Origin of the sequence: Streptomyces chrestomyceticus JCM 4735 (genome assembly GCF_003865135.1) — a bacterium.
In the GTDB taxonomy this organism is placed as follows: domain Bacteria; phylum Actinomycetota; class Actinomycetes; order Streptomycetales; family Streptomycetaceae; genus Streptomyces; species Streptomyces chrestomyceticus.
In genome coordinates this window covers 9,034,079-9,091,749 of record NZ_BHZC01000001.1, presented here as the reverse complement: position 1 = coordinate 9,091,749, position 57,671 = coordinate 9,034,079, and the positions used below count along the sequence as shown (strand labels likewise).

The following is a 57,671-nucleotide window of genomic DNA, read 5'->3' as shown; positions in this document are numbered from 1 at the left end:
TCACCCAGATCGAGCCGAGGGTCTCGCCGCTGGCCCGCACCGTGACGGCCAGCCGCGGCAGGTCCCCCGGTTTGAGCGAGGGGAGCCACACCGGCCCGTCGGCCGAGAACACCTTTCTGACCTGCTCGGAGTTGTCCACGCTGCCCGGGACCTGGAGGCCGAGGATGCCCTGGCGGCGGTCCTCGTCGACCGGCTGTCCCGGCACGGTGGAGTAGGCCAGGATGCGCTGGCGCGGGTCCTCCACGGCCGTCGCTCCGCCGGTCGCCGCCGCGATCGCGTCGGCCAGCGCGAACAGGTCGCCCAGCCCGGCGGCACTGTGGGCCGACCGTGCGCCGATCGCCGACGCCAGCATCAGGTGGACGTGGTGCCAGGCAGCGTCCTCGTCGACGGCCAGCAGCGCCATGCCGTGTGCCTCGGCCTCGCCGACCGGCGGCCCGGCCGTGCCCCGCACCACCACGCCGGTCATCCCGGCCTCCGCCGCGGCCCGCATCAGCGGCCCGGCCGCGGCCGCCCGTACGCCGACCGCGAGCAGCAGGGCGCCGGGCGCATGGGGCAGTGGGGCGTGGGCGTCGTACAGCAGCGCTTCGGTGACCGGGGCGGCGAAACCGGCCGGAGCGGTGTGCAGCCGCAGGGGCGGGCTGCCGACGATGTCGATCAGGTCGCCGAGCGTACAGGCGTCCATAGGTGCTCCTCACCGCATGGTCCCGGATCCGACCAGGCTGTTGTCCCGACTGCCCAGGTTGCTTCCTGGACGCGCCCGGGTGACTGGCCGATCACAACAGGAACGTACGTTCCTGTTGTCCTTTTCCACAACGTGCGGGGCGAGGTCGGCGAGATCAGCCCGCTTCGGCGGGGTGTGCCGTGCGGAACCGGGGAGCGAACTCGTCCGCCACGAACCGTTCGACGGAGGTGGGGGTGGAGGTGCGGGCGGTACGCGGCTGCCGCATCCGTATGTGCCGGGCATTGATGGCCTCGCCGGCCTCGGCCATCATGGCCGCGACATCGGCGGACACGCCTGCGGCCAGGAGCCCCGCGTGGAAGTCGGCGAGACTGGTCCGCTCGTACGTGAAGCCGTCCGCGCCCACCGCCTCGGCGATCACATGCACGGCTTCCCGCATGCTCACGTCGCGTTCGCCCTGGAGCTCCAGGATCTCCGTACCGTGCCAGCCCCCGGTGGCCAGCAGCTCCCCGGCCCGCGCCCCGACATCGCGCGTGCACACGAACGGCAGGGGAAGGCCGGGCTCGAAGGGGGCGCTGATGCGGTGGTGGGTCCTGGCGGTGCCGAGATGGTCCAGCAGGTTCTCCATGAAGTAGCCCGCCCGCAGCCACAGCGTGTCCACCCCCGGGACGGCCGAGAGGCGCTGCTCGAAGCGGTGGAGCCCCTTGACCGGTCCGGTGCCGCCCGCGTGCTCGGCGCCCCAACTGCTGAGTCCGACGACGCGGGTCACACCGGACTCGGCGACCGCCTCGGTCAGGGAGGCCGCGACCTGGTCCTGGAAGGCGCCGAAATCGGGGTGGTCGGGGAGATAGTTGGGCTGGATCACCGCGTACACACCGTCCGCGCCACGGAAGGCGTCCGTCAGCGCGACGGGGTCGGCCGGGTCGGCCTCGCACACCTCGGCGCCCCGCGCGGCGAGGCCGGCGAGCCGCTGGGCGGAACGCCCGACAGCCCGTACGCGGTGCCCGGCGGCGAGAAGGTGTTCGGCGGCAGCCCGTCCGGTGCGGCCACTGGCGCCGGTGATGACGAACATCGACGTAACTCTTTTCCTTGGCGGTCTCGGTGTCTGCCTGCCTGAGCCCCAGGCCCTTCGGCAGGCGTTCGACACGCTAGGCACCCGGCGATCCGTACGGGTAGGAGTGCCGCACCCACCCCGGGGCGGCAGCACCTCGTCCTTACGCTGGTGGGATGGACGTTTCAACGGGGCCCGGCGGAGGCGCACCACTGGCTGCCTTCCTGCGCGCACGACGGGACCGGGTGCGGCCCGAACAGCACCGGCTGGCCGCTGGGGCGCAGCGCCAGGTGCCGGGGCTGCGGCGGGACGAAGTGGCGCTCCTGGCCGGGATCAGCACCGACTACTACGTACGCCTGGAGCAGGGGCGGGAACGGCGGCCGTCGCCCACCGTGGTGGAGGGCCTGAGCAGGGCCCTGCTGCTGGATGCTGTGGCGGCGCGCTACCTGCGTGAACTGGCCGTCGCGGACTCTGTTGCGGATCCCGTCGCGGGCGAGGAGGCGCTCCGAATGAGTACGGAGCGCCTGGCGGCCGTACACCAACTGCTCGGCTCCCTACCGGTGCCTGCCTTGCTGGTGAACCGATGGCTCGACATCGTGGGGAGCAACCCGCTCGGCGACCGTCTGCACGAGGGGTTGGAGCCCCGGGACAACTACGCCCGCCTGGTGTTTCTCGCCCCCGGCGCACCGTCGTTCTTCACCGAGTGGCCCGAACTCGCCCGCTGCATGGTGGCCGCCCTGCGCGCCCAGACCGGCTCCGGGACGGCCTCGCCGCGCCTGACGCGCCTGACACGCCTGGTGGCAGAGCTGTCCGCGAAGAGCGACGTCTTCCGCACCGTCTGGCGCGAGCACCACCTCTACGAGAAGGCGATGGACCACAAACGGCTCCGGCACCCGAGGATCGGAACACTCGCCCTCGACCAGCATGTCCTGGAGCTGCCTGGCAGCGGAGGCCATCGGATCTGGGCCTTCCACCCGGCGGACGAGGCGACCTCGGACGCCCTGCTCGGCCTGACTGGGACGGTCAGTCGATGACAGCCCGCCGGTGACAGTCAGTCGATGACAGCCCGCCGACGCTCGCCCGCCCCGCGCCCGATCAGGCCCCGGGTCAGGTCCCGGATCGGGCCCCGTGCCGGTCCACGATCCCCTCGACGATCTTCATCAGCCGGTCCCCCACCTGGTCGATGCTCCCGTTCTGCATGCTGACCTGCGCCCCTTCCAGTACGAAAGTGATCTCGGCGGCGGCCTGCTCGGGGTCGGGCAGCCCGGCCTCGGCGCACATGCCGACCAGTCTGCGGGTCTGGCGGGCCTTGTGCTGCTCGATCACCTGCCGTGCGGGATCGGAACGGTCGGGCAGTTCGGCGAGGGAGTTGACGAACGGGCAGCCCCGGTACGAGAGCGTCGGCAGCCCCTCGGCGATGAAGCGGGCCAGGCCCAGGATCTGCTCCCTGGGACGGCCGGGGTGTTCGGCCTCGACCCGGTCGAAGGCCGCCTGGTAGTCGGCGGCGACGATCCGCAGCCACTCCGCGACCAGGGCGTCCTTGGTCTCGAAGTGCCGGTAGATCGCCATCTTGGTGGTCTCGGCCCGCTCGGCGATCGCCTGCACGCCCACCCGCCGGATGCCCTCGCACTGGAAGAGCTCTTCCGCCGCGTCGAGGATGCGCTCACGGGGCGGCAGTTTGGCCACCCTGCCCGGCCTTCTCGTGGTCGCTGTCATGACTGCTCCGTGACTCCGGTCGATCGTGGGCTCGTCGCACCTGTCGGGCCTGTCGAACCTTGGGCCGGTGGGCCCCCTCAACTCCTGCTACGGTACCAGCCGGACCCACACGATACCGCCCGGTATCGTTCGGAACCCATCGGTATCCTTCATTCTGCTGGGAGTGACTGTGAAAATTCCCGAGTACGTACGCTTCGACGCTGTAGGGCTCGCGGAGCTGGTGGCCAGGGGTGAGGTGTCCCCCGCCGAACTGGAGGCAGCCGCACGCGAGGCCGTACAGGCGGTCAATCCGCGGATCAACGCCGTCGTGGAGACCTGGCCCACCGACGACGAGCCCGGCCCCGACGCCCGTCCCGGCCCCCGCCGCCACCCCGGCAGCACACCGCTGGCGGGCGTTCCCTTCCTGATCAAGGACATCGGAGTCGCGATGGCCGGGAGGCGGACGGAGCTGGGAAGCCGTCTCGCGGCCGGCCTTGTCGCCGGGGCCGACTCCGCCCTGATGCGGCGCTTCCGTGACGCCGGTCTCGTGACGTTCGGCCGGACCGCGACACCGGAGCTGGCCTACAGCATCACGACGGAACCCGTGCTGTACGGCGCGACCCGCAACCCGTGGAGCCCGGAGCTGAGCGCGGGCGGATCCAGCGGGGGCTCGGCCGCGGCGGTCGCGGCCGGGGTGGTCCCGATCGCGCACGCCACCGACGCCGCCGGCTCGCTGCGCATCCCCGCCGCCTGTACCGGCCTCTTCGGGCTGAAGCCCACCCGTGGCCGGGTGTCCATGGGCCCCGACGCCGACGAGACGTTCAGCGGCCTGGCCGTGCAGGGCAGCGTCAGCCGCACCGTACGGGACAGCGCGGTGCTGCTCGACCGGATGCGCGGCCCGGAACCGGGCGACCCCTACTTCGCCCAGCAGCCGTCCCGGCCCTACGCGGAGGAGGTCACCCGCGACCCGGGCCCGCTGCGTATCGGTGTCCTCCCCCAGGCATGGGGCGGACGCCGCACCACCGCACCCGTGGCCGACGCGCTGGCCCGTACCGTACGGCTGCTCGAAGCCCTCGGCCACCGGGTGGAGGAGGTCACGGTCGATCTCGGGGTCGGCTGGGAGGAGTTCGTCCTGGCCACCGCCCGGCTGTTCACGGTGCACCTCGCGGCCTCGGTCGACGCGGTGGCCGCCGCCTTCGGCCGGCCCGTCGACTCCTCGACGCTCGAACCGGCGACGCTCGCCGGCTGTCAGTACGGGCAGCAGGTCAGCGGCGCCCGGTTCGTCGACGCGCTCGCGGTACGCAACCGGGTCGCCCGGAGCCTGGCGCGGTACTTCGACGCCCACGACATCCTGCTCACCCCGACCTTGCCGGAGCTCCCCATGCCGCTGGGCACCTATGCGGAGGGCGCGGCGGCGCTGGACGGCCTCGGCTGGATCGACCGCCTCAACGACCGCTCACCGTTCACCATGGCGTTCAACGTGGCGGGCACGCCGGCCATGTCCGTGCCGGTGACGGCCGACACCGCGACGGGGCTCCCGATCGGTATGCAGTTCGCCGCCGGGTACGGCCTGGAAGGCCGCCTCTTCCGCCTGGCCGGCCAACTCGAACAGGCAAGCCCGTGGTCGGACCGTACCCCGGTGGTGTGGGCGGGAGATCACACCGGCACTGTCACACCCACCGAGTAGTGTCCGGGAGCCGTTTCCCTGGCGGCACCCTCACAACGCCACCCATTCACTGAAGCTCGTGACCTCGTCGAGAAGGTGGGGCAGCGGCTCGACGCCGAGGCCGGGGCCGGTGGGGACGTCGAGGTGACCGTCGGCCAGGACGAACGGTTCCGTGATGTCGGTGGCGAAGTAGCGGCTGGAGCCGGAGGTGTCGCCGGGGAGGGTGAAGCCGGGCAGGGCGGCCAGGGCCACGTTGGCGGCGCGGCCGATGCCGGTCTCCAGCATGCCGCCGCACCAGACGGGTATGCCGTGGGCGCGGGCCAGGTCGTGGATGCGCCGGGCTTCGAGGTAGCCGCCGACCCTGGCCGGCTTGATGTTGATGACGGAGCAGGCGCCGAGGGAGATGGCCGCCGCGGCGTCGGCGGCGGACTCGATGGACTCGTCCAGGCAGACCGGGGTACGCAGCAGCTTGGCCAGTTCGGCGTGCTGGACCATGTCGTCGTTGGCCAGCGGCTGTTCGATCAGCAACAGGTCGAAGGCGTCCAGCCGGGCCAGTTGCCGGGCGTCCACCAGGGTGTAGGCGGCGTTGGCGTCGACCTGGAGGAGCAGGTCGTCACCGAAGCGCTCGCGTACGGCGCGTACCGGCTCGACGTCCCAGCCGGGCTCGATCTTCAGCTTGATCCGGACGTAGCCCTCGTCGACGTACCCCGCCACGGCGTCGAGGAGTTCGGGTACGGAGTCCATGATCCCGACCGAGACGCCGCAGGGCACCCGGTCCCGGGCGGCCCCCAGGTAGGAGCCGAAGGACTCGCCGGCGGCGCGGAGCTGGGCGTCCAGCACCGCGGTCTCCAGCGCGGCCTTCGCCATGCGGTGGCCGGTGAAGGGCCGCAGGACCCGTCCCACCCCGTGTGCGTCCGTGCCGTCCTTCGGCAGGGCGGGGATCAGGAACTTGCGCAGGACCTCCTGGGCGCTGTCGACGTACTCGGAGCAGTAGCGGGGTTCGGACATCGCGGCGCACTCGGCCCACCCCTCGCCCTCGGCGGTGACCACGCGGACCAGCAGCACGTCGCGGCTGGTCTCCACGCCGAAGGAGGTACGGAACGGGGCGACGAGCGGCATCGCGATGCGGCGCAGCTCGACGCCGGTGATCTTCGTCTGCACGACTGGTGACTCCTTGAGGGGTAGGGCGGTCAGGGGCGGGCGTGGGGGCGTTGGACCACGTAACGGCGGCGTTCGTGGAAGCCGACGACGCGGGCACCCTCGGCGAGCAGGCCGCCCAGGGTGTCCCGTACCGCCAGCCGCCAGGCCCGGGCGGCGCCGGGGTCCGTACCGCGCAGGGCCTCGATGTCGTCGGGCAGGTCGACGAGGACGGTGGCGGCGTCGGTCGGCACGGTCTGCGGGCGGCCCTCGTCGTTACGGAGGACGTGCGCAGTGCCGGCGGGCAGTTCGGTCGTCCCGGGCGGTGGGGTGGGCGTGGTGAGGTTCCAGGCGACCACGACCCGGTCGGATTCGTCGCCGCCGTTGATGACGTCGTCCATCGCGCCGTAGAAGGAGGTCAGGTACTCCTCCGGCCGGGCGCCGAGTTTGACGAGGTTGAAGTAGGCGTTGCGGCGGATGAGCGGGTCGTAGGTCCAGGTGATGCGCTCCAGGCGGCGGGCCATCGCCCACTGCCGCTGGTGCAGTTTGAGGGCGAGGCCCACGCCACGGCCCATTTCGGCGCCGGTGATGTGCGAGTGCAGGCTGGTGCCCACGGGTTCGCCGAAGAAGCCGACGGAGGCGCCGACCAGCCGGCCGTCCTCGTACGCTCCGGCCACATAGTTGCCGGCGTGCGAGAGGGCGCGCATGACCTCGGCGGACATGGGCGAGTGGGCGGGCGGGGTCCCCCAGATGCCGGCGTAGAGCAGGCTGACGGCGTCGAAGTCCGCCATGAGGTGCAGCTCCCGTACGGTGGCCCCCTTCACCGCAGTGCTCCGACCAGGCGGGCCAGGAGGCGGGCGCGGTCCGGCATGGTGGCGGCCACGACGTGTTCGTGGTCGGCGTGCGCGCCGTCGCCCACCGCGCCGAGGCCGTCGAGCGTGGGGCACCCGACCCCGGCGGTGTAGTTGCCGTCGGAGGCCCCGCCCACGGCCGCTTGGCGCAGCGGGTCGAGGCCGAGCCGTACGGCCTCCTCGGTGGCCAGGGCGAACAGCTCGCCGGAGGCATCGGGGGCCAGGGGCGGCCGGTTGGGGCCGCCGTCGATCTGCAGGCGGGCGCCGGGGGTCCGCGGGTGCAGGGACCGGATGAGCCGGTCGACCGCGTCCTGGGCCGTGGCGTTCGGCACGCGGACGTCCACGCTCAGCTCCGCCCGTGCGGGCACGGTGTTGTTCGAGGTGCCGGCCCGCATCACGGTGGGGGTGACGCTCGTCCCGGGCCCGGTGGAGGCGTTGACGGTGCTCGCTATGCCGCCCAGGGCGAGCAGTTGGTGGGCGAGTTCGGTGGCCGCGTTGACGCCTTTCTCCGGCTCCAGTCCGGAGTGGGCGGCCCGGCCGTGGACGGTGATGTCGTAGAGGGACACGCCCTTGCGGCCGGTCTTCAGCGCTCCGCCGGGCGCCGACGGCTCCAGGACGAACGTGGCCGAGCACCGGCGCGCGATGTCCTCGATCAGTGCGCGGGAGGTGGCCGAGCCGGTCTCCTCGTCCCCGGTGACGAGCACACAGAGGCCGTCCAGAGAGGGCAGCGACTCCAGGGCGTGGAACATCTGCACCAGTCCTGCCTTCATGTCGAAGACGCCGGGTCCGCGGACGATGCCCTCCTCCACGGACCAGGGGTGCGTCTTGAGGGAGCCGGTCGGCCAGACGGTGTCGTGATGGCCCAGCAGCAGGACGCGCGGCGTTCCGAACGTCCACTGCACATGGGTGATGCCGTCCAGGGTGAGTGTCTGGGGCGGGACACCGAGCAGCCGGCGGCCCTGCGCGGCGACCACCTGAGCACTGCGGGCCACGGCGGCGTGGTCGTCGGAGAAGGACTCACAGGTGACCAGTTCTTCGAGGTCGGCGAGCATGGCGTCCAGGGATGGCGCTGCCGGTGTTCCCAGCATTTCCGGTGATCCCGGTGTTCCCAGGACTTCTGGTGTGTCGTCCGCCGGCGCGAAACGGCGTGCGGAGTCGTGCGGCACGGGGTGTCCTCCGTGAGGTGTCGGGTGAATGGCAGGGCCGGGATGACTGGTGCTGAGCCGCCACTGCCCCGGCGGGGAGCATCGGGCCGGGCGTCAGCCCATGTTCTTGCTCATGAGCCGTCGCATGTTGCCGCCGAGGATCTTGCGGACGTCCTCCTCGGGCAGCCCCCGGCGGAGCATCGCCTCGGTGACCCGGGGCAGGTCGGCCGGGCCCGCCAGGTCGGGGAAGTCGAACCGCGGATCTTCCTCGTCGAGGTTCTCGCAGCAGGGCGGGGTCAGGTCCGCCACCACCTCGCGCAGGAAGTCCGACCCGAGGCCGACGTGATCGATCCCGGCCACGGAGACGACGTGTTCGATGTGGTCGACGACCCGGTCGACGCTCACCTTCGACTCGTCGTCGGTGAGGAAGTCCGGAACGAAGTTCACGCACACCACGCCGCCGGTGCCGGCCACACCGCGCAGTTGGTCGTCGGTGAGGTTGCGGTGGTGGTCGCGTAGGGCGCGGGCGCAGGAGTGGGTGGCGATGAGCGGGCGGGTGGCGAGCTCCAGTACGTGCGAGACGCCGCTCGCCCCCAGGTGGGAGATGTCGAAGAGCATGCCCAGGCGTTCCATCTCCCGCAGCGCCCGCACGCCGGGGGCGGTCAGCCGGCTGCCGGTGGCGTCCTCCCGGCTGCCGTCCGCGAGCGGGGTGCGTCCCCAGTGGGCGATCGAGGCGATCCGTACGCCGAGCCGGAACAGGGTGGCGAACAGTTCGACGGAGGCGTCGATGCCCGGCGCGCTCTCCAGCGCGAGCACCAGAGCGATCTTCCGCTCGGCGAGGGCCTCGTCGATGCCGGCTCCGTCGGTGCACAGCGCGACGTCTCCGGCGTTGGCCTCGGCGAGGACATGGGCGCACTCGATCATGCGGAGGGTCTGCCGGAGCGCGCCCTCGGGGCGGTACTGGTCGTCGATGAACACCGGCAGGACCTGGATGTCGATGCCACCCTCGCGCAGTTGCGGCAGCCACCGGTCCCGGAAGAAGCTGCCCCAGCGGTGCGGGGGACGCGCGGCCACGGCCATGAGGAGGTCGTTGTGGGCATCGGCGACGACGGCGCGGTGGTGCAGGTCCAAGGACACGACGGGGCCTTTCGCGTGGTGGGGAGCGGAGGCGGCACGGCGCCGGGTGGTTCGGTCGACTGGGCCGCAGCGTACGCACGGCGGCCTGCCGGGTTCTTGGTCCAAGAGGACGAACCAGCAGGTCATGTGTTGTGCGTAGGGACAAAGGCAGGGCGGGGTGGAGGTTTTTGCGGTACGGGGACGGGCCTCCCCGTAGCCCGTCGCCCGCCGGTGCGCGCAGCCCCCGCGCATTCCCGTACCCCTGTACCTCTCCCCCCACCGGGCACAGTCCCTTCCGGGAATTGCACCGGACGCATCCGCACCACGCTTCGCGGCGTCGTCCCGGAATGGCGCCATTTCCCGCGCACTCTTCCGGCCGGTCCGGCACTGGCCGATTTCCCTGATTGACGCAGGCAGGTGCCGTGCCTAGGTTCCCTGTCGCAACGGGATCGCAACGAGGCAGCAGGTTCACAACGGGGTCGCGACGGGGGGAGGAACGTCCGGGAACCGGACGTCGGAAACGAGGGGTGTGGACATGGCAAAGCAGTACGTCACGCCGGAATGGGAATCCCCTGGCGAGTGGTACGGCACCATGAAGGCCACGGTCTGGAATTTCGAAAGCGAACCACTGGTCGACCCGGAAATCTCGTTCCGCGTGCAGTCGGACCAGAACGTCACCGATGTCTACGGGCTCGTCTGGCAGCGGTCGGGCAACGTCATCACCGGGCGTCTGGTGCCCGAGCGCAAGACCGTCGCGCCGCACCGCGGCACCCAGGCGTTCCGGCTCGGCTTCTCCCGGTCCATGCCGGGCCCCGGCCCGCTGCCGGCCGAGTTCAAGATCAACGGGCAGTCCGCCGACGTACCCGACGACACGACGCCGCCGAGCGTGCCGACCAACCTTCAGGTGGAGACCGTCGGCCCGACCCAGGCCACGCTGTCCTGGGCCCCCGCCACCGACAACATCGGTGTGCGGGGCTACGAGGTGGCCTACGGCGGCGCCCAGCCGCTGCGGGTCAAGGACGAAACGGCGGTGCTCTCCGGTCTGACCCCGACGACCGCGTACACGGTACGGGTCACCGCCGTCGACCTCGCGGGCAACCGCTCCGACCAGTCCCAGCCGCTGGAGTTCAGCACCACCGACAAGCTCCCGGACGGCGGCCCCTGGGACATGCCGCGCGCTCCGTACGTGGACTACATGGCCTGGCCGAACCCCAGCCTCCCCCAGTACGCCCAGGAATCCGGCGTGGACGGCTTCATGCTGGGCTTCATCGTCGCCAACAACAACAAGAAGCTGGCGTGGGCCGGTCAGGACGGCCCGGACTGGGAGGTGGACCAGAGCTCGTACGGGAAGAAGGACATCCAGCAGCTCGCCGCTACTGGCGGCAAGGTCGCCTTCTCCTGCGGCGGAGCCTCCGGAAGGCCCCTCGAAGCCGTCGAGACGAGCGTCCCGAGGATCGTCGAGCAGTACGAGGCGTTCCTGCGCAACTACGGCGTCGCGCGCATCGACTTCGACTTCGAGGGCGACTTCCTGGCCGACGAGCCCGCGCACCTGCGGCACACGGCGGCGATCTCCCAGATCCTCGTCAAGCACCCCGGCCTCAAGATCTCCTACACCCTGCCCGCCGACGCACAGCCCGGTGAGGGGTCGGCCGGCTTCAGCCCGGTCGGCGTCCGGTTCCTGGCCAAGGTGGCCGCCGCCGGGATCGAGCCGGGCCTGGTCAACGGCATGCTGATGGAGTTCGGCCAGAGCGCGCCGCCCGACATGTACGAGTGCTGCGTCATCGGCCTCAAGGCCATGCACGGCCAGATCGGTTCGCTGTGGCCCGCCTGGGACGCGACGAAGACCTGGAACCGTACGGGCGCGACCCCGATGTTCGGCTGCAACATCAACAAGCGGGTCTTCACCCTCGACAACCAGCGCAGCCTGGTCGAGTTCGCCCACGAGAACCAGCTCGGCGCGCTCTCCGGGTGGGACGCCACCCGCGACCACAACCAGGGCAACCCCGACGTCCAGCCGCCGTGCACCGTCGGCTGCGACCAGTGCGACACCTACCGCTGTACCTGTGTGGACCAGCGGCCGTTCGACTTCAGCAAGCTCATCGCCCTCTACAAGAACGGCGCCAGCCCCACCATCGGGGCACAGTCCCGAGTGTGACGATCCCCGTACGGCGAACGGCCGCTTCTTGAGCGGCCGTTCAGCCGTACGGAACTATCGCCGACACCGACGCGTTACTGCTCCTGAAACGCTTCGCGGTTACTCCTGACCGCGCACCATCGTCATCAGCAGCCGGTGGGTCTCGGCGTCGGCGGCCGCGACGAGCCCCCGGCCGCCCTGGCCGACCGGGGCGCCATCAATGCCGGTGACGACGCAACCGGCGGCCCGGCACAGGGCGATGCCGGCCGCGAAGTGCACGCTGCCGGACAGGTCGCCGCCGTCCGTGACGTACGCGGCGCGCTTGCCTGCCGCGACCCAGGCCAGCGCGAGCGTCGTGGACACCACGCGGGGCCGGAAGTGCTCAGCGAAGGCGGGCCGGGCCAGCAGGTCCACCGCCCGGAAAGCGGGGGCGCCGGGGAACGGCGGGTCGAGGTTGACGTCCACGAGCCGGGAGGCGGACGTGGGTATCAGCCGCTGATCGGCGCCGTCGCCCCGCTGATCGGCGCCGTCGCCCCGCTGGCCGGCGCCTTCGCCCCGTACCCACGCGCTCTCCCCGTCTGTATGGAAGACGTCACCGCTGAACGGGTCGGCCACCGCCGCCGCGCCCTCGCGCAGTGCCACGTTGACGGCGACCAGCATGCTGCCGACGGCGTAGTCCAGCGTGCCACACAGGGGATCCACCAGCCACTGCCGCGCAGCCTCCGCCGCACCCTGCCGCCCGCCTTCTTCGCCGAGCACCGCGTCGTCGGGCCGGGCGGCACGGAGGACACCGAGGATCGCCTTCTCGGCCGCCACATCGGCCTCGGTGGCGAAGTCCCCGCCTCCCTTGTCGATACGGGCGAGCCGCCGTCCGTACAGGTCGCGCACCACGTCCGCACCGGCACGCGCCGCGGCGGCCGCGACTCCGGCGTCGTCAAGATCCGTAAGTGAGTTCATCATGCCGAGGAGACTACGGACGGTGGCGCCCGGCCCGGCCGGGCGCCCTTCATGCTGCTCGCCCGCTACGGCTCGACGCTGGTCGGCCTCTCGGCGCGCAGATCGCTGACGAAACCGTCCTTCACGACCCGCATCCAGTAGGAGTGCGACCGGATTCCGGCGGGGACGCCGGGGTCACGCTGGAGCTTCCGGTCCATCGAGGTGGCGCCATCCGGAGCGTTCCACCGGAACGTGTACGGGTGCCACAGGCCCAGCTCACTGCTGTAGAACGGCTTGCGCTCCAGCACGATCACCTGGTCCGGGCTGCCTTGTGCGGCTTCCCAGTTGACGCGGACGGTGGCCGCGTCGACACGGTCGACGGAGGTCAGCCGCGGGGCCTTCGGGATCACCGACGAGGAGGCGGGCCGGAGGGCGCCGCTGCGGATGGTCCGCGGCACGGACGGGTCGTAGTGCTCCGGACGGTCCAGCTTGCCCGTGACGCGGAGTGTGACGGGGGCCTGGCTCTGCCCGCCCGCACAAACGTCGACCTGGGCGACCTTGAACCACGTGTCGGAGATCCGCACGAAGTCCTCCTCCTGCACGGGGAACTCGCGCGTGCTGCCGCCGACGACTCCGCTCACGGAGTAGACGTAACGGGAGTCGTCGGAGCGGACCACCTGGTAGCTGCACCGGTCGACGGCCGCGGCGCGCGCGTCGACCGCCGCCCTCGAAGTCGACGCGTCCGCACCTGCGGCGGGAGCGGTGGCGGACGATGCCGCCGCGGCTGCGCCCCCGCCCGCGGCGAGGGCACCAAGACTCAGCGCACAGGTAGCCATGGCGGCGGCGATACGGGTGATACGAGAGGTCATACATCCTCCGATGACATCCAACGGCTCACGGTACGGCCTTGATCGGTTCGCCGATCAGGACGGGACGCTACCGGCAACGAACGACCAAGAAACAGTCAACAACCGGCAAAGTGGTGATGTGATGGCGACTTTTCGCAGTCAGCGGGTCGCGGGCCCGGCCTCTGTTCTTCGGCGGAGGCCGCGCGTAGATTCCGTTCCCGGCACCGTGATCACCGCAGGGGGAGGACCCACGTGGACTGGGGAACGCTCGTCGCGACGGTCTGCGGTGGCTCACTCGCCGTCTCCGGTACCGTCCTGGCCGACCACCTGCGCCGCCGCCACGAGAACGACCGCGGCTCGGGGGAACGGCGGCGGGCCGTGTACATCGAGTTCATCACCGCCGCCGAGACCGGCCACGCCCGGCTGCGCCAGATCGCCCAGTCCCCCGTGGCCGACGCCGACCTGGGTGCCGCCACCCGGGCGGTGCTGAGCGATGCCGCGATCTACGAAGCGCGCGAACGACTGTTCATCGACGCGACCACCGCGGTCGCCAGCGCCGGACAGGCCCTGTTCGAACAGCTCCGCGCCCTGCAACGGGCCGTCGCGACAGGCGCCGAACCGGCCTCACACGCCTTTCACGACGCCTACCACCCGTACATCGGCACGGTCTGGGCCTACCGGGTCGCGGTGCGCGAGGAGTTGGAGGGCCAGTCCCTCTCCCCCACGGCTTTCGGCTGGGACCGCTGGGACGGCCGTGACCGGTGCCCACTGTGCCGGGAGACGACCGACAGCGGGACGTGATCGCACCCACCGCGTCCGAAACAGATCAAGGTAAGACGTCCCACAGACGGTCGGAGAACAGACCCACCGGCGGATCGTCGTGCGCCAGCGTTTTCAGGGGAATTCACCGGCCCGCGCAGGCCTGATTCCACACTTCGCCCGGCGGCGTTCCGTCCGCGGGTGTCATAGAGGCGCGCCGCGCCCCGCATCCGCGAATGCCTCGATGCATTGCCACATCGTCATCCGCCCGGATATCGCGGTACTCAATGCCGGGGCCGGAGTTTGCCTGTCAACCCCCACCGATCCTAGGTGTTCAGAAAATCAACAATCGCTCCGCGATACCTGTACGTCGGCACGGCGGAGTTCGCCTTCGGCGAGAGATGGTGCCGGAGTCTTGTGCGGGCCTCCGACCAGACCTCCTGGGCCAGGGTGTCGGCGGGCTGTGTCGCGTCGAGGATCAGGTCGCTGGCGTCGCGGGCCGGTTCGACGTGTTGTTCGTGGGCGTCGCGGCGGTGGTGGAGGTAGTTGTGCAGGAGGACGTCCAGGGGGAAGCCGTGGTGCAGGCACTTGCGCTGGATCTTGCGTACCAGCCGGAGGTCGGCCGGCAGGTCGACGAAGACGTCGAGGCGTGGGCAGCGTGCCGATGGTGCGGTGTGGTGGGCGAACAGGCCCTCGACGATGACGACGGAGGCCGTGGCCAGTGCGGCGTCGGCGTCATGGGTGAGGCGGTCGAAGTCCATCGACCGGGGAGATCCGTAGTCCAGGTGCGGTACCCCGGCGTCGTCGTACCTCCACACGCCGCCGTGTTCCGGAGTGCCGAAGTAGTAGTCGTCGCCGTGCAGGACGCGGGTGGAAACCCGGGGCGCGGTGGCCGTCAGCGCGTCCGCCAGTGTGGTTTTGCCCGCGCCGGAGCCTCCGGTCAGCGTCAGCAGCATGTGGTTCCCCCGTCCACTCGGCCCACTGGTGGTGCCGGTCGCGCCGTACGGCCGGATCGCTGTCCGCCGGCTCCCTGTCTTGTCTTCGGAGCCGGCGAACGTACGGATCGGGTGGAGCGGGACGGCAGGGGCCGGGGCCTCAGGCGTTCTTGCGGGCGACGGCGCCGTACATCGCGATGTCCCGGTCGTCGACCTGCTCCTGGTCGGCGTCGGGGCGCCAGCGGTGGACCTGCGTCAGCCCGGGGCCGACCAGGTCCAGGCCCTCGAAGAGCGCCTCGGCCTCGGCCTTGGTGCGCAGCTTCATGGGCATGCCCCGGCGCGCGTACTCGTCGGCGACCCGGTTGACCTCGCGCGGCGCGAAGTCGGCGGTCCCGATGGTCATGGCCAGGAAACTGCCGGCGGGCAGCGGCTCCAGGAGGCGCCGCACCAGGCTGTGGTCGTCGGGCGGGAGGATGAAGTGCAGAATGCCGATGATCATCAGGCCGACCGGCTGCCGCAGGTCCAGCAGTTCCTGGAACTGCGCGGAGCCGATGATGGCCTCCGGGTCGCGCATGTCGGCGTCGACGTACGCGGTCCGGCCCTCGGCGGAGCCGGTGAGCAGCGCCCGCGCGTGGGTCAGCACGATCGGGTCGTTGTCTACGTACACGGCGCGGGCGTCGGGCCGCACCTGCTGCACCACTTCGTGCAGGTTCGGGGAGGTGGGCAGGCCGGTGCCGATGTCGAGGAACTGCCCGATGCCTTCCTCACGGGCCAGATAGCGGGCCGCGCGGTGCATGAACTTCCGGTTGGCCCGCATGTGGACGGGCAGTGCCGGCCACTCCTCGCACATCACGTCACCGGCTTCGCGGTCCACGGCGTAATGGTCCTTCCCGCCGAGGATGTAGTCGTACACGCGCGCCGAGTGAGCCGTACCGGTATCGATCCGGTCCACCGGGTAGCCCTGCTCCAACACCCTTGCTCCTTACGGTTGTACCTGCGCCACGACGGTCCGGCGCCACGGTGAGTGTATGCGGTACCCGATACGGCCCTGTCGGTGCGGTATGCCTGTTCAGGGCCGTGGCACCGCCACGGACGCCCGACCGGTCAGGAACGGTCACTCCCCGTTCACCGTGCCGCTTCGTCACTCAACCTGTCGGCGATCGCCTCGAATTGCTCGATCTCGTCCTGATCCAGGTCGAGGAGCGGGAAGTCGGAGGGTGTGTGTCCTCCGGCCGCGGGGCTGTCCGTGTGGGCGGCCAGGCCGTCCAGCAGGTCCAGCCAGGCGCCGCCGATCCGGGCCGCCACCGTCGCGTCCAGCAGCCGGTCCGGCCAGGTGAGGGTGAGGCCGATGGCCGGCCCGTCCGCCGTGTCCCGGATGACCGCGCTCGCTTCCAGTACGTGCGGGGCGGGCATATCGGGGTCGGAGGAGGAGCCGATGGCCGGTTCGCCGGTCAGTTGCCAGGGTTCGGGCGCTCCCGCCCGGGTGGGGGCGGCGAGGAAGCGGCCCATGTAGTTGAAGCTGATGCGGGCGGAGGGGAGGTGCGCCCGCCCGGTGGGTGCGTCGGTGCTCCCCGCGAGGTGGTCCGGTCCGTCTTCAGTTGCCGCCCGGGACTGTTGCTTGACGGCTTTGAGCAGTCGGCCGGCCGCGGGGCCGCCCGCCGACGCCTCGGCCAGGTCGATGCCGGTGAGGTCCAGCCGCTGCGCGCGTACGGTGGTGAACCAGCCCACCGTACGGGAGAGGTCGGTTCCGTCGGCCGCCGCACGGCCGTGCCCTTCGACGTCCACGAGGACGGAGCTGCCGTACGGCCGCCCGTCCATGACAGCCCCTGCCAGTGCCGCGAGCAGCACCTCGTGCACGCCGCAGTGGTACGCCGCCGGGGTACGGGACGTCAGGATCTCCGCCTGCCCGGCCGGCACCGCCCAGGTCCGTTCGCGCAGGGTTGCCGCGGTGTCGACGGCCGGATCGAGGTCTTGGCCGACCGGCAGCGGGTCGGGTGCTTGCGCGGCGGCCGACAGTGGTGAGGACGGTCGCGCGTCGAGTGGCGATGCGGTGGGCGGCAGCGCGTCGAGCCGCAGTGCATCGCCGGTCCCGGGACCGTCGGTGTCCGGCCCGGCCGCGGCCGCCCAGGTACGGAACGACGTGCCCACCGCGTCGAGGTGCGGTACGCCGCCCTCCGCCGCCGCCTCGCAAGCGGCCCGCAGATCCGCGAGCAGGATGCGCCACGACACCCCGTCGACCGACAGGTGGTGGACGACCAACGCCAGACGCCCCGCCCGCCCAGGCCCGGCGTCCAGCCACACCGCCTGCACCATGCGGCCCGACGCCGGGTCGAGCCGTCCCACGGCATCCCGCGCTGCCCGTCCGGCAGCCTCGTCGAGATCGTCCGCGACCGGCAGGCAGGTGATCAGCGCCTCGGCATCCACCGAGCCCAGCTCCCCCGTCTCCAGCGCCCACCCGTCCGCGTCCGGCACCACGCGGGCCCGGAGCATGGCGTGCGTGTCCAGTACGGCGCGCAGCCCGGCCGTCAGGGCGTCCCTGGTGAGTGCGGCGGGGGTGGCGACGATCGCCCACTGCGCGAACCCGCCGCCGGTGACCCGCTCGCCCAGCCTCCGCATGAGCGGCGTCCGGGGAATCCGGCCGACGCCCGTGTCCACGGAGGTCTGCGGGCCGGTCGCGTCGTCCGCCGTACGGGCCAGCCGGGCGAGCCGTTCGGGCGTCTTCGCCTCGAACACCTGCGGTGAGGTCAGCACCAGTCCGGCGCGGCGGGCCCGGGCCACCAGTTGGAGCGAGATGATGGAGTCACCGCCCAGCTCGAAGAAGCTGTCCTCGACGCCGGCCCGTTCCAGCCCCAGTACCTCGGCGAACAGGGCGCACAGGAGCTCTTCGGCCGGGGTGCGCGGGGCCCGGCCCGCGGCCCGCGCGGTGAAGTCGGGGGCGGGCAGGGCCGCGCGGTCCACCTTTCCGTTCGGGGTGCGCGGCAGCGCGTCGAGCACCACGACCGCAGCGGGCACCATGAACTCGGGCAGCGCCCCGGCGACGTGCTCCCGCACCGACCGGCCGTCCACCGGGCGCCCGTTCACCGAACGGACATCGACCGGGTGACCGTTCACCGGCCGCCCGCCCGCCGGCCCCCTGGGCACCACATACCCGATCAGCCGCCGCTCCCCCGGCCGGTCCTCGCGGACCGCGGCCGTCGCCTCGCCCACCCCGGGGTGGGCGCCCAGCGCGGCCTCCACCTCGCCGAGTTCGACACGGTAGCCGCGTATCTTGATCTGGCTGTCGGCCCGCCCGGCGAAGACCAGTTCGCCGTCGCCGGTCCAGCGCACGATGTCCCCGGTGCGGTACATCCTCCTCCAGCCTTCAGCCGGGGGGACCCCCATGCCGGGCGTGAACGGGCAGGCCACGAACCGCTGCGCGGTCAGTGCCGGCCGTCCCTGGTAGCCGCGCGCCAGGCTCTCCCCCGCCACGTACAGTTCCCCGGGCACGCCGGGCGGCACCGGCTGGAGGAACGCGTCCAGGACGTACAGCCGGGTGTTGGCGACGGGACGGCCCACGGTGGGCGGCTCGCCGCCGGTCAGCGGGGCGGTGGACGTCTGCACGACGGTGGCCTCGGTGACGCCGTACTCCTCGTGGACCTGCCGTCCCGGGGCCCAGCGCCGGCGCAGCTCCTCGGTCAGCGGCTCGCCGCCGGTCACTATGACGCGCAGGTCCGGCAGGTCCTCCGGCGGCAGGTGCAGCAGGAAGGACGGGGTGCCGCCGAGCTGGGTGATCCGGTGGGCGCGCAGCAGGCGGGCCAGGTCGGCGCCCAGGGACGGCGGGCCCGGCGGGGCCAGGACGAGGCGTCCGCCCGCGCACAGTACGGGCCAGGTGTCGGCGATCGACACGTCGAAGGTGGGGGCGGCGAGCTGGAGGACGCGGCTGTGCGGGCCGATGCCGAACCGGGCCACCCGGTCGGCGACGAGGTTGCGCAGGCCGCGGTGGGTGACCGTGACGCCTTTCGGTACGCCGGTGGTCCCCGAGGTGTAGATGAGGTACGCCGCGTTGTCCGCTCCCAGCGGCGTACGGCGTTCGGCCTGGGTCACGAAGCCGCCTTGGTGACGTGCCAGGGCCTCGGACACGGCCGGGTCGTCCAGATCGGCCACGTGCGCGGCGCAGTCGCCGGGCACCGCGTGCCGGGTGTCGGCGGCGCACAGCACCACGGCCGGGTCCGCGTCCCGCAGCAGGAAGGCCCGGCGCTCGGGCGGGTAGTCCGGGTCGACGGGTACGAGGACGCCGCCCGCCATGAGCACGGCCAGTGCGGCGGTCAGGGACTCCGCCGAGCGCCGCAGCACCACCGCGACGCGGCGCTCCGGGCCGACGCCGAGGTCGATCAGGTGGCGGGCCAGACGGCCGGCCGCGGTCGTGAGTTCCCCGTAGGTCACGGTCCTGCGGGCGTCCTCGACGGCCACGGCGTCGGCCGACCGCGCCGCGCGACGGCGGAGCAGTTCCGGTACCAGTACGGCGGGCAGCGGCGCCTCCGTACGGTTCCACTCCGTCACCACCTGCCGGTGTTCTTCCGCGTCCAGCACGCCGACGCGCCCCACGGCGGGCGCCGGGCCGTCGGCTGCCAGTTGTTCGAGGACCAGGGCCAGCCGGGCGGGCAGGGCTTCGACGACGTCGGCGGGGAGCAGTCCGCGCTGGTGGATGAGGTGGATGCGGAGCTGTTCGCCGGGGGTGATGTTCAGGCCCAGCGGGTAGTGGACGACGTCGGTCACGTCCGAGAGGCGGATCGTGAGCGCGCCGGGCCGGTCCGGGGCGGCCGGTGGCCGGGGCAGGTTCTGGTAGACCACGATGCTGTCGAAGAGCGCGCCGGGGCCGCCCAGTTTCTGCGCCTCGGACAGGCCGAGGTGCCGGTGGGGCAGGAGGGCCGACTGGCGTTCCTGTACGTCCTTGAGCAGGGCGGGCACCGGCTGCGCGGCGTCCAGCGGTACCCGTACCGGCAGCGTGTTGATCAGGAGGCCCACCATCGTCTCGACGCCCGGCAGTTCGGGCGGGCGGTCGGCCATGGTGACGCCGAAGACCACGTCCGTACGGCCGGCCAGCCGGGCCAGGACCAGGGCCCAGGCGCCGAGTACCACGGTGCTCGCGGTCAGGCCGTGGGTACGGGCCAGTTCCTCCACCCGGCGGGACAGCTCGGCGGGGAGGTCGGCGTGCAGGTGGACGGGGTCGGTCGCGCCGTGCTTCGGTGCCGTCGGCGCCACCAGGGTGGGTTCGCCCGCGCCGTGGAACGCGGTGCGCCAGGCGTCCCGTGCGGCGTCCTTGTCCTGCCGCGCCAGCCAGGCCAGGTACTCCCGGTACGAGGTGACGGGGGCCGGCCGCGGGTCGTCGCCGCCCGCCGCGTACGCCGCGGACAGCTCCGTGACCAGCACCGGCAGCGACCAGCCGTCCATCAGGATGTGGTGGGTGAGGACGACCAGGTGGTGGCGGTCCGCGCCGAGGCGGATCAGCAGGAGCCGCCACAGCGGCGCCGTCGCCAGGTCGATCCGCCCGCGCTGTGCCCGTGCGGCCAGCTCCGCGGCCGCGGCCTGCGCCGCGTCCTCCGGGAGGTGCGACACGTCCGCCTCGTGCCAGGGCAGCGGCACGTCACGCGCGACGACTTGCACGGCCGCGCCGGACGCGCTCCGGCGGAAGCTCGCCCGCAGGGCGGCGTGCCGGTCCACCAGGGCCCGCCAGGAGGCCCGCAGCCGGCCGGTGTCCAGCGGCCCGTCGAGCTCCAGTGTCCACCGGCTCTTGTAGACGTCCGGCGCCAGCTCGTCGTAGACGGACTGGAACAGCAGCCCTTCCTGCAAGGGTGAGAGCGGCCAGACGTCGGCGAGCTGCGGTACCGCCTGCTCCAGCTCGGTCACGTCCTGCTGGGTGAGGGTGAGCAGCGGGAAGTCGGAGGGCGTGTGCCCGCCCGCTCCGGTGGTGCGGGTGTGCGCGGCCAGGCCGCCGAGCAGGTCGAGCCAGAGCTGTCCCAGGGCCCGTACGGCGGCCTCGTCCAGGAGGTGGTCGGACCAGCTCAGGGCGAGGGTCAGTTCGGGTCCGTCGGGGGTGTCCCGTACGGCGGCCTCGGCTTCCAGGGCGTGCAGTACGGGCATGGCGGGGTCGGCGGACTCGCCGATCGTGGCGTGACCGGTGAGCTGCCAGGGTTCGGCCGGGCCGGTGGGTGTCCCGGCGGTGAGGAACCGGCCCAGGTAGTTGAACGAGACCTGCGGGGCCGGAAGCGCGGCCAGCGCCGGTCCCGTTTCCGGGTCGAGGTGGCGCAGCAGGCCGTGGCCGAGTCCGTCGCCGGGCACCGCCCTGGCCTGTTCCTTGACCGCCTTCAGCAGCGCGCCGGCCGCCGGGCCGCCCGCCAGGGCTTCGCCGAGGTCGACACCGGCGGCGTTCAGACGGACCGGGTGCACGTCGGTGAACCACCCCACCGTACGGACCAGTTCCACTCCTTCGGCCACCGGCTCGCGGCCGTGACCCTCCACGTCCACCAGCAGCCCGGCGGCCGGGACGGTGTCCGGCCGCCAGTGGGTGAGCGCTCCGGCGAGCGTGGACAGCAGGACTTCGTGCACGCCGCAGTGGAATGCGGCGGGGGTGCGGCCCGTCAGGGTTGCCGCATGGCCGGCCGGAACAATCCATTCCGTACGGCGCACGGTCGCGGCGGTGTCCCGCAGCGGATCGGGCGTCCGCATCCCCACGGTCAGGTCGCCGCCGTCCAGCAGTGCCTTCCAGCCGTCCAGTTCCGCGGTGCGGCGCCCGTCCGTCGCCTGTGCCGCCAGCAGCCCGGCCCACTGCCGGAAGGACGTTCCGACGGGGTCGAGCACCGGCGTCCGTCCCGCGGCGACCGCCTCGCAGGCGGCCCGGAGGTCGGGGATCAGGATGCGCCAGGAGACCCCGTCCACCACCATGTGGTGCACGACCAGCACCAGCCTGCCGTTCCGCTCGGGCCCCGCGTCCAGCCAGACCGCTTGGACGAGCGTCCCGGCGGCGGGGTCGAGCCGCCGCAGCGCGTCCCGTACGGCCTGCTCGGCGGCCTCGTCCAGACTGCGGCCGTCCTCGGGGACGACGCGGGTGACCAGCGAGGCCGCGTCCACCGTGCCGCGCCCGGCCACCGTCAGGACCGGCTCCGGACCGTCCGTCACGATCCGGGCGCGCAGCATGGCGTGGGTGTCCAGTACGGCGGCCAGCCCGCCCGCCAGCACGTCCCGCGTCAGCCCGGCCGGCGCGCCGACGGTCACCCACTGTGCGAACCCGCGGCCGGCCCCCCGCTTCCCCAGCGCCCGCATCACCGGGGTCCAGGGCACGTCCCCGGTCCCCTCGTCGTCCTCCGTGGCGCCTTCCGGCCGGCCCGACACGGTCTCGGCCACCGCTGCCAGCCGTTCGGGCGTCAAGAGGCCGAAGACCTGACCGGACGTCAGGACCAGCCCGGCCCGCCGGGCCCGCGACACCAGTTGCATCGAGCTGATCGAGTCACCGCCCAGCGCGAAGAAGCCGTCCCGCGCCCCCACCCGGTCCAGCCCCAGCACCTCGGCGAACAAGCCGCACAGGGTCGCCTCGGCCGCCGTCCGCGGCTGTTCCGGCGCGGCCGTGCCGAAGCCGGGCGCCGGGAGGGCCTTGCGGTCGACCTTGCCGTGCGGGGTGAGCGGGAGCCGGTCCAGCGGTACGAGGGCGGCCGGGATCAGGTAGTCGGGGAGCGTGGCGGTGAGGTGGTCCCGTAGGGCGGTGAGGAGCGTGTCGGGGTGTTCGTGGCCGGGGTCGCCGGTGGGGTCAGTGGGGCCGGTCGGCCCTGCGGGGCCGACGTGACCGTCGAACCCGTCCGGATCCGTCGCCGCCTCAGGGCCGGCGGCAGGCACGACGTAACCGACCAACCGCCGCTCGCCCGGGTGATCTTCCCGGGCCACCACCACGGCCTGCCCGACCGCCGGATGCGCGGCGAGGGCCGCTTCCACCTCGCCCGGTTCCACCCGGTACCCACGAATCTTGACCTGCTCGTCGGACCGCCCGACGAAGACCGGTTCGCCGTCAGCGGTCCACCGCACCAGGTCCCCGGTACGGTACATCCGCTCACCGGGCGCGAACGGGCAGGCCACGAAGCGCTCCGCAGTGAACCCCGGGCGCCCCAGGTACCCGCGGGCCAGCCCGTCCCCGGCGAGGTACAGCTCGCCGTCCGTACCCGGTGCGACCGGCCGCAGCCACGGATCGAGCACGTGCAGGCGGCGGCCGGACAGCGGCCGCCCGAGGGGCAGGACGTCCGGCACCTCGTCGCCCGGCCGGACCGGACGCGTCGTCGCACACAGCGTGGCCTCCGTCGGCCCGTACAGATGCTGCACGGTCACCTCCGGGCACGCCTCCCGTACGCGGGCCACCGCCGCGGCCGGTACCACGTCGCCGCCGCACATGACCTGCCGGAAACCCCGGAAGCACTCCGGCGACTCCTCCGCGATCACCCGGAACAGCCCGGCCGTGAGCTGCACCGCCGTCACACCGTCGGCCGCCGCCCGGCCGAGTCGCCGCGCGTCCGGCGCGCCCGGCTCCGCCATGACCACCGTGCCGCCGACCGCCAGCGGCAGCCACAGGTCGAAGAGCGACGCGTCGAAGGCGTACGGCGCGTGGGCCAGCACCGCGTCGTCCGGGCCCGCTCCCCACCTCGGGTCGCTCACCAGGCCCGCCACACTGCCGTGCGGGACCAGGACGCCTTTCGGCAGCCCCGTCGAGCCGGAGGTGTACATGATGTACGCGGCGTCCTCCGCGCCCACCGTCACCCCGGTAGTGCCGGGCGGGCAGGCGGCCACCGCCGCCATCACCTGTGGGTCGTCCAGCACCACGGTGCGCGCGTTGTCCGGAACCAGAGGCCGTGTCACGGTGCGGGTCGCCTGCGAGCACAGCACCACCACCGGGGCCGAGTCCGTCAGCAGGAACGCCACCCGGTCCGCCGGATACCCGCAGTCCACCGGAACGTACGCGGCTCCCGCCTGCCATACCCCCAGCAGCGCCGTCAGCAGGTCCGCCGACCGCTCCAGCGCCACCGCGACCCGGTCGCCGCGCCGCACGCCCCGGGCGGTCAGGTACGCGGCCAGCCGGTTCGACGCCGCTGCCAATTCCTCGTACGTGTCCTTGCGTTCGGTGTCCGCCACGGCCACCGCGTCCGGTGTGCGGGCCGCCTGGCGGCGGATCAGTTCGGGCACCGAAACGGCCGGCGCTCCGGCGGACACGCGCTCCCGGCCGGTCATCGTCCGGTCCCCGTGCCGGGCCGACAGCATGTCCCGCGAGAAGGACGTTCGGAGGGGGCCGTTGCCCTGCTTCCTTTCCGGTGGAAGAGAAGCGACGGGCTCAGGAACAGGGGCAGGTCCGAGTACGCCAGGCCGTTCATGGTTCCCCCTTGGATGGCAACGACCGAAATAACCGGCGACCCCATGGCCGTAGGCGCGGCGCATTTCCGCAACTCCGCGCGTTCCGCGTCGGTCGAGACCGATCGGCGTACCGTGATTCGAGGGTCGGCAGCCCTCACTTTGCGGTCCGTGAAGTAGGGGGTCAACTGCACCCAGTTGGACGAGCACTTGGTCCGTACGCGTCCAACTGGTTGTTTTCCGCACTCCGGACACCGGGCCGGGACGGACCGCCGTCAGGGATTCCCGCCGAAGAAGGCGACGCGCTTCTCCCCAGCCTGACCGAGGATTTCACACCCGTCCCGGTACGAGCCGAAACCGCTGGCGACACTGCCGACGACCTGCAACGACCGGGTCGGCAGCAGCTCCACCGAGCGAAGAACGCGCCGAAAGCGAATGCGGCTCCGTGGCCGAAGAGGCGGAGCCGGTACGGGGAGTTGGGTGCGGGCTCCACGGAATTCGCCGGACGAGGGGGTGCCCGCCTGCCGGGGAACTGCGCCCCGGCGCCCCGTCATCGACCGTCACTCCCGCCACTTCCTCGTACGAGGGGGCGCTTCCGCCCCGGACCGCGCTCTCCAGGGGCACCTGCGGCCCACCTTCCCGGCACGCCGTTCCTGCGAAACTCGCGCCATGGCCAGCGCCCCGCACAGCAACGAGCTGAGTGAATGCGGCGGGAGGAAACCACTCTGCTCACGGATTTCCCCGGATTCCCGAGGAGCACCGGAACTATATGCGGCCGGCCCTTTTCGACCCGGCCGTGCGGGCGGCGCCGACCGGTCAGCGGCCGAGGGCCGCGAGGGTGGCTTCGAGGTCGGTGGCGCGGGGCCGGTTGTGCGGCAGCCTGGACAGCACGGCCGCCATGCCGCAGGTGTCGGTCGCGGCGGAGAAGACCAGGCCGCAGCCGATCGCCGCGGACAGCCAGCGGGCGTGCCGGTAGCGGGTGCCGAGGGCGAGTCCGGCCACGACGAGGGAGCCGGCGGCGAGGCGGACCTGGCGTTCCATGGGCCAGGCGGCCTTGGCGCCGGTGTCGTCCTCGCGCTCCATCGGATGGCCCTGTGCGGCCCAGGCGGCGGTGCCGCCGGTGAGCGTGGCGGCGGGGATGCCCGCGGCGGCGAGCTGTTCGCAGGCGGTGGCGGAGCGGTTGCCGGAAGCGCAGACCATCAGCAGTTCGCCGCGGGCGGCTGCCGCCTCGACGGCGGGGAGGGCCTTCGCGAGGTGGTCGAGGGGGATGTTGTGGGCACCGGGCAGGTGGCCCGCGGCGTATTCGCCGGGGGTGCGGACGTCGACGACGGTGTAGGCGCTCAGCCGGCCGGCCACCTCGGCGGGACGGACGGCGGTCTGGGTGATCATGTGCATGGGGTTCCTTTTCGTTGCGTCCCCGGGCCCCGGGGAAGCGGGCTCCGACGGACTAGAATACCCGCGGGGGTATCCGGAGGGCCCGGAACCACACCCGGGACGCCCGGGGTGTCCCCGGGGCGCGGGTCTGCCGCGGAGGAGGAAATGTGGAGCTGGAGATGGCGGCCGAGGAGCTGAAGAGCGTGCTCAACCGGTTGCGGCGGGCACAGGGACAGATCGCCGGGATCATCAAGATGATCGAGGACGGCCGGGACTGCGAGGACGTCATCACGCAGCTCGCCGCGGTCTCCCGCGCGCTGGACCGGGCCGGGTTCGCGATCATCGCGACGGGGCTGCAGCACTGCATGGCCGACGGGGAGCAGGCCGGCGGCGACCGGGAGCAGATGCGGGCGCGGCTGGAGAAACTGTTCCTCTCGCTGGCCTGAGAGGTCCGGACGCCCGCTCGCCCGAGGCGGCCTGGGACGTCCGTCCGCCCACCGGACCGAGACGTCCGTCGCCGCTCCGCCGGACCCGTCACGTCACGGCCTCGACGAGCATGAAGGCCGCCACCGCCAGCAGGGCGAACGCGAACACGCGTTGCAGTCGGGGCCCCGAGACCTTCCCGGCGAGGCGCTTGCCGTCCCAGGCCCGAGGACGGCGGCCGCGGTGAACGGGCCGACGACCGCCCAGTCCAAGGCACCGGCCGCCCCGAAGCGGGTGGCCAGTGAGGCCAGCGAGTTGACGGAGATGACCAGCAGGCTGGTGCCGACGGCCGCCCGCATCTCGAAGGCCAGCACCGTGACCAGGGCCGGTACGGCGAGGAAGCCGCCTCCCACGCCGAGCAGCCCGGTCAGGGCACCGAGCCCCGCACCGGCCCCCGCGGCCCGTCCCCTCCGTACCTCGCGGTCCCCCTCCACCGCGGCCGCGGGGCGCAGCATCTTGATCGCGGCGAGGGCGGCGACGCCCGCGAAGGCGAGGGTGAGGGCCGCCTGCGGAAGGCGGGCGGCGGCCGCTCCGGCGAGGGCCGCGGGCAGCACACCGGCGGCGGCGAAGGCCGCGCCCGCCTTCCACCGCACGTGTCCGGCCCGCGCATGTGCGTACAGCGCGGTCAGGGAGGTGGCGGTGACGATGAGCAGGCTCGCCGTGGTGGCCTCGGCGGGGGTGAAACCGAGGAGGTAGATCAGCGCCGGGACGGCCAGGACGCTGCCACCGCCGCCGAGCGCGCCGAGCGCCAGGCCGACCACGCCGCCCGCCACCAGGGCCAGGATCAGTGCACTCATGCTGCCGGACCGTCCTGCCCGCTCACGCCGGTGACCTGCGGGGCGGGAGCGACGGGATCGGGAACGGGCATCAGGAGCCGGCCACGGTCAGGCCGGCGTCGATCGCGGCGTCGAAACCGTCGTCGACGGCGACGACCTGCCGTCCCACCGCGTCCAGGAGGGAGGCGGCGATCGCCGCGCGCATGCCCCCGGCGCAGTGCACCCACACGACGCCCGGCGGTATCTCGCCGGTCCTGCCGTGCAGCTCGTGGACGGGGATGTGCACCGAGCCTTCGACGTATCCGCCGGCGCGTTCGGAGGCGCGGCGGACGTCGAGCACCACGATCTCCGTGCCACGCTCACGGACGGCGGCGAGGTCGGCGAAGGCAGCGCGCGGGAACGAGGCGAGTTCCTCGCCGTCGCGTATCCAGCCGGCCGGGTCACCGGTGGCGGCGGCGGCCGGGCGGTCGATGCCGACCCGGGTCAGCTCCCGCTGGGCGGCGGCGATCTGCTCCGGCGTCGTGGCGAGCAGGGTGACCGGCTTGCCCCACGGGATCAACCAGGCCAGGTAGGTCGCGAGCTTGCCGTCCCCTTCGAAGTTGAACGATCCGGCGACATGTCCGGCGGCGAAGGCGACGCGGCTGCGCAGGTCCACCACCCACTCCCCGGCGGCCAGCCGCTCGGCGATGCGCCGCGCGTCGGCGGGCTCGGGCGGGGTCAGGTCGACGGGGGCGGGGCCCGCGGCGTTGGCGGGGCCCATGTGGGCGTAGTACGCAGGTACGTCCTCCAAGCCGGCGAGGGTGCGGGCGACGAAGGTGTCCACGTCCAGGGTGAGCGCGTCGTTGGCCGTGCGCTCCTTGCCGATCGTGGTGCTGTCGCCCTCGGCCTGGGACGAGGAACAGAAGCTGCCGAATCCGTGGGTGGGCAGCACCGGGACCTCGTCGTCGAGCTCGTCGGCGAGGCGGCGGGCGGAGGCGTGCTGGGCGCGGGCCAGCCGCTCGGTCAGCCGCGGCTCGACCAGGTCCGGACGGCCGACCGTGCCGATCAGCAGCGATCCGCCGGTGAAGGCCGCCACCGCCCGGCCGTCGTCCTCCAGCGCGTACGAGGTGTGGTGCGGCGTGTGGCCGGGGGTGGCGATCGCGCGCAGCACCAGGCCCTCGTCCACCGTGACCGTGTCGCCGTCGGCGACGGGCGTGCGGGCGAAGGAGACGCTCGCCGCGGCCGGGACCAGGTAGGCGGCGCCGGTGACGCGGGCCAGCTCCAGGCCGCCGGTGACGTAGTCGTTGTGGATGTGGGTCTCCGCGACGTACGCGATCCGCACCCCGCGCCGCGCCGCGGCGGCGATCACCTGGTCGATGTCGCGCGGCGGGTCGATCACGACCGCGGCACCGTCGCCACCGGCCAGGTAGCTGCGGTTGCCCAGGCCCTCGAACGTCAGGGTGTCGACGAAGAACACGGTGATGCCTCCTCCATGGAACGGGAGTGACGGGGGTGGAGCTGTGTACCCCCGGGGGTATCTGTCACCCACCTTAACAGGCATACCCAGGGGGGTATTCCGGAGTGCCGGGACACCCGGGAATTCCGGCGGCTCCCGGGGATCGGAACGTGTGCGTCCGACAGCGCCCCACTGCGACGGGTACCCGGTGGGGTATCGGGGAATCCGGCCGGGCCCGAGGCGGTGGCGCGCGCCGAGCCGTCGCTGGAGCACGGACCGGGCTACAGTCGGAGCCGGTCAACTCCGCGCGGTACACCGCCCGTTGTCGTCCGTGGTTCCCACTCCGCCCCTCCCCGCCCCCGGCCACTCACCGCCGTACCGCCGCGGGTCCCCCTGACACGGAGCCTTCGTCATGACCACACCGCGGGACCTCCAGATCGTCGCCGTGCTCGCCTCCAAGGACGCGGCTGAACCCCGCCCGGTGGACCCGGGCGATCTCTCCCTCGCCCTGGCGGGAGCCGAGGTGATCGACCTCCTGCGCGCCGGGGCCCTCACCCTGGACGGCGACCGCATCGTTCCCGACGACCGCGACCGGAGAGCGCCGGCCGACCGCCTGCTGGACGCGGCGGCGTCGGCGCTCGTCCGGCAGGCGCCCCACGAGTCGGTCGAGGACTGGCTGTGGCGCCGGGGCCGCGGCCTGTCGGCGGTCTACCGGGCCGCCCTGACACAAGAGGGAACCCTGACCCGCGAGCGCCGTCGGCTTCCGTTCCTCAAGGGCCGGACGACGGTGGCCGCCTCGGCCGCCCGCAGCCACGCGGCCGACCGCTGGGCCTCGGGCGAACCCGTCCTCGCCGCTCTCGCGGCGGCGGCCGGAATGCGCGAAGCGCCGGCCGACGACGCCCTGAGCGGGACCGACGACGCGGTCGTGACCGTCCTCGCCGCCGTCAACGAGGCAGTGGTGGAGCTGGAGGGCGTACGGCAACGACGCTCCGTCGAGCAGGCGGCCTTCGACAACATCTGGCGAGGCGTGTGACGGGAGGGGACGGCGCGGCGTGGGCCCGGCGGGCGGAGGCGGACGGCCCGGTTCCGTACACCGCCCGCCCCCTCAGCGCAGGCGCCGTACGAAGAGGTCCGTCGCGCCGTTGGTGTCGCCCGGCACCAGGTCGTCACCGGCACCGGCGAAGGCGACCAGCCGGCCCCCGCGGTCGGAGGACACCCCGAAGGAGGCTCCGGCGGACGGCCCGCCGTCGGGCGTCGAGCTGAGGCGGGTGACCCGCCCGGTCCGCAGGTCGCGTGCGAAGACGTCCCAGGTGCCGTTGGTGTCGTCCGGGACCAGGTCGGGGGCGTTGGTGGTGAAGTAGGTGGTCCGGTTGTCCGCGCTGAGCCCGCCGCCGGTCACGCTGCCCGTCGGGGGACCGCCGTCGGGACGGGCCGCCAGCCGCGCGTACGCGCCGGTGCGCAGGTCACGGGAGTACGAGCCCCACATGCCCGGCCGGTCCCCGGGCAGTACCGCGTCGCTGGTGTCGAACTGGAGGTACCGGCCGTCCGGGGAGAACCGCAGCCCGTACTGGACTTTCGCCGGGATGCCGGACCGGTTGTACGCGCCCGCCCGGGTCTCACCGGTGCGCCGGTCGTGCACCCCGAAGGAGACGTAAGGAGGCTGCGGCCTGGCGATGCCGGGCGCGCCCTGGGGCCAGGGGAAGAGGTTCTTCGCTTCGGTGGTGAAGGCGACCTGCCGTCCGTCGGCGCTGATGACCGGGTCGGAGGAGGGCGCGGTGCCCTGCGTACCGTCACTGGCCACACTGACCAGTTCGGTGCTGCCCTTCCGGAGGTCCCGGACGAAGACGTCCGCCTGTGCGTTGATGTCCCCTGGCACGAGGTCGGCGCGCAGCGAGGTGAAGGCGAGGTGGCGCCCGTCGGCGCTGATGGAGGGCGAGAAGCTGCGTTCGGCGGCCGGATCGCCGTCGTGCCGGGTGACCAGTGCGGTGGTGCCCGTCCAGCGGTCGCGGACGAAGACGTCCATGCCGTCACCGCGGTCCTGCGGGTCGAGTGTCTGCGACGGCGAGTCGAAGGCGACGAACCGGCCGTCGGCGCTCACGGAGTGGGTGTAGCCGGGCTCGTACCCCGGCGAGCCGTCCGGATTCGCGCTGACGAGATCGACGCGCCCGGTACGGAGGTCCTTGGCGTACAACTGGATACCGGTGCCCTCGGGGAGGCCCGGTACGAGATTGCGCGCCTCACTGGAGAAGACGAGGACGTGGCCGTCGGCGCTCAGTACCGGGCCGGAGGAGTCGCCGTCGGCCTGTTCCCCGGTGGCGCTGACGCTGACCCGGCGCAGGTCCCCGTACGGACCGGCCGGTGCGGGGCCCGCGCCGTGCGCGGACACCGCGGGCAACGTTGCGGCGCAGGCTCCTGCCAGCACCACCAGAACTGCGGTCCATCGACGCACGGTTCCTCCCTACCCCACGGGCACCGAACGGAGCCGGAGCAAGCCAACCGGTACGGCGTCACACCGGCAACGGGGGAACCGGCCATCCGCAGGCCCGCGACGGCGCCCGGGGGTTGCGGACCGCCGCCCGGGTCACTTCCCCGTCAGTCCGGTGGGCCCGCTCCAGTAGGTCCGCTCCCACCGCTTCGCGTCCGGAGTGAACTCGACCTCCATACGGTCGGCGGCGTCCGGCGGCAGCGAGAACGCGTACGTGCCGACGACCTCCCGGCCGGGCAGGACGTACCCCTTGAGGACCTTCTGCCGCCCGCTGCCGTCGATCACCAGCTCCGTCGAGGCGCCGTCGGCGTCGTTGACCGAGGGCAGTCCCGTCTCGATCTCGACCCGCTCGGTCCCGGTGTTGACCACCTTGATCGTCACCTGGACGGCCTTGTTGCCCTTGGCGTGCCCCAGGACGTAGCCGTCCGGGACGAACGGCCGCGGCTCGGCGACCGTCACCTTCAGCCCGTTCCCGAAGGTGTAGGAGTCACCGAACGACGGGTGCCGCGCCTTCTTCTCGGCCTCGGCGGACTTCTTCGCCTTCTCGATCCAGGCGCTCGCGTCGTCGTTCGCCTTGTGCACCACGGTGGCGAAGACGACTCCGCCGACGATCGCGCCCAGCAGTCCACCCACGCCCAGCAGCACACCGGCCAGCGCCATGCCCTTGCCCCGCGCCCGGCCCTTGCGTGCCAGGCCGAGCCCGACGGACCCGAAGATCACAGCCAGCAGCGCCGGCAGCCAGGACATCCAGAACAGGACGACGGGCAGGGCGAGTACGACGCCGAGGACACCGAGGACCAGCGCCGTGACGGCCATGCCGTTGCCGGGCCGCGGCGCGAGCGGCAACCCCGCCGGGGGCAGCCCCGTCGGAGGCGGGCCCCAGGGGGCGGGAGCCGGCCCGTGGTCGGGGGACGGCGGGCGCCACGGGTCGCGGTCGTCCGGCGGCGGGGCGACGGGCTGCTCACCGTCGGGCGGAGTGGATACGGTCACGCACAGTCCTCGTAAGGGGTCGAAACGGGCAAGCTGTTGACCTTATCAGTCAGGCAGACAGCATCAGTCAGGCAGGCGGACGGCAGTCGGCCACCCCCTGCTCAGCGGTCGAGGGCCTACCGCTCCCCGCCGTGCCGCTCACGACCCGTTCACGGCACCCCGCAGCGCCTTGGTCCGGTAGCGGCAGTAGGTCTTGGCCGGGGAGGGGCGGTAGCTCCACGGCAGCGCGCCCACGTATCCGTCCACCGCGCGGAACTGTTCCAGGGCCGCTTCGTGACGGTCCTGCTTCGTCAGGAAGTACGCCAGCAGGTGCCTGACCTCCGCCACCCGGCGGTCGTCCGGCCGCGCCGCGGCGACGTCCCGCAGCGCGTCGTCGGTCATCCCCAGGACATCGGGCCAGCCGTACGCCTCCGACGGCGTCTCGTCTTCGTGTTCGAACCAGGCGATGAGGCGCAGCACCGTCAGCAGGCTGCCGGGCGGGGCGGTCGCCGCGGCCTGTCCCGCGAAGTCGCGGGCGATCTCGGCGGAACCGCGCCACTTCGCGCACCAGTACTGGAGTGCGCGCACATGCCCTTCGAAGTGGTGCGGGGCGCGGGAGGTGACCTCGCTCCACAGGTCGAGCATCATCGCGTGCGAAGCGCCCAGACCCATGTACAGGGGGATCTTCTTGACGTACGGGGTGGGGTCGCCGGGCAGCGCCAGGGCCTCCGCCCGTTCGAACGCCTCCCTGGCCTCCCCAGCACCCGGTGGAATCCGGCGAACTGCTCGGCGGTGGTGTGCTCGGCGGTGTACGCGCCCCGGATCTCCCAGGCCAGCGTCACCTGCGCGGAGGCCCGGACCACGGCCGCGTCCGGGTCGTCGGGGCGCGCCGCCTCCCAGGCCCGCAGCCAGGTGTCGTCCTCGGCCGCCCGCTCGGCGACGACGTCGACCAGGTGGGAGCGGTGTTCCCAGTCGGTGCCCGCCGCGCTGATCACCTTGGCGGCGGTCTGCCACTCGCCCCGGACGAGGGCCTCCGTCACGGCGTCCGCCTCGGGGTCGGCGCACGGCCGTTTCGTGTCCTGGCGGTTCGGCGGCAGCAGGTCCGTACCCGCCGCCGCGGCGCGCTTGGTGGTACGCCGTCTCTTCCACAGCCAGGTGCAGACGGTGACGGTGAGGATGATGAGGGGAAGAATCCCGTGCATGGGTGCGATTGATCCGATCGGAGGTGTGCTCGCCGGGCGGCGTCGGTGGCTGCCGGCGTGGTGAGTGGTCGATGATGGGTGTTACGTGATCCGTGGCTGGTGCTGCGGGGTGGGTGCTGCGGGGCGTCGGCGGGGCCCGGAGTCGCCCGCGTCCGGTCAGCCGGCGAGGAGGCCGCGCAGCGGTCCGGTGTCGGGGTCGTCCGCGACGGCCGCCCGTACCGCCGCCGCCAGTTCGTCCTCGACGTCCCGCTCCCCCGGCAGCCGGAGCCGGGGCCCGGCGACCCAGGACGGTTCCCAGCGCGCCCCGGCCGCCTCCACGAGGGCGAGTTCCGCGAGGTTCCGCACCCCCTCCTCCAGGTCCGGGCGCAGGAACTCGCGTGCTGCCCGGCCGCTGGCACGGGCCGCCTCCGGTGACTTGGGCAGGTGCCGGGCGACCCACCACAGCCGTCCCGCGTCGACGGCGTCCAGCAGGGCCGCCAGATCCTCCGCCGCGCTGCCCGGCGTGATGCCGAAGGCCGCCATCGCCCTCCGCAACGGCTGCGCGTCCGCTTCCGTCAGCGTGTGCACGGCCCGGTGCGTCAGGTCCGGCCAGTCGGTGCGCTCCATGACCAGCGCCTCGGGCGTGAGGACGGTGCCCTCCACCTCGACCAGCACCCGCTCCGCATCGCGCAACAGGGCCAGCGCGGGCCGTGCCGGGGACGTGGCCGGGCCGTCGTCGGGCAGTGCCTCGATCAGCCGGACCCGTTCGGCCACCGGCGGGTGCGAGTCGTACGGGGTGGGGTCGCCGGACGGCGGTTCCCCGCGCAACTCCGCCAAGTCGGCCCGCAGCTCGGGGTCGTCGAGCAACTGCCGTACGCCGCCGACGACCTCGCCGTGCGGCGGGAGCAGGCCCGCCCGGGCGCCCAGGCCGACGTACCGGCCCACGTAGACGTCGTGGACGACGTCCAGGACGGCGATCTCCCGCAGCGCCGAGGCCGTGGCGTCCCGGCCTGCGACCCGGGCCGCCACCCGGTCCGCGGCGAGTTCCTGCTGCCGGCCCACGCTCTGCGTGGCCCGCAGGTAGAACCGCGCGTACGCCTGGAAGGGCCTGGACACCACGCCGTACAGCAACGGCCCGGCGATTCTCCCGAGTCCGGTCCGGACCGCCCGGACGGCGACCGTGACCGTACTCCCGCGCCGCTCGGCCCCTGCCTCGGCGGCGCTTGTCCGGCCCCCGTCCTGACCGGGCTTCCTCCGGTCGCTCCGCGTCCGTCCGGGCGCCTGGAATCCCGCCACCGTCCGCAGCACGCTGTCACGGCCGCGCAGGGTGATACCGGCGAGCCGGGTGTCCGCGTTGCCGTAGTGGCCGAGTTCGTGGGCGATGACCGAGTGCAGTTGGGGTTCGCTGAGGCCGATCAGCAGCGGTACACCCAGGTACAGGCTGCGCCGGCCGGGCAGCAGGCCCAGCAGCCGGGTGCGTTCATGGACGGCCGCGTTCACCTCTTCGGTGAGGAGCAGCCTGTCGGGCGCCCGGGTGCCGGTGCGCTCGGCCAGCGAGCGGACGGCGTGCCACAGCTCGGCCTGTCCGGCCTCGGTGACCGCGAGCCCGTGCTTGCCGTCGTCGCCCGTACCGAGCGTGCAGACGCCCCGCAGAATCGGCAGGCCCACCAGGACGGCGAGCACGGTCGCCGTGACGGCGCCGCCGGTCGGCGCCCAGGCCCAGGCCGCCAGTGCGGCGCCGGTGAGCGCGCAGAGTACGGCGAGGGCGAGGACGTAGAAGCCGGCCAGCAGGAACAGTGCACGCAGAGCGCGCAGAGTGGTGCCCACAGGGCAGAGTCCCCCCACAAACAGAAAAACGGAGCGAGAGGATCATAAGTGCGACATGGTCATGGCCCGAACCGATTTCGCGGTCACCGAACGTGCACCGGCTACTGCGGTGCCGGACTCGGGGCGGTGCCGGACTCGGGGCGGTGCCGACCTCGGGGCGGTGCCGACCTCGGGCGAGGGCCGCCGTCGCACGACCGGGATCAAGTGGGCGCGACGCCTTCCGGGCAAGGGCCGTCCGGCTTTCGGCGGGCCCCTGCGCCGGGGCGCCTGAGCAGCGGAGCGCATCGTGGCGCGGCACCGGGCGCACGCTCAGCGACCTGGCCGCCCAGGTCGCCCGGGGCCGGATGCCCGCGGAGTTCGTCGCCGCGCGGTGACGCGGCCGTCGGCGGCGGGCCGGCGGTCTCACTCGACCGACGGACTCACTCGGCCGGCGCGTCCTCGGCCGGGTGGTGAGGACCGGCCGGCGGCCCGGGCAGGTCGCCGGCGTCGATGGCGCTCTGCGCGACGGTGGACAGCAGCAGGCTGTGCCGGCGGGCGTGGTCGCGCATGAGGTCGAAGGCGTCTCCGAGGGAGACCTCACGGTGCGCGGCGAGGTAGCCCTTGGCCTGTTCGATGAGGATGCGGCCGTGCAGGGCGCCGTGCAGTTGTTCGTCGATGATGCCCGTGTCGGTGTGCCGGAGGGTACGGGCGTGGATCAGACCGATGGTGGCCGCGTCGGCGAACGCCTGCGCCATGGCGAGGTCGTCCAGCGGCACCGGACTGTCGGTGGCCCGCAGGAGCAGCAGGCTGCCGAGGGTCTCCCGGCGCAGCCGCAGCGGGACGGCGCAGACATAGGTGTAACCGGCTGCCCGGGCCTGCGTGGTGAAGTCGGCCCACGTGGCGGGAGCTTGGGAGAGGTCGCCGGGGCGACGGGCTCGGCGGTGCGGTAGGCGTCCAGGGCAGGGCCTTCGCGCAGCGCCACGTCCAGCACCCTGGACAGGGCCGGGCTGGGGTCGCAGGGGGCGGGGCTGTACATCTGCGGGCCCGGGTAGGCCAGTACGACCGCGGCGTCGGTGACGGCGAAGATGTCCCGGCAGCGGGCGGTCAGTTGCTGCAGGAAGTCGATGACGTCGAAGTCCGCGACAAGGGTGTCGGCGAGTTCGACGAAGGTCTGGGCGATCTTGCCTTCCCTGCTCATGTCCCTACTCCTCGGTAAGCGGGTGCGGGCACGGCAGGCCCGTGCCGGGCGGCGGTGTCACGGCGGCAGGTCCCGGAGGATGCCGTGGACAGTTCTGGCGGCAGTTCCTGAACGATGTCGCGGAGTGGTCACGGCGACTGTTCCTCATAGACGTCATGGGGTGGTGGTCATGGCGGCAGATCCTGAAGGATGTCGCGGGCGGTCTCGGTGAGGGGTCGGCCGGAGGCGAACGCCCGGGCCCGCAGCCGGACCAGCGCCTCCTCCAGCGGTACGCCGAGCCGGCAGCTCAGCACGCCGGTGGCCTGGTGCACCTCGACCCAGTGCAGGTCGACCGCGCCCGCGGAACCCGGCCCGTCGTGGGGCGTGGACTCCCCGGTGTCCGGCCGCCAGGTCAGCAGCCGGCCGGCCAGCGCGTCGGCCACCCGCAGCCCGTCCGCCGCCTGCCGCGCGGACAGCGGCCCCGGCGTCCTGCGGTATCCGGTCAGCGCACCGAACCGGGCGCCTCCGGTCCGTACCGGCCACACGAACACCGCCCGTACGCCCAGCGACTGGGCCTCGACCACGAACTGCGGCCACCGTTCGCCCGTGCCCGAGTCCAGATCCGGCACCTGGTAGGGCACTCCGCTGAAGTCCGTCGTCACCCCGGGGCCCCCCAGGGTGAACTGCGCGTCCTCCAGCCGCGCGCTGATGTCGTCGCTGAACCACACCAGTTCCGCACCCCACCGCAAGGAGACCGCGATACCCTCCAGCCCCAGCGCGTGCGCGCACCGTACCGCCCACTCCCGGTGTTCCCCGGAGTCGACGGCCCGCTCCAGACCGACGAGCAGTTCCTGCACAGACACCCGGTGCTCCATCGCTGAGCCTTCCGCGCCGAAGGCGGACGGACCGGCACCGAAGAGGGCCGCGTTCCGTATCTGAAGGCTACTCTCCACGGGCCCCTAGGGAGCCGGTACGGGAGGAGCGCTTCCCCCTTGCCGAGGCATTACTTCCAGGCGGTGGTGTCCGTCGCGACGATGCAGTACTTGCGCCAACTCCCGGTACGGGAGACGGCGATGGTCGGCTCCGCGCAAGCGGTGACCCGAAACGTTTCGCCCACCGACACCATCGGCGTGTACTGGTCCTTGCCGTACTCGACGACGGCGCTGCGGGCCGAGCCGCCCTCCACCCGGACGGTCACCACGTCCCCCACTTCCGCGTTGATGATCCGCCCCCACACGGCCCCGCAGCGCTTGCTGCGCCGCACCTGCAGCGCGACCGGATTGTCCGCCCGCGGGAGCCAGGTGACCGCATCGGCGGAGCACCCCTCCTTCTGCGGGTCCTTCCCGTCGCATCCGGCTCCTGGGCAGGTGGCCGGTGCCGGTGCCGGCGGGGAGAGCCAGTCCTGCAACGCCCCGGTCAGCAGGACCGGCACCACCCCGCCCACGACGGCCGCCGCGACCGCCACCAGGAGGGCGTGCGTACTGTGTTCACGCAGCCGGCGCCACACCCGGCGCAGCGGCGACCGGTTCTCCGAGCCGTCCCCCTCGGCCTCACCCTCGACCTCGGAATTGCCCTCTTCCTCGCCCTCGGAATCACTCACCCTGCCTCCCGGAGCCCTCCGCTGCCTCACCAGCGTCGGCGGCCCCGCGGCGCACGGTAAGAATGATTCACGCCTCGTCCGAAGTCCGGTGCGGTGCCCGGCACATGACATCGTCGGCGCGACATTAGAGTGAGACGGTGACACCACCATCGGAACATTCGCACCGGCCGCTCGACGAGGACGACCGCGAGAGGGCCCTGCAACGCCTGCGGGATGCGTATGCCGACGGGCTCGTCCCGCACGAGGAGATGGACGAACGTCTCGACCAGGTGCTCACCGCCGAGACGCACGATGAACTGGCATCGCTCCTGGCCTCGCTGCCCCCGGAGCGTCCGGGCACCACGTCGACGATCGCGGCCGCCGGCGGACGGATCCGGCGGCGGGGCGCGTGGCGGGTGCCCCGGGTCCTGAAGGTCGGGTCCGCGTTCGGGAAGGTACGGCTGGATCTGTCCCGGGCGGTCATCGAGCATCCGGTCGTCGACATCGAGCTGCAACTCGGTACCGGCGGGGCGAAGATCACGGTGCCGCGCGAGGCGGTCGTCGACGTCGAGGGTCTGCACACCGGGTGGAAGGACCTGCGCTACCAGGCCCCGAAGCGGTCCGGCGACGGACCGAAGATCCGCATTTCCGGGGCCGTGGGCTTCGGACGGCTGAAGATCCGCCACGCGCGGCGCTGAGATTCGGTGGGGACGTTCACCTCCGGCGCGCGCCGGAGGCGCTCTGTTTCCGGTGTGCGCCAAGCCGGGGTCGGTGCGGACCTCGGCGACCGCGTCGGAGGGGCCCGAAGGCGAGTCCGGCCAGTAGGTACAGGGGAACGGAGGACAGTCCGACGCGGCCCGCGAAGCGTCCGGTGAGGGGGTCGCCGATGGCGAGCCGGAAGTCGGGGCCGGGGGCGGGGTGGGCGCTGGTGCGGCGCAGGACGGTGACGGTCGAGGCTCCGGTGCGGGTGCGGGCCAAGGTGTCTCCCAGGGGCCGTCCGCCGCACGGGAGCGGGCGCCGAGCGGGAGGTGTCCGGTGATCAGGTCGAGTCCGCCGGTGGGCACCGCTTCCAGTGAGGAGGGAGTGACAAGGCGGGCCAGTTCGGTGGCTTCGTCCGGTTCGAGGGAGACGGATTTCTGGCAGGCGTACGGGTCGTCCGCCGAGTGGAGCCCCAGGGAGCGGCGCCCGTCCTGGTGGACGACGACGGACAGGCGCCGCCCGCCGCGTGTGGCGAAGTCGTACCGAGTGCTGACTCTCGGCAGTGCGGTACGTCGGGGGCCCACGGCCGCCTCCCACGTGCGTGCCCCGGCGCGGCCAGAGGCGGCAGCACGCCCAGGGGCACCGTCGGGCCCGGTCGCGCCCGCCCGCGCCCACCCGCGACCGGGCCCGAGCAGCGTACGGGACGTAAGGTAAGGGTGACCTTACCCGTCGGCATGGAGATCGCCCGATGACCGTCACCGCCCCGCCCTCCGACACGCCCCGGCACCCGCCCCGCGTGCCGCGGCCCTCCCCCGTGCCGCGCGTCACGGACGAGCGTGTCGTCCGCCGGGCGGCCGCGTTGTCCGGGGCGGAGTTCTGGCGGGCGGTGGAGCGCGAGGGTACGCCGCTGACCGGCCCGGACCCGTACGGTGCGGCGGACCACGCGCTGGTGACGTTCCTGTGGCGCGGCTCCCCCGCCACCCGCGCGGTCCTGGTGTCGCCCAACAAGCTCGCCGATCCGCGCGACCCGTCCGGGAATCTCATGGAACGCGTCCCGGGTACGGACGTGTGGCACTGGTCGGTGCGGATGCGCCGGGACTGGCACGCCACGTACACGCTGTGTGTGGACGAGGGTGACGGCCCGGCCGACGCCGCCGCGTACTGGCCCTGGCTGCGCACGCAGCAGCGCCCCGACCCGTACAACCAGCGCGCTATCGCGAGCCGCTGGGGCGACACCCCGGTGTCCTGCGTCGCGCTGTCCGGTGCGCCGCAGGATGAGATGTGGCGGGAGCGGCCCGGCGTACCCCGCGGCACGGTCTCCGTCCACACCGTACGCAGCGCGCTGCTCGGCAACGAGCGCCGGGTGTGGCGGTACGCGCCCCCGGGCGGCGCGGAACCGGGTGCGGAACTCCCCGTCCTCGTCCTCCTGGACGGAGAGATGTGGCAGCCGGGACTGGGGGTGGCCACGCTCCTGGACAACCTCATCGCGGACGGCCGCATCCCCCCGCTGGCCGCGCTGCTGCCGGAGTCGCTGGGCGCGGACACCCGCTGGACCGAGATGACGTGCGACCCGCGGTTCACCGGCTTTCTCGCGGACGAGTTGCTGCCCTGGGCGAGCGCGGACCTGCCGCTGACCGCCGACCCGGCCCGTACCGTCGTGGCGGGCCAGAGCCTGGGCGGCCTGACCGCCGCGTACGCCGCGGTGTCCGTGCCCGGCCGGTTCGGCTGCGTGCTGGCGCAGTCCGGCTCCTTCTGGTGGCCGAACGGTCCGGGCGCGCAGTGGCTGACCGAACGGATCGCGGAGTCCCCTCGGCTGCCGGTGCGGTTCCGGCTGTCGGCGGGCGAGCAGGAGTGGGTCGCGCTGCCCGCGAACCGCCGGCTGCGTGACACCCTGGCGGCGAAGGGGTACGACGACGCGGTGTACCGCGAGTTCAACGGCGGCCACGACTACCTGTGCTGGCGTACGGAGTTGGCCGACGGGCTGTGCGACCTGCTCGGCCCGGGGCGCTGAGTCACCGTCGAACGCCGCCGAGTCCGGCTCCGCCACGCCGGGAGCGTGCGCGACGGAGCCGGACTCGGTGGGAGCGTGTGCGGCGTACCGGTCAGTGGGAGCGTGTGAGGCTGATGCGGTGCACCGAGTCGATCCGGTCGGCACCGGCGGCGGACTTGTCGACGACGTAGGCCGTGCCGCGGCGGACCGTGACGTGGTTCGGGTTGGGGCCGGTGGCCAGGTCGGCCAGGACGGTGCCCTTCTCCGGGTCCACGACGGTGGTGGTGCCGCTGCCCCGGTTGGCGACGAAGACCCGGCCGGAGCGGTGGTCGGCGGCGACGGAGATCGCGCCCGCGCCGGTGGTGACGGTCCGGGTGACGGTGCCCTTGCGCAGGTCGACGACCGAGAGGGTGCCCGCGGCCTGGTTGGCGGTGTAGGCGGTGCGGCCGTCGGCGGACAGCTCGATGCCGATGGGGGCGTCGCCGGTGGGGATGAAGCGCGGCTCGGCCTTGTACGGGCTGACCGCGATGATCCGGTCGTTGGTCAGGTCGGTGGCGTAGGCGGTGCCGGTGCGGGTGTCCACGGCGAGTCCGGCGGTGCCGGCGCCCTCGACCTTGACGCGCTTCTTCTCCTTGAAGGTGCGGGTGTCGAAGGCGACGACCGAGCCGTCGCCGAAGCCGCTGGCCCAGGCGAGATCGTGGCGCTTGTCGACGACGATCTCGCGGGCGTGGGCGACATTGGGCAGGGTGGCGAGGTGCTTGCCGGTGCGCTGGTTGTAGACGGCCACCGAGTTGTCGCGGGTGTTGGTGGTCCAGACGGTGTCGTGCTCGTCGTCCACGGCGACGCCGTAGACCGCCTCGACGGCGCCGGTCGCCTGGTCGGTGACCGGCGGGGTGTACGCGGCCTTGGCCTTGAGCGTCTTCGGGTCGACCTTCAGCAGTCTGGACTGGGTGACCGGGGGCCGGCCGACGGCCGTCGTGGTCCACAGGACGTGGTGGCGCTCGGAGTAGGCGGACTGGTAGAGGCCGGTGGCCAGTTGCGCGGTGTCCACCTGGTACGACGCCCGGTGCGCGGGCCGGTCGTGGGCGACGGCGGTGCCGCTCACCGCCAGGACGCTGCCCGCGGCGACGGCCAGGGCGGTGGCGTTGCGGACGAGGCGGCGGGCGGTGACGCGGGGCTGCGTCTTGAGGGCGCTCATGATCCGGCTCCTCCTGAAGGGGCGGGCGGGGCAGGGCAGTCGGGTGAGATCCACCCGACACGGTCAAAGGTTAGCTTAGCCTTACCTAAGTTGCACTCCCTCGGCGGCCTCGAGGGCGAGCCGGGCACCCCACGGCGGCACACCCGACTCACCCGTCCGAACGGCCCGTTCAGGCGTCCAGCTCGTACCGAACGACCCGTTCAGGCGTCCAGCTCGTGACCAACGGCCCATTCAGGCATCCAGCCCGTCCGCACGCCCCCTTCAGCCGTCCAACTCCGCCAGCCGCCCCGCCACCACCCCCGCGATCCCGTCCATCCAACGCGGCTGCGTCATCTGCGGATGCAGACAGTCCACGTCGTGATTGGCCAGCCCGCCCCGGATGTACGGCGTCCAGGTGTCCCGCGTCAGCCAGTCCTCGGCGCGCGGGCGGCGGCGGTGAAGAACAGCGCGTCGCCGGTGAACACCCGGTGCTGGTGTTCCCGCATGAGACGGGCGTTGTTGACGACGATGTCCACGACGGCGGACAGTGTCCGGTCGGACAGCCCGGCCAGCGCGCTGCCTTCGCGGCGCAGCGTCTCCAGGACGTCCTCGCGGGTCAGCTCGTCCGTACGCTCGAACCCCGCCATCCGCAGCAGCGCGGTCAGCGCGTCGGTCTCCTTGGGGACGGCCTGGTCGCGCCACTGGTCGGAGGGGTAGGCGTCCAGCAGGGCGAGGAACTCGACCCGCTCCCCCGCCTCCTGGAGCTGTACGGCCACGGTGTGGGCGAGGACGCCGCCCACGGACCAGCCGAGCAGCCGGTACGGGCCGTGCGGCCGCACGGTACGCATCTGCCGTACGTAGTCCGCGGCCATCTCCTCCATCGTCGCCGGGAGCGGCTCGTCCTGGGCCAGCCCGCGCGCCTGGAGGCCGTACACCGGTTGCGCGGGGTCGAGCCGGGAGAACAGGCCGGAGTAGCACCAACTGATGCCGCCCGCCGGGTGCAGGACGAACAGCGGTACGCGGTCGCCGGCCGGGCGCAGCGGCAGCAGGACGTCCAGCGCGTCGCCGCCCGCCCCGTCGCCGTCCAGGCGGGCGGCGAGCGCGGCCGGGGTGCGGTCCTGGAAGAGGGCGCCGATGGCCAGGCTGGTGCCGAGCGTGTCCCGTACCCGTGCCATCAGGCGGGCGGCCAGCAGGGAGGTGCCGCCCAGGTCGAAGAACGCGTCGTCCACGCCGACCCGGGGCAGGCCCAGCACTTCGGCGAACAGCCGGGTGAGGGTCTCCTCCCGGTGGGTGCGCGGGGCGCGCCCGGGACCCGCCTCGAAGAAGGGGGCCGGGAGCTGTTTGCGGTCCAGCTTGCCGTTGGGGCTGAGCGGGAACGCGTCCAGGGCGACCACGCTGGTGGGCACCATGTGCTCCGGGAGGGTGCGGGCGAGCGCGGCGCGCAGTTCCTCCGGGTCGGGCGGGGTCTCGCCGTCGCGGTGCTCGTACGTGACGTAGCCGGTCAGCCGCTGGTCGCCGGGCCGGTCCTCGCGTACCACCGCGCAGGCGGCGGCGACGGCGGGGAGGGCGGCCAGGGCCTCCTCGATCTCGCCGAGTTCGACGCGCTGGCCGCGCAGTTTGACCTGGTGGTCGGTGCGGCCGAGGTAGAGCAGTTCGCCGTGGTCGGTCCAGCGGGCGAGGTCACCGGTGCGGTACATCCGGCCGCCGTCGGGCCCGTAGGGATCGTCGATGAAGCGGGTCGCCGTCAGGCCGGGCCGTCCCAGGTACCCGTCGGCGAGCTGGGTGCCCGCGAGGTACAGCTCGCCGGGGATGCCGGGCGGGCAGGGTTGCAGGGCCGCGTCCAGGACGTACAGACGGGTGTTCCAGACGGGCGCTCCGATGGGCACCGGGCCTTCGCCGTCGGGCGCGCAGGCGTGGTACGTGACGTCGACGGCCGCCTCGGTGGGGCCGTACAGGTTGTGCAGTTCCACGCCCGGCAGGGCCCGCGCGAACTCCCGTGCCGTCTCGCGCGGCAGTGCCTCGCCGCTGCAGAACACCCGGCGCAGCCCGGCGCAGTTCACCGTGTCCGGCTCGGCCAGGAACATCTGGAGCATGGAGGGCACGAAGTGGCAGGTGGTGACGGCCTGTTCGCGGATGACGCGGGCCAGGTACGCGGGGTCCCGGTGACCGCCGGCCTCGGCGACCACCAGCGTGGCGCCCTGGCGCAGCGGCCAGAAGAACTCCCACACGGACACGTCGAAGCCGGAGGGCGTCTTCTGGAGCACCCGGTCGCCCGGTTCCAGGCCGTACTCGCCCTGCATCCAGCGCAGCCGGTTGTCGATGGCCCGGTGGCTGACCACGACACCCTTGGGGCGGCCGGTGGAGCCGGAGGTGTAGATGACGTACGCGGGGTGGTCCGGGGTGAGCGGGCGCGGCGGAACGGTGCCGGAGTACGCGCCCAGGTCGAGGCCGTCCAGGGCGACCACCGGCGGCTGCCCGTCGCCGGGTACGCGGTCGTCCCGGTCGGTGATCACGCACACGGGCCGCGCGTCGTCGAGCATGTACGCGAGCCGGTCGGCGGGGTAGTCGGGGTCCAGCGGCAGGTAGGCGCCGCCCGCCTTGAGCACGGCCAGCAGGGTGAGGACGAGGTCGGCGGAGCGCGGTACGGCGACGGCGGCCAGGGTGCCGGGCCGGACGCCCAGAGAGGCCAGGTGCCGGGCCAGCCGGTTGGCGCGGGCGTCGAGTTCGGCGTACGTCCAAGTGGTGTCCCCGAAGACCAGCGCGGTGGCGCCGGGGGTGCGGGCGGCCTGTGCCTCGATGGGCCCGATGAGCGTGGTGGGCGGCAGCTCGCGGGCCGTGGCGTTGAACTGCTCCAGCACCAGGGAACGTTCGGCCGCCGTGGCGATGCCGTGCTCGCCCTGGGGGACGTGCGGGTCGGCGTGCGCGAGGCGGGACAGCAGGTCCAGGAACCGCTCCTGGTGGTGGCCGACCTCCGGGCCCTCGTACAGCGCGGGGTTGGCGTCGTAGTCGAGGCGGAGGCCGCGGCCGTCGGCGCGGTCGTAGACGTTGACGGTCAGCTCGTCGACCGGGCCGGTGGAGAGGTTGTGCGCGGTGGCCGGGGCGCCGGCGAAGTCCAGGCCGTAGTCGAAGGGCATGACGTTGACCAGCGGGCCGACCAGCGCCCGGTCGGCGCCGAGCAGGCCCAGGTCGCGGCGGACGTCCTCGTAGCGGTAGCGCTGGTGGCGGCGGGCCGCGCGGATGCCGAGGACGACCTGGCGGGTCAGTTCGGCGAAGGTGGCGCGCGGGCCGGCGGTCAGCCGCAGCGGCAGGACGTTCATGACCATGCCGGGGACGCGCAGCGCCACCGAGCCCATCCGGCCCATCATCGGCAGCCCGAGGACGACCTCTTCGGCGCCGGTGGCCCGGGACAGGTACAGCGCCTGGGCGGCGATCAGCACGTCGGGCCAGGTGGCGCGGACCGAGGAGGCCAGTCCCTTGAGCCGTTCGGTGACCTCGGGCCCCAGGTACGCGGTGCGGCGCAGATGCGTACGGGAGGGCAGGGCGGTGCGCCCGGCCAGGTTGACGGCCTCGGGCCGGTCCGCGAACGCCTCGTTCCAGTGCCGCCGGTCGGTCTCGTACGTGTCCGAGGCGCGGTACGCGGCGTCGTCGTCGACCAGGTCGGTGAGGCGCCCGAAGGGGTCGGGCCCGACGGGCTCGCCGGTCGCGAGCGCCGTGTAGACCTCGGCGGTGCGGCGGGCCAGCAGTGAGTAGCCGAAGCCGTCCATGACGACGTGGTGGACGCGCTGGTACCACAGCCAGCGGGTGTCGCCGACCCGGAACAGCGCGTGCGCGAACAGCGGTCCGGCGGCCAGGTCGAACGGTTCGGCCAGGTCGGCGCGCATCCAGGCGAGCGCCGCGCCGTCCGGGTCGGCCTCCGCGCGCAGGTCCGCCAGATGCAGGGGCAGCGGCGCCGGGCCGGTGGTCAGCGGGAGCTGGCGGGGCCCCTCGGGAGTCTCGACGATCCGGACCCGCAGCGCGTCGGCCTCGGCGACCACGTGGTGCAGCGCGTCGGAGAACAGCGCCGGGTCCACCGGCCCGTGGATCTCCAGGTACTCGGCGGTGTTCTGCGCGGGGCTCGCCGGGTCCAGGGCCTGCGCGTACCAGAGGCCGGTCTGGGCGGCCGTCAGCGGCAGGCCCTCGGCGGCGACGGGCCGGCCGGCCGCGGCGGTGTCGAGCAGCGCCGTCATGAGTCCGCGCCCAGGATGCGGGCCCATGCCTCGATGGCGGGCTGCTCGGCGAGGTCCACGAAGCCGGCCCGGGTGCCGTGGTCGCGCCGCCATCGTTCCAGGAGCGCCATGATGCGGACCGAGTCCATGCCGTAGTCGACGAGGTTCTCGTCGACGGGGATGTCGGCCGGGTCCTCGCCCAGCACGTCGGCGACGTCCGCGCGCAGGTGGTCGATGGTCAGAGCCATGACAGGTGGTTCTCCTTGAGGGGTGGGGCCGGTGGTAGTTGAGGGCGTGCTGCCGGAGTTCCGGCGGACGGCCGGGACGTGCGCGTACGTGCGGGGTGCTGCCGGTGCGTACGGCCGCGGGCGGGCGCCGGGCCGGGCGGAGTGTGCCCGTCCGGCCGGGCGCCGTGCGTCACTTGGCCATGGCTTTCTCGATGTCGTCCAGGACGGACAGGGCCGCCAGGCCGCCGCCCAGGCTCGTCCACTTGGAGCCGTCGATCTCGGTGGCGTGGCCCTCGCGGACCGCGCCGAGCTGACGGTAGGCGGGCTTGGCCTTCAGCTCCGTGAACAGGTCGGCGTCCTTGCCCTTGGCGGCGAGGGTGCCGATGAACAGCCAGTCGCCGTCGATCTGCTGGATGTCCTCGTCACTGATCGGGGTGGAGTGGCCCTGGCCGCGCTCGTTCTGGATGCCGGGCCGCTTGAAGCCGAGGTTCTTCAGGACGTCGCTGATGAACACGCCCTGCTGCATCACGGCGGTGCCCTTGGCGGAGTAGCGGGCGACGGAGACGGTGGCGCCGGCGCGCGGGCCGAGCTTCTTCTTCAGGGCCGCGGCCTTGTTCTCGTAGCCGGTGAGGAAGGTCTTGGCCTCGTTCTGCCTGCCGAGGACCCGGCCGGTGAGGTCGAGCGCCTTCTTCCAGTCCTTGTCCTTGCCGATGGTGACGACGGTCGGCGCGACGGCCTTCAGTTGCTGGAGCACCTTCGGGTCGGCGAGCTGCCCGGCGAGGATGACGTCGGGCTTGGCGCGCAGCACCTTCTCGACGTCGGGGCCGGTGACCGCGCCGACGACCGGTATGTCCCCGGCCCGGCCGGCGAGGTAGCCGGGGGCGCCTTTCTGGCCGCGGCCGGCGGTCAGACCGATCGGCTTCACCCCGAGGGCCAGCGCGGAGTCGAGGTCCATTTCGCTGAGCGCGACCACCTTGGCGGGCTTGGCGGGCACCTCGACCTCGGTGCCGGTGGCGTCGGTGACGGTGACCTTGCCGCCGCCGGTCTTCGCCTGCCCGGAACCGGACGCGTCCCCTCCGCAGGCGGTGAGGGCCAGCGCCAGGGCGGCGGTGACGGCGGCCGCCGCGGTCCGGCGGACGCGCGGCAGGGTGTGGGTGGACATGTCTGTGCTCTCCGAGTGGTGAAGTCCGGTGCCAGGACGGTGTTTGACGGAACAACTGGTGCCGGGCATGCCGGGGAAACCCCGGTATCCGGGCCTGTCGGGCGACGAAAGCCCCGGTCAAGCCTTAGGTTAGGCTAACCTTATGTTGGTTGCGCAAGAGGCCGGGCCCCCCGTGGGCGACACCCAGCCCCCTCCGTCACGGGCGTCCGGCCACCGCCGGCGCATCCTGACCGTTGCGGTCGCCCTGACCGTGCTGCTGGCCGTCCTGGTGCTGCTGTCCCTGCTCATCGGCACCGGATCCAGCCCCGTCGCGCGCGCGTGGGACTTCCTCCTGGGCGATCCGGCGGCCCGCGCCGACGCCCAACTCCGGCTCGCCGTCCTGGACGTACGGCTGCCGCGCACCCTCGCCGCCGTCCTCGTCGGTATTTCCCTCGGCGCCGCAGGCTGCCTCCTCCAGGCCGTCACCCGCAACCCTTTGGCCGAAACCGGACTGCTCGGCGTGAACTCCGGCGCCGCACTCGGCGTCGTCATCGGTCTCACCTACTTCGGGGCGAACTCCTCCTACGCCCTGCTCGGCTGGGCCCTCGCCGGCGGCATGGCCGCCAGCGCGGTGGTCCTGCTGCTGGCCGCCTCCGGCCGGGCCGCGGCGTCACCCCTGCGGCTGGTGCTCGCCGGCTCCGCGCTCGGCGCCACCTTCCACGGCATGACCTCGTACGTCCTGCTCAGCACCCAGTCCACCTTCGACACGTTCCGCTACTGGACCATCGGCTCCCTGGCGGGCATCAAGACCTCGGACACCTACCCGCTGATCCCGCTCGTCGCGACCGGCCTGCTGATCGCCTTCGGCGCCGCCCGCCCGCTGGCCGCCCTCGCGCTCGGCGACGACAGCGCGCGATCCCTGGGGCACCGCCCCGGGCTGGTCCGCGTCGTCGTCGCCGGGGCGGTGACCCTGCTGGCCGGGTCGGCGGTGGCGATCGCCGGTCCCATCGCCTTCCTCGGCCTGCTGGCCCCGCACGCCGCCCGCTCCGTCACCGGCCCGCGGATCGCCGCGCAGCTCGCCCTGTCGGCACTGATCGCCGCCGATGTGATGATCGCGGCGGACATTTTCGCCCGGATCGCCATCCGCCCCTGGGAGACCCCCGTGAGCGTGCTCCTCGCCTTCGTCGGCGGGCCGTTGCTGATCTGGATCGCCCGCTCGCGGCGGATGTCCACGGCGGGAGGGACGGCATGACGAAACCGACGACGGGCGCCGTCTCTCCCGGAGGGACCGCTCCGGACGTCACGCCGCCCGACAGCCTCGTCCTGCGGACCGGCGCCTTCTCCTGGCTCTTCCCCCGCCGGGGCTCGCTGGTCGCCGTCGCGCTCGGCGCGCTGATCCTGGTCATCGTCGCGCTGGGTACGTTCGCCAGCTCCACCGGCATGAGCCTCACCGAGACGCTCTCCGGCCTGTTCGGCACCGGCGACCCCGCGACGGTGATGCTGGTCCAGGACTTCCGGCTGCCCCGGATCGCCGTCGGCGTCCTGGTCGGCGCGGCCCTGGGCATCGCCGGCTGCCTCACCCAGACCCTCGCCGGCAACCGCCTCGCCACTCCCGACCTCATCGGCGTGAACGAGGGCGCCACCGCGGCCGTCGTCGCCTCCGTCGTCGGCTCGTCCACCGGCATGATCGGCGAGTGGTGGCTCGGCCCGGTCGGCGCGGTGCTGGCCGCCGCGCTGGTGGTGCTGTGCGCGGGCGGCGCGGGTCACCGGGGACACCGTGTCCTCGTCGTCGGCATCGGTGTCTCGACCGTCGTCGGTGCCGTCACCGACCTCGTCATGTCCCGTCAGAACGACAACACGGCCGGCGGCGTCTTCCTGTGGACGGTCGGCAGCCTCAGCGGGCGCGACTGGTCGGTGGGGACGCCGCTGCTGCTGATCCTGCTCGCGCTGCTCCCGTTCGCCCTCGCCGCCGGGAACCGGCTCCAGTTGCTGCGCTTCGACGACGACACCGCCGCCGGGCTCGGCGTGCCCGTACGGCGAATCCGGGCGCTCGCCCTGGCCCTCGCGGTGGTCCTCTCCGGCGTCGCCGCGGGCATCGGCGGCCCCATCGCCTTCGTCGCCCTCGCGGCTCCCGTACTGGCCGACCGCCTCGGCGGCCGGGCACGCGTACCGGTACTTGCCTCCAGCCTGGTGGGCGGCGCGCTGATCGCCGGCGCCGACGCGCTGGGCCGGGTGATCGCCCCCGTCGAGATCCCGGTGGGCGTGGTCACCAGCGTGCTCGGCGGCCCCTTCCTGCTGTGGGTCCTCTTCCGCCCGGACCGGGGCGCGGGCCGGCCCTAGGAAGCCGTGCGCGGTGCCGGACCCGTACGGCGGCAAGCGCGGGGAGGGCCGGCACCCCGTGGCGTCAACGGCTCGCGGAAGCACCGGCTTTCCCTGTGCGCGCTCTTGCCGGAGCGCTACCGTGAGAAGTGCACCGTGAGGCCGTCCAGAGCCGGGTGGAACCGGCAGCCGCGGCGGCCCCGGATGGGCCAGGTGAGAGTCGAGGCGGCCGGCAATTCCTGTCAGCGGGCATCAGCGGTCCCTGGGACCGGACTTCCTTCTCCCACCGCCGCGGACGCGCGCCGAGACCCCGCCTCCACGTCGTGGAGGCGGGAGCCTGCCGATCGGCGGCCATTCATGCCTGCGACCGAACGTGAGGCGCGTATCGCCGAAGCGGTACGCGACCTGGTGCACCGCAGCGCGGACTTCGATCCGCTGGAGCTGCTGCACGACCTGACCGAACACGCCACGGCCCTGCTGCCGGTGGCCGGAGCCGGCGTCACCGTCCTCGACGACCTGGGGCGGGTGGAGTACGCCACCGCCTCCGACGAACGCTGCCGCCGGCTGGAAGAAGTCCAGATCGAACTGGACGAGGGGCCCTGTCTCGACGCCACCCGCGACGGCACCGCCATGGCTCCGGCCTCGCTGTCCGGCCCGGCGGCGATGCGCTGGCCCCGCTTCGCCCGCCGCGCCCGGCGCGCCGGGGTCACCGCGGTCGCCGCGGTCCCGCTGCGCACCCCCGGCTTCACCGCCGGTGCCCTCAACCTGATGAGCGGCCAGGAGACCGAGATACCCACCGCCAACGACCTGCGCATCGCCCAGGCCCTGGCCGACGCCACCGCGGCCTGCTTCGGCCATCAGCACGATCTGCACGACCAGGCCGTCCTCATCCAGCAGCTCTCCACCGCGCTGGAGAGCCGCCTGGTGATCGAGCAGGCCAAGGGGGTGCTGTCCGAACGGCTGGGGGTGAGTCTGGACGACGCCTTCGGGCGGCTGCGCGCGCACGCCCGCGCCCGGCAGCTCAAGCTCACCGACCTGGCGGCGGATGTCGCCCAGGGCACGGTGCCCTCCGAACTGTCCGAGCCGTGACGTCCCGGCCGGACGGACCGCGCGCCGCCGGCACCGACCGCGTCGGCCGCGCCCGCCACGAAAGGTAGACCATGCCACACGCCGAGTGGGAGATGCTCCTCGACCGGCTGCGCCATGCCGCGCGCACCGGCCAGGGCCTTAACGGCGTGAGCCCGGGAACCGCCGCGCGACTGCTCGGCCACGACGCCCTGACCCTGTGCCTCGCCACTCCCCGTGGCCACCTGGAACTCCTGTGGGCCGACGATGCCGCCGACCGGCTCGGCCCGGCCATGGACGACCTGCAGTACGTCCTCGGTGAAGGGCCCACCCTGGAGGCGCTCCACACCGGCCGTACCGTCGTCGAACCCGACCTGCGGAACACGCCCGTCGACCGCTGGCCCCAGTTCCTGCCCGCCGCCGCCCGTACCGACGTCCGTACGGTGGTGGCCGTCCCGCTGCTCCTGGGTGTCGTGTCCGTCGGTGTCCTGACCGCCTACCGCGTCCGGCCCGGTGCCCCGAGCGCCCAGCAGATAGCGGCGACCGACCGGTTCGCGCGGGCCGCGCTGAACCTGCTGCTGTACACCTCCCCCGCGCGGCTGCTCACCGGTGAGCACGGCGCCGGGCTGGCCCTGCACCGTGCCGAGGTCCACCAGGCCACCGGCGTCCTCGCCGTCCAGCTCCGGGTCGCCCTCGACCAGGCCCTCCTGCGGCTGCGGGCCCACGCGTACTCCCAGGACCGCGCTCTCCTCGACGTGGCCCGCGACGTCATCGCGCACCGCCTCCGCCTCGACAACGGCTCGTCGTGACGGTTCCGGCGCGGACCGCCTCCGGGCGGAGGTGCCGGCCGCCTCGGAGGTAACGGCCGGTCCGCAGAGGTCAGTCGGTCCGCGGAGCTCAGTCGGCCCGCAGGCGGAAGACCATGTCCGGGGCGTCCCCCTCCACGGCGCTGCCGTCCCCGTCCGTCACCGACACCGTACGCAGCCCGGCCTCGGCGGCGAGCTTCTCGAAGCCGGAGCGGGTGTACCAGTGCAGCAGCCACGGACGCTCGACCACGGTGGGCCCGCCGGGTCCGTGGCGTTCGTAGCGCAGCACGGTGGTCCTGGTGCGCGCGGCCTCGTCGCGCTGTTCCGACACCACGGAGAACCGCAGCTCGGCGCCGTCGTCGGCGGGAGCGGTGCGGACCTGCCCGATCCGGTCGGCGGGGGTCGGGCCCGGGACGTGCAGCGGGATCAGCGCGGTGCCGCCGTCGGCCAGGTGGCGGCGGACGCGGTGGAGAGCGGCCGCGGCGACGCTGTCGTCCGGCAGCAGGTTGAAGGTGGGCCCGGCCAGGAAGACCGCCTGGAACCGGCGTGACAGGCTGAGCGCTTCCATCCGCTGGTGGTGGACGGTGACGGTGACGCCCGCCTCGTCGGCCCGGCGGCGGCAGCGTTCCAGCATGTCGGCGGAGGAGTCGACGCCCTCGACATCCAGGCCGCTGCGACGCAGGGCGAGCAGCGGGTCACCGTCCCCGCAGCCCAGTTCCAGGGCCGGGCCGCCCACTTCGCGGAGGAAGGCCGCATAGACCTCGGGGTCCGGGGAGAAGGACCGCAACGGGGCGAAGGACTCGGCGACGAGGCCGGTGTAGAAGTCGGCTGGGTCCACGGACGTTTGCCGGGCCTTTCTGTGGGAGGCCGGCTTCGCGGGCCGAAGCCGGGGGCCGCCGACCTGAGTTGAGAGCAGCGACCGCCGACGCAGGGTAAGTTCCACGAGATCGGCACCGCCAGCGGTTTTCGCGCTACTTGGCCAGGTACCCGCCGTCCACCACATGGTCGCTGCCGGTCATGTACGAGGCGTCGTCGGACACCAGGAACGCGATGAGGGCGGCGACTTCGGCCGGTTGCGCGGTGCGCTGCAACGGGACGGAGGCGATGAGGTTGTCGGTGCTGCCGGGCGGCAGCGAGGTGACCATCGGGGTGCCGACGACGCCCGGTGACACGGACAGGACCCGGATGCCGTGGCTCGCGTACTCGCGGGCCGCGGTCCGGGTCAGGGCGAGGACGCCCTGCTTGGCCGCCGCGTAGGCGGCGTGGCCGCGGAAGGCCGAGTGGGCGGCTATGGAGGAGAGGTTGACGATGACGCCGCCCGTCGCGGCCATCACGGGGAGCTGGCAGCGCATCGCGTGGTAGACGCCGTAGAGGTTCACCTTCGTCACGGCGTCGAAGTCGGCGGGTGACAGCTCCGCCAGCGGGGTGAGGGGGCCGCTGATCCCGGCGTTGTTGACCGCGATCCGCAGGCCGTCGCCCATGGTGGCGGCCTCCTTGACGACGCTGGTGACGCTGTCCAGGTCGGTGACGTCCACCCGGCGGGCCAGGGCGGTGCCCCCGGCCTCGGTGATCTGCCCGGCCACCCGGGCGGCACCGTCCTCGTCGAGGTCGGCGGCCACCACCACGGCGCCCTCCGCCGCCAGCCGCTCCGCGCACACCGCGCCTATTCCGGAGGCGGCACCGGTCACCAGGGCGACCCGGTCCCGCAGCCGACCGGGCCGGGTTCCGTCGCCGGACGGGGGGAGGTGCGTGGACATGTGCGGCTCCTAGGGAGAGGCGGAAGGGGTCAGGGAGTGCGGGGGTGCGCCGTGAGCGGCAGCCGGTCCGGGCGCAGGACGGTGCCGACCAGGGGCCGTACGGGCGCGGCGGCGACCGGCTCCAGGCGGCGGTGGGCGGTGAACGCGGCCACCGCCAGCGTCAGTTCCGTCCAGGCGAAGTCCTCGCCGATGCACAGCCGGCTGCCCGCGCCGAACGGCAGGTAGGTGTGCCGAGGCGGCTTCGCGGCGGCGTCCGGCGGCCAGCGGTCGGGGCGGAACTGCTCGGGGTCCTCGTACAGGTGCGGGTCGTGGTGCAGGGCGTACGGGCTGAAGAACACCTCGGCGCCCGGGGCGAGCCGTACGCCGCCGAGCGTGACCGGCCGTACGGCACGGCGCATCAGCAGCCACGACGGCGGGTGCAGCCGCAGGGTCTCGGCCAGCACCTGCCGGGTGAAGACCAGCGCGGGTACGTCCTCGAAGCGGGGCGGGCGTCCCGCTTCGAGGACGGTGTCGAACTCGTCGTGCAGGCGCCGTTGGACGTCGGGGCGGCGGGAGATCTCGTACAGCGCCCAGGCCAGCGACGCGCTGACGGTGCCGGTGCCGGCCAGGAAGAGGGTGATCAGCTCGTCGGTCACCTCGGTGTCGGTCAGGGCGCCGTCCGGGCCGCCCGCCGGCAGGAGCATCGAGAGCAGGTCGCCGCGGTCCCGGCCGTCGGCGCGGTAGCCGTCGACGATCCGCTGCTGAACGGCCACCAGCCTGCGCAGCGGGCCGTCGTCCGGCGGCCGCCAGCCCGGCAGCAGCGGGAGGCGTTCCGCCCAGGCGTGCAGGGGCGACAGGGCGAGGCGCATTGAGTGGTACTTGACGGTCAGCCAGTCCTTGACGGCGGTGCGCAGCTCGGGGTCCTGGGGGTCCGCGAAGAGGGTGCGGAGCAGGATGTCGAGGGTGAGGCGGTGGATGTCCGGCACCAGGTCGCGGGTGGTGCCGGGTTCCCAGGCGGCGGAGCATGCCAGGGAGCGTTCGGACATGATGCGGGCGTAACCGGCGATCCGGTCGTGGTGGAAGGCGGGCTGCATCGTGCGGCGGTGGCGGAGGTGGCGGTCCCCGGCAGCGGTGATCAGCCCGTCGCCCAGTGGGACGCGGAGGGCGTCGAACATCGCGCCCTTGTCGAAGGAACGGGCCTGGGCGGTCAGGAGTTCCCGTACCAGTTCGCCGGAGTTGACGACGTGGACCGGCCGCGGGCCGATGTAGACCTTCGTCACCGGTCCGTGGTGCCGCTGCTCGCGGACGAAGCGCAGGGCGTCCCGCCGGAAGCGCGGGGCGTGCCCGGCCAGTGGTACGCGGCCGGGGGCGACGGGCGCCTCGGCGGGAGCATCGGCGGGGGCGTGCCCGGGGCGTGCGGCCGACCGTGCACCGCTGTTCACGCCGGTCCCCCTTCCGCCCGGCCGTAGGACAGCTCCTCCCCGTGCGGCTGGAGGCAGCCGCCTCGCGCGGCGGCGCGGAGCCTGCGCTGACCGGCGAAGAGGCCCTCCACGGTGAACGCGTGGGTGTGCGTGGGGAAGTGGGTGAGGAGCGGCCGCGGGCCGTACATGAGCGGTACGCCCGGCCAGGTGCCGTCATCGCGCTGGGTCTCCACAAGATACGTCAGCCCCGGCGCCCAGAGGTCTTCGTCGCGGAGTCCGCCGCGCTCCAGAGCTGCCAGCGCCAGGCCGGTGGCGGCAGGGGTGCTCGGGCCGCCTGCCTCGACCGGCCAGCCGCCGTCCGGGTTACGGGTTTCGGCCAGCACGCGGGCGGCGGCATGGCCGTCCGGCGGTGCGGGGGCGTCGAGGGCGGGGAGGACTTCGGCCGCGGCGTACGCCAGGCCCCGGTACCAGCCGGCGTACCAGCGTCCCTGGCCGTCGAGGCGTCCGGTGAGCCAGGCGCGCGCCGGGGCCAGGTCCACGCGGTGGCGGCCGGAGTGGCGGGCCAGCGCGGTGACCACATGGGCGATCACGTCGTCCACCGGCGGATCTCCGGCGGACTGCCAGGTGCGCCAGAGCCCGTCGTCCCGCTGCTGCCGGGCCAGGTGCCGCACCCCGGCCCGGATCACCCCGCCAGGAGCGTGGCTCCCGCCGTCCAGGGCGATCAGGGCGGCCCCGGTGGTGTCGTTGTCGGACTCGACGCCCAGGCGGAACGGCCAGCCGCCGTCCGGGTTCTGCGCCGCGACCAGGTAGGCGACGGCGGCGGGCAGCGCGTGGCGGTCGAAGTCCGGCTGCCCCCGGAAGGCCCGTACGGCCAGCGCGGTGTCCCAGACGTCGCTGGTGGTGAAGCGCCAGGTGCCATCGGCGTGCTGGCTGGTGAGCAGGTATTCCGTGCAGCGGCGGGCGGCGGCGGTGCCCGGCGCGGCGGCCTGGAGGGCGAGCGCCGCGAGAGCCGTGGTGACCGGGTTGGCGAAGAAGTCGCCCGCCGGGGACTGCTGGTCGGCGATCGTACGGGCGGCCAGCAGGGCGGCCTTACGGTCGCCGAAGTGGGCCGCCACGAGGGCGTGCGCCGACCAGAGTTCCACGCGCGACCAGCGCTTGAGCCGTCCCGGGGCGGCCACCGCGGCGGCCAGTTGCGTGCGCAGCACGTCAGGCCCGGCGCCGCCGCGGACCGTCCGGCCCGTGTGCAGGGCGAGGGCCTGGAGGAGCCGGGCCCGGGCCGACAGCGCGGGGTCCTCGAAGGCGGGGTGGCTCACGTCGATGGAGCCGTCGGCGCCCAAGGCCAGGGACAGCAGCGCGCTTTCCACAGCCCGGGCCACCGGGTGGTGGTCCTGCGGGGCGGCTCCGGCGGCGAGCCAGGCCCGGCCCCGGGCGGCGGCGTGGCCTGCGCCGGGTTGCGGTGAACACGCCAGGGCCAGCGTGCACAGCGCGGTCTCGGTGATCCGGGGGTCGGGGACGGCGAGCCAGGAGCCGTTTGCCCGTTGGGTGGTGAGGGCGTGCCGGGTGGCGAGGGTGAGGGAACGATTCACCCGTGGCGCGAGCGTGGGTGACAAGCGGGCGGCCGAGAGCTGCGGTAACGCGCGTCCTGCTGACATCTTGCCTCGATTTCTGCTGGTCCCGCCGGTACTTCGGGCTTACGCGCCGTCCCGCGTACTGCCGGGCGGCCGGGGGACGACCGGGCGGCCCGGCCGCGCGCGGCGGCTTCCGGGCACACCGGGGTACGGGGCGGCGGACCGCGCCCGGATTCCCGGGACGTAGCCTGACGGCGTGCACACCTCACCGCCGGCCGGCCACCTTCCCTCGGAGATCGTCTCCATGGCGGACACATGCTCCGCCGCCCTGCAAAACATGCCCAGGCTCGAAAACTGGCTCGAAAAGCTCGGTTTACCCGTGGACACCGCGCTGGTCCCCCTCATGTGTCTGCAGACGGCGTTCTTCACCCCGTGGCTCCCGCCGGACACCTGTCTGCGGCTGTCCCGGCTCACGGTCTGGCTGATGGCCATCGACAACGTCCTGGACGCGCCCGAAGCGCCCGGCTCGCCGGGCGCGGACTGGCCCACGGCCCGCGTCGAGGACTGGCACCGGATTCTCGACGGGCACGACGGCGGCAGCGACGATCCCGTGGCGCGCGCTCTGGCCGAGATCATCCGGGACGTGGACGGAGACGGACGGCCCGAACTATTCGCCGTATGGCGCGAAAGCATGCATCAGACGCTGACCGGCATGCGGTACGAACACGAGACTTCCCGGACGGCCGCCACCGGCGGCACGGCGCCCCCGCTGGCCGACTATCTGCGGCACGGCGCCTGGAGCATCGGCGTCGAACAGCAGGTCACCGCCCTGTGGGCGCTCCTGGACGAGCCCGGCCTGGCCGACCGCCTGCCCGTACTGCGCACCGCGCTGCACGACGCCGCGACCGCGATCCGTCTGCTCAACGACCTGCGCGGCCACCACCGGGAGCAGGCCGAGGGCAAGCCCGACGCCCTGACCCTCGGCCTGACCGAGCGGGAGGCGTACGAACGCGCCGACGCGGGGCTGGAAAGCTGCCTGCGGACCCTGGCTCCGCTCACCGCCGCCGGGTACGGTTCCGCGGTGGCGCTGCAGCGGGTGGTGATCTGGCACGCCCGGATGTACCACCGCTTCGACCCCGTACGGCCCGGCCGGACCGCCGCCCCTCCCCTGCCGGGCAGTACCGTGCCCGCCCCATCCGTCCCGCCCCGGCCGAAGGAGGCCCCGCCCATGGGTACCGAGCAGGAAGTCCTGGACGCCGTCGCGTCCGGAGCCACGTACGACACCGCGGAACTCGCGGCCCTCTTCGACCGGCTGGCCCCCGTCGACACCGCTTTCCTGATCGGGACGTGGCGAGGCGGCGCCTTCGAGCACACCGGCGAGAACGCCGAGCTGCTCACGAAGATGCGGTGGTACGGCAAACGGTTCGTCGACGCCGACCACGTGGAGCCGCTGCTCTGCCGCGACGAGGACGGGGCGGTCTACTCGTACACGGAATCGGGCCTGGCCTCGCTGCGCGAGGTCGTCCACCGCGGCAAGCAGTCCACGGCGATGGTCTACGACCAACTGCCGGTCATCGACCACTTCCGCCGTCTCACCGACGACGTCCTGCTGTGCGTGATGGACAAGAAGGGCGACCCGGAGGACTTCTACTTCCACCTCACCCGCGTACCGGAACCAGACATACGGGCTTGACGTCGGACGGCCGGTGACCGGGGCGCCGGGGCGCCCGCACCGCGGCC

At 73.2% G+C, this 57,671-nt stretch carries 44 protein-coding genes and 3 pseudogenes (2 of these 47 running past the window's edge); 13 read left to right on the top strand and 34 right to left on the bottom strand.

Annotated elements, in window-relative coordinates:
* Positions 1 to 682, bottom strand: the 5' end (the start) of a protein-coding gene (locus tag EJG53_RS39285) for a PucR family transcriptional regulator (protein WP_125048885.1). The gene continues 938 nt to the left of window position 1, outside the view; only the first 682 of its 1,620 coding nucleotides appear in the window; its start codon is at positions 680 to 682; its stop codon lies beyond the left edge, outside the window.
* A 154-nt stretch (positions 683 to 836) separates the two neighbouring features.
* Positions 837 to 1,751 carry an NAD(P)H-binding protein gene (locus EJG53_RS39280; RefSeq protein WP_125048884.1) on the bottom strand — a complete coding sequence of 305 codons (915 nt, stop codon included), beginning with the start codon at positions 1,749 to 1,751 and terminating at the stop codon, positions 837 to 839.
* A gap of 155 nt (positions 1,752 to 1,906) precedes the next feature.
* Between EJG53_RS39280 and EJG53_RS39275 the strand changes: the two genes are divergently transcribed.
* Entirely contained in the window at positions 1,907 to 2,764 is an 858-nt protein-coding gene (locus tag EJG53_RS39275; RefSeq protein ID WP_125048883.1) for a helix-turn-helix domain-containing protein, read from the top strand.
* A 73-nt stretch (positions 2,765 to 2,837) separates the two neighbouring features.
* Here the strand turns inward: EJG53_RS39275 and EJG53_RS39270 are convergent, their stop codons facing one another.
* A complete protein-coding gene (locus EJG53_RS39270) occupies positions 2,838 to 3,446 on the bottom strand; it encodes a TetR/AcrR family transcriptional regulator (RefSeq protein WP_125048882.1) in 609 nt (202 codons plus the stop codon).
* Between the two features lie 169 nt (positions 3,447 to 3,615).
* Between EJG53_RS39270 and EJG53_RS39265 the strand changes: the two genes are divergently transcribed.
* The gene (locus EJG53_RS39265; RefSeq protein ID WP_125049885.1) at positions 3,616 to 5,112 is read left to right on the top strand and encodes an amidase; all 1,497 of its coding nucleotides are present in this window, start codon (positions 3,616 to 3,618) and stop codon (positions 5,110 to 5,112) included.
* Between the two features lie 30 nt (positions 5,113 to 5,142).
* Here the strand turns inward: EJG53_RS39265 and menC are convergent, their stop codons facing one another.
* From menC to EJG53_RS39245, 4 genes are all read right to left on the bottom strand, one after another.
* Positions 5,143 to 6,252, bottom strand: a complete 1,110-nt coding sequence (gene menC / locus EJG53_RS39260) for an o-succinylbenzoate synthase (RefSeq protein WP_125048881.1) — start codon at positions 6,250 to 6,252, stop codon at positions 5,143 to 5,145.
* A gap of 29 nt (positions 6,253 to 6,281) precedes the next feature.
* A complete protein-coding gene (locus tag EJG53_RS39255) occupies positions 6,282 to 7,052 on the bottom strand; it encodes a GNAT family N-acetyltransferase (protein ID WP_244955533.1) in 771 nt (256 codons plus the stop codon).
* Complete coding sequence (locus EJG53_RS39250) at positions 7,049 to 8,131, bottom strand: M20 family metallopeptidase (RefSeq protein ID WP_125049883.1); 1,083 nt, start codon at positions 8,129 to 8,131, stop codon at positions 7,049 to 7,051. Before EJG53_RS39250 ends, EJG53_RS39255 begins: the two co-directional genes overlap by 4 nt.
* 207 nt (positions 8,132 to 8,338) lie before the next feature.
* Positions 8,339 to 9,361 carry a dipeptidase gene (locus EJG53_RS39245; protein ID WP_125048880.1) on the bottom strand — a complete coding sequence of 341 codons (1,023 nt, stop codon included), beginning with the start codon at positions 9,359 to 9,361 and terminating at the stop codon, positions 8,339 to 8,341.
* A 514-nt stretch (positions 9,362 to 9,875) separates the two neighbouring features.
* Here EJG53_RS39245 and EJG53_RS39240 point away from each other — a divergent pair.
* Complete coding sequence (locus EJG53_RS39240) at positions 9,876 to 11,495, top strand: fibronectin type III domain-containing protein (protein ID WP_125048879.1); 1,620 nt, start codon at positions 9,876 to 9,878, stop codon at positions 11,493 to 11,495.
* A 99-nt stretch (positions 11,496 to 11,594) separates the two neighbouring features.
* Here EJG53_RS39240 and EJG53_RS39235 read toward each other — a convergent pair whose 3' ends face one another.
* Together EJG53_RS39235 and EJG53_RS39230 are read right to left on the bottom strand one after the other, a co-directional pair.
* The gene (locus tag EJG53_RS39235; protein ID WP_125048878.1) at positions 11,595 to 12,434 is read right to left on the bottom strand and encodes an inositol monophosphatase family protein; all 840 of its coding nucleotides are present in this window, start codon (positions 12,432 to 12,434) and stop codon (positions 11,595 to 11,597) included.
* Between the two features lie 62 nt (positions 12,435 to 12,496).
* Positions 12,497 to 13,279: a hypothetical protein gene (locus EJG53_RS39230; RefSeq protein ID WP_125048877.1), complete on the bottom strand. Its 783-nt coding sequence runs from the start codon at positions 13,277 to 13,279 to the stop codon at positions 12,497 to 12,499.
* 231 nt (positions 13,280 to 13,510) lie between these two features.
* Between EJG53_RS39230 and EJG53_RS39225 the strand changes: the two genes are divergently transcribed.
* Positions 13,511 to 14,059, top strand: a complete 549-nt coding sequence (locus EJG53_RS39225; RefSeq protein WP_125048876.1) for a CchlQ — start codon at positions 13,511 to 13,513, stop codon at positions 14,057 to 14,059.
* A 284-nt stretch (positions 14,060 to 14,343) separates the two neighbouring features.
* Here the strand turns inward: EJG53_RS39225 and EJG53_RS39220 are convergent, their stop codons facing one another.
* From EJG53_RS39220 to EJG53_RS39205, 4 genes are all read right to left on the bottom strand, one after another.
* Positions 14,344 to 14,973, bottom strand: a complete 630-nt coding sequence (locus EJG53_RS39220; RefSeq protein WP_125048875.1) for a uridine kinase family protein — start codon at positions 14,971 to 14,973, stop codon at positions 14,344 to 14,346.
* Between the two features lie 139 nt (positions 14,974 to 15,112).
* A complete protein-coding gene (locus EJG53_RS39215; RefSeq protein WP_125049882.1) occupies positions 15,113 to 15,922 on the bottom strand; it encodes an SAM-dependent methyltransferase in 810 nt (269 codons plus the stop codon).
* 155 nt (positions 15,923 to 16,077) lie between these two features.
* On the bottom strand, positions 16,078 to 24,195 hold the full coding sequence (locus tag EJG53_RS39210; RefSeq protein WP_125048874.1) for a non-ribosomal peptide synthetase: 8,118 nt from the start codon (positions 24,193 to 24,195) through the stop codon (positions 16,078 to 16,080).
* 933 nt (positions 24,196 to 25,128) lie between these two features.
* The gene (locus EJG53_RS39205) at positions 25,129 to 25,701 is read right to left on the bottom strand and encodes a rhodanese-like domain-containing protein (RefSeq protein ID WP_125048873.1); all 573 of its coding nucleotides are present in this window, start codon (positions 25,699 to 25,701) and stop codon (positions 25,129 to 25,131) included.
* A 152-nt stretch (positions 25,702 to 25,853) separates the two neighbouring features.
* On the opposite strand from EJG53_RS39205, the gene EJG53_RS39200 reads away from it, so the two are divergent.
* Entirely contained in the window at positions 25,854 to 26,132 is a 279-nt protein-coding gene (locus tag EJG53_RS39200; RefSeq protein ID WP_125048872.1) for a metal-sensitive transcriptional regulator, read from the top strand.
* Positions 26,133 to 26,220: 88 nt separating this feature from the next.
* Here the strand turns inward: EJG53_RS39200 and EJG53_RS39195 are convergent.
* A pseudogene (locus EJG53_RS39195) lies at positions 26,221 to 26,966 on the bottom strand (sulfite exporter TauE/SafE family protein).
* A gap of 70 nt (positions 26,967 to 27,036) precedes the next feature.
* Positions 27,037 to 28,401 (bottom strand): MBL fold metallo-hydrolase, encoded by a 1,365-nt coding sequence (locus EJG53_RS39190; protein WP_125048871.1) that lies wholly within the window; start codon positions 28,399 to 28,401, stop codon positions 27,037 to 27,039.
* 391 nt (positions 28,402 to 28,792) lie between these two features.
* Between EJG53_RS39190 and EJG53_RS39185 the strand changes: the two genes are divergently transcribed.
* Positions 28,793 to 29,413, top strand: a complete 621-nt coding sequence (locus EJG53_RS39185; RefSeq protein WP_125048870.1) for a GOLPH3/VPS74 family protein — start codon at positions 28,793 to 28,795, stop codon at positions 29,411 to 29,413.
* A gap of 72 nt (positions 29,414 to 29,485) precedes the next feature.
* On the opposite strand, the gene EJG53_RS39180 is transcribed toward EJG53_RS39185, so the two are convergent.
* From EJG53_RS39180 to EJG53_RS39145, 9 genes are all read right to left on the bottom strand, one after another.
* Complete coding sequence (locus tag EJG53_RS39180) at positions 29,486 to 30,829, bottom strand: TolB-like translocation protein (protein WP_125048869.1); 1,344 nt, start codon at positions 30,827 to 30,829, stop codon at positions 29,486 to 29,488.
* A gap of 132 nt (positions 30,830 to 30,961) precedes the next feature.
* Complete coding sequence (locus EJG53_RS39175) at positions 30,962 to 31,855, bottom strand: DUF4190 domain-containing protein (protein WP_125048868.1); 894 nt, start codon at positions 31,853 to 31,855, stop codon at positions 30,962 to 30,964.
* A 138-nt stretch (positions 31,856 to 31,993) separates the two neighbouring features.
* A complete protein-coding gene (locus EJG53_RS43130) occupies positions 31,994 to 32,506 on the bottom strand; it encodes a hypothetical protein (RefSeq protein WP_244955532.1) in 513 nt (170 codons plus the stop codon).
* Positions 32,479 to 33,036 carry a hypothetical protein gene (locus tag EJG53_RS43125; RefSeq protein WP_244955531.1) on the bottom strand — a complete coding sequence of 186 codons (558 nt, stop codon included), beginning with the start codon at positions 33,034 to 33,036 and terminating at the stop codon, positions 32,479 to 32,481. Before EJG53_RS43125 ends, EJG53_RS43130 begins: the two co-directional genes overlap by 28 nt.
* A gap of 156 nt (positions 33,037 to 33,192) precedes the next feature.
* Positions 33,193 to 34,842, bottom strand: a complete 1,650-nt coding sequence (locus tag EJG53_RS39165) for a M48 family metallopeptidase (RefSeq protein WP_125048867.1) — start codon at positions 34,840 to 34,842, stop codon at positions 33,193 to 33,195.
* Positions 34,843 to 35,261: 419 nt separating this feature from the next.
* On the bottom strand, positions 35,262 to 35,576 hold the full coding sequence (locus EJG53_RS39160; RefSeq protein ID WP_125048866.1) for an ANTAR domain-containing protein: 315 nt from the start codon (positions 35,574 to 35,576) through the stop codon (positions 35,262 to 35,264).
* Entirely contained in the window at positions 35,537 to 36,019 is a 483-nt protein-coding gene (locus tag EJG53_RS39155; protein ID WP_125048865.1) for a hypothetical protein, read from the bottom strand. The genes EJG53_RS39160 and EJG53_RS39155 overlap by 40 nt, the downstream gene beginning before the upstream one ends.
* A gap of 167 nt (positions 36,020 to 36,186) precedes the next feature.
* Positions 36,187 to 36,861, bottom strand: a complete 675-nt coding sequence (locus EJG53_RS39150) for an ANTAR domain-containing protein (protein WP_125048864.1) — start codon at positions 36,859 to 36,861, stop codon at positions 36,187 to 36,189.
* Between the two features lie 140 nt (positions 36,862 to 37,001).
* Positions 37,002 to 37,598, bottom strand: a complete 597-nt coding sequence (locus EJG53_RS39145) for a DUF2690 domain-containing protein (protein ID WP_125048863.1) — start codon at positions 37,596 to 37,598, stop codon at positions 37,002 to 37,004.
* A gap of 137 nt (positions 37,599 to 37,735) precedes the next feature.
* Between EJG53_RS39145 and EJG53_RS39140 the strand changes: the two genes are divergently transcribed.
* Positions 37,736 to 38,275: a DUF1707 SHOCT-like domain-containing protein gene (locus tag EJG53_RS39140; RefSeq protein WP_125048862.1), complete on the top strand. Its 540-nt coding sequence runs from the start codon at positions 37,736 to 37,738 to the stop codon at positions 38,273 to 38,275.
* Between the two features lie 175 nt (positions 38,276 to 38,450).
* Here EJG53_RS39140 and EJG53_RS43120 read toward each other — a convergent pair.
* A pseudogene (locus EJG53_RS43120) lies at positions 38,451 to 38,860 on the bottom strand (cation:proton antiporter regulatory subunit); the annotation flags it as partial.
* A 164-nt stretch (positions 38,861 to 39,024) separates the two neighbouring features.
* On the opposite strand from EJG53_RS43120, the gene fes reads away from it, so the two are divergent.
* Positions 39,025 to 40,287 (top strand): enterochelin esterase, encoded by a 1,263-nt coding sequence (gene fes, locus EJG53_RS39130; RefSeq protein WP_125048861.1) that lies wholly within the window; start codon positions 39,025 to 39,027, stop codon positions 40,285 to 40,287.
* Between the two features lie 91 nt (positions 40,288 to 40,378).
* On the opposite strand, the gene EJG53_RS39125 is transcribed toward fes, so the two are convergent.
* From EJG53_RS39125 to EJG53_RS39110, 4 genes and pseudogenes are all read right to left on the bottom strand, one after another.
* Positions 40,379 to 41,464 carry a YncE family protein gene (locus tag EJG53_RS39125; protein ID WP_125048860.1) on the bottom strand — a complete coding sequence of 362 codons (1,086 nt, stop codon included), beginning with the start codon at positions 41,462 to 41,464 and terminating at the stop codon, positions 40,379 to 40,381.
* Between the two features lie 261 nt (positions 41,465 to 41,725).
* Positions 41,726 to 45,669 (bottom strand): annotated as a pseudogene (locus EJG53_RS39120) (amino acid adenylation domain-containing protein).
* Entirely contained in the window at positions 45,666 to 45,896 is a 231-nt protein-coding gene (locus EJG53_RS39115) for a phosphopantetheine-binding protein (RefSeq protein ID WP_030018483.1), read from the bottom strand. The pseudogene EJG53_RS39120 and the gene EJG53_RS39115 overlap by 4 nt, the downstream one beginning before the upstream one ends.
* Before the next feature lie 169 nt (positions 45,897 to 46,065).
* The gene (locus tag EJG53_RS39110; protein WP_125048859.1) at positions 46,066 to 47,037 is read right to left on the bottom strand and encodes an ABC transporter substrate-binding protein; all 972 of its coding nucleotides are present in this window, start codon (positions 47,035 to 47,037) and stop codon (positions 46,066 to 46,068) included.
* 142 nt (positions 47,038 to 47,179) lie between these two features.
* Between EJG53_RS39110 and EJG53_RS39105 the strand changes: the two genes are divergently transcribed.
* The 4 genes from EJG53_RS39105 to EJG53_RS39090 all read left to right on the top strand — a co-directional run bounded on the left by EJG53_RS39105 (position 47,180) and on the right by EJG53_RS39090 (position 51,209).
* Complete coding sequence (locus EJG53_RS39105; protein WP_244955530.1) at positions 47,180 to 48,268, top strand: FecCD family ABC transporter permease; 1,089 nt, start codon at positions 47,180 to 47,182, stop codon at positions 48,266 to 48,268.
* The gene (locus EJG53_RS39100; protein ID WP_125048858.1) at positions 48,265 to 49,356 is read left to right on the top strand and encodes a FecCD family ABC transporter permease; all 1,092 of its coding nucleotides are present in this window, start codon (positions 48,265 to 48,267) and stop codon (positions 49,354 to 49,356) included. The genes EJG53_RS39105 and EJG53_RS39100 overlap by 4 nt, the downstream gene beginning before the upstream one ends.
* Positions 49,357 to 49,692: 336 nt before the next feature.
* A complete protein-coding gene (locus EJG53_RS39095) occupies positions 49,693 to 50,424 on the top strand; it encodes an ANTAR domain-containing protein (protein WP_125048857.1) in 732 nt (243 codons plus the stop codon).
* A 71-nt stretch (positions 50,425 to 50,495) separates the two neighbouring features.
* On the top strand, positions 50,496 to 51,209 hold the full coding sequence (locus tag EJG53_RS39090; RefSeq protein ID WP_244955529.1) for a GAF and ANTAR domain-containing protein: 714 nt from the start codon (positions 50,496 to 50,498) through the stop codon (positions 51,207 to 51,209).
* Positions 51,210 to 51,297: 88 nt separating this feature from the next.
* Here the strand turns inward: EJG53_RS39090 and EJG53_RS39085 are convergent, their stop codons facing one another.
* The 4 genes from EJG53_RS39085 to EJG53_RS39070 all read right to left on the bottom strand — a co-directional run bounded on the left by EJG53_RS39085 (position 51,298) and on the right by EJG53_RS39070 (position 55,949).
* On the bottom strand, positions 51,298 to 52,044 hold the full coding sequence (locus EJG53_RS39085; RefSeq protein ID WP_125048856.1) for a class I SAM-dependent methyltransferase: 747 nt from the start codon (positions 52,042 to 52,044) through the stop codon (positions 51,298 to 51,300).
* Positions 52,045 to 52,177: 133 nt separating this feature from the next.
* The gene (locus EJG53_RS39080; RefSeq protein WP_244955528.1) at positions 52,178 to 52,963 is read right to left on the bottom strand and encodes an SDR family NAD(P)-dependent oxidoreductase; all 786 of its coding nucleotides are present in this window, start codon (positions 52,961 to 52,963) and stop codon (positions 52,178 to 52,180) included.
* 29 nt (positions 52,964 to 52,992) lie between these two features.
* Positions 52,993 to 54,384 (bottom strand): cytochrome P450, encoded by a 1,392-nt coding sequence (locus EJG53_RS39075; protein ID WP_125048855.1) that lies wholly within the window; start codon positions 54,382 to 54,384, stop codon positions 52,993 to 52,995.
* Positions 54,381 to 55,949 (bottom strand): prenyltransferase/squalene oxidase repeat-containing protein, encoded by a 1,569-nt coding sequence (locus tag EJG53_RS39070; RefSeq protein WP_167515243.1) that lies wholly within the window; start codon positions 55,947 to 55,949, stop codon positions 54,381 to 54,383. Before EJG53_RS39070 ends, EJG53_RS39075 begins: the two co-directional genes overlap by 4 nt.
* 238 nt (positions 55,950 to 56,187) lie before the next feature.
* Between EJG53_RS39070 and EJG53_RS39065 the strand changes: the two genes are divergently transcribed.
* The gene (locus tag EJG53_RS39065; RefSeq protein WP_244955527.1) at positions 56,188 to 57,624 is read left to right on the top strand and encodes a DUF4334 domain-containing protein; all 1,437 of its coding nucleotides are present in this window, start codon (positions 56,188 to 56,190) and stop codon (positions 57,622 to 57,624) included.
* On the opposite strand, the gene EJG53_RS39060 is transcribed toward EJG53_RS39065, so the two are convergent.
* Positions 57,579 to 57,671, bottom strand: partial view of an aminotransferase-like domain-containing protein gene (locus EJG53_RS39060; RefSeq protein ID WP_125048853.1) — the 3' end only. Its footprint extends 1,398 nt past the window's final position; the window shows 93 of its 1,491 coding nt (coding positions 1,399-1,491); its start codon lies off the right edge, out of view; it ends in the stop codon at positions 57,579 to 57,581. The genes EJG53_RS39065 and EJG53_RS39060 overlap by 46 nt on opposite strands.

What these genes read in the sequence shown, in the direction of transcription:
- EJG53_RS43125 (WP_244955531.1), bottom strand. Translation starts at nt 33,036, where the DNA reads ATGCACGGGATTCTTCCCCTCATCATCCTCACCGTCACCGTCTGCACC.
- EJG53_RS39210 (WP_125048874.1), bottom strand. Translation starts at nt 24,195, where the DNA reads ATGACCGGCCGGGAGCGCGTGTCCGCCGGAGCGCCGGCCGTTTCGGTG.
- EJG53_RS39155 (WP_125048865.1), bottom strand. Translation starts at nt 36,019, where the DNA reads ATGAGCAGGGAAGGCAAGATCGCCCAGACCTTCGTCGAACTCGCCGAC.
- fes (WP_125048861.1), top strand. Translation starts at nt 39,025, where the DNA reads ATGACCGTCACCGCCCCGCCCTCCGACACGCCCCGGCACCCGCCCCGC.
- EJG53_RS39080 (WP_244955528.1), bottom strand. Translation starts at nt 52,963, where the DNA reads ATGTCCACGCACCTCCCCCCGTCCGGCGACGGAACCCGGCCCGGTCGG.
- EJG53_RS39220 (WP_125048875.1), bottom strand. Translation starts at nt 14,973, where the DNA reads ATGCTGCTGACGCTGACCGGAGGCTCCGGCGCGGGCAAAACCACACTG.
- EJG53_RS39240 (WP_125048879.1), top strand. Translation starts at nt 9,876, where the DNA reads ATGGCAAAGCAGTACGTCACGCCGGAATGGGAATCCCCTGGCGAGTGG.
- EJG53_RS39110 (WP_125048859.1), bottom strand. Translation starts at nt 47,037, where the DNA reads ATGTCCACCCACACCCTGCCGCGCGTCCGCCGGACCGCGGCGGCCGCC.
- EJG53_RS39235 (WP_125048878.1), bottom strand. Translation starts at nt 12,434, where the DNA reads ATGATGAACTCACTTACGGATCTTGACGACGCCGGAGTCGCGGCCGCC.
- EJG53_RS39275 (WP_125048883.1), top strand. Translation starts at nt 1,907, where the DNA reads ATGGACGTTTCAACGGGGCCCGGCGGAGGCGCACCACTGGCTGCCTTC.
- EJG53_RS39095 (WP_125048857.1), top strand. Translation starts at nt 49,693, where the DNA reads ATGCCTGCGACCGAACGTGAGGCGCGTATCGCCGAAGCGGTACGCGAC.
- EJG53_RS39270 (WP_125048882.1), bottom strand. Translation starts at nt 3,446, where the DNA reads ATGACAGCGACCACGAGAAGGCCGGGCAGGGTGGCCAAACTGCCGCCC.
- EJG53_RS39205 (WP_125048873.1), bottom strand. Translation starts at nt 25,701, where the DNA reads ATGATCACCCAGACCGCCGTCCGTCCCGCCGAGGTGGCCGGCCGGCTG.
- EJG53_RS39105 (WP_244955530.1), top strand. Translation starts at nt 47,180, where the DNA reads ATGTTGGTTGCGCAAGAGGCCGGGCCCCCCGTGGGCGACACCCAGCCC.
- EJG53_RS39100 (WP_125048858.1), top strand. Translation starts at nt 48,265, where the DNA reads ATGACGAAACCGACGACGGGCGCCGTCTCTCCCGGAGGGACCGCTCCG.
- EJG53_RS39250 (WP_125049883.1), bottom strand. Translation starts at nt 8,131, where the DNA reads ATGCTCGCCGACCTCGAAGAACTGGTCACCTGTGAGTCCTTCTCCGAC.
- EJG53_RS39230 (WP_125048877.1), bottom strand. Translation starts at nt 13,279, where the DNA reads ATGACCTCTCGTATCACCCGTATCGCCGCCGCCATGGCTACCTGTGCG.
- EJG53_RS39125 (WP_125048860.1), bottom strand. Translation starts at nt 41,464, where the DNA reads ATGAGCGCCCTCAAGACGCAGCCCCGCGTCACCGCCCGCCGCCTCGTC.
- EJG53_RS39115 (WP_030018483.1), bottom strand. Translation starts at nt 45,896, where the DNA reads ATGGCTCTGACCATCGACCACCTGCGCGCGGACGTCGCCGACGTGCTG.
- EJG53_RS39185 (WP_125048870.1), top strand. Translation starts at nt 28,793, where the DNA reads ATGACCACACCGCGGGACCTCCAGATCGTCGCCGTGCTCGCCTCCAAG.
- EJG53_RS39090 (WP_244955529.1), top strand. Translation starts at nt 50,496, where the DNA reads ATGCCACACGCCGAGTGGGAGATGCTCCTCGACCGGCTGCGCCATGCC.
- EJG53_RS39280 (WP_125048884.1), bottom strand. Translation starts at nt 1,751, where the DNA reads ATGTTCGTCATCACCGGCGCCAGTGGCCGCACCGGACGGGCTGCCGCC.
- EJG53_RS43130 (WP_244955532.1), bottom strand. Translation starts at nt 32,506, where the DNA reads ATGGGTCTGGGCGCTTCGCACGCGATGATGCTCGACCTGTGGAGCGAG.
- EJG53_RS39160 (WP_125048866.1), bottom strand. Translation starts at nt 35,576, where the DNA reads ATGGCGCAGGCGTTCGCCGACGCGGCCACCATCGGTCTGATCCACGCC.